Genomic DNA, 43825 nt, shown 5'->3' on the forward strand with positions numbered 1-43825 from the left:
GAGAGGCAGGAGATAGATAACGAGTCGGTAGCCGACGCCGGGGCTGGCGACACGGTTTGATGAGGGCGCTCAGGTGTAGCCCGATCGCTAGAATGGCAAACCCAACAATACTAAGAGAACAGAATTCAGTCATAACCTAAAAATCATCTAGAACTTGATTCAAATCCACGTCGCTCAGACTTTCCCGCATCTGGGTGATTGTCGTTTCAACAGCAGATCCATCTTCAGTTGGAGTTGGGTTGCTAGCTAGGAAAGCAGATCGCTCTAACTTTGCCATCATGCCACCTCCGCGATTTGAGCAAATTTCATCGCTAACCACTTAGCTCCCCCAAAACAATCAGCAAACCGAGCCTGATTGGCTTCGGTTGGAATTCTCAATACTGTTGCCAGTTCTCGCGACAGATCTGGCATCCAGTTAATTGTGGCTCCTGGCAGGTTACTGAGAAATGATTCTAACTGAGGTCTTAGCTCAGTCAAGGCAGTTCCACCGCCCACCAGCACTTCATATCGCGGGACATCGAGCGCGGCAAACTTATCGCTCAGATGATGCCGAACTTGTTCCCAGTAGTAAACTTCTGCCTTCTGACGGCGATCGACTAGCTCAAAAACTTTTCCCGGTTGATCCGGAAAAGCAACGGTAAGCAGCAACCCCTAAGTGAGAAGGCGTTGCAGGCAATGGCAAAAGACCAAGCGAAGTGGGTCGCCCAGATCGAAGCGGTCGTTGACCAGGCTGAAACCATTCTGGCCCTGAAGGGGCAACCAATGGCAGGGGGCATGTTTTATGGCAGTCAGCAATGCCTCCTGTTTGAACGCGACGGCTTGCTGGCAGCGACGGCTTCAGGGCGGGGAGTACAACCGACCGAGGGCGATCGCCAGCAACTCCCCACCGAGATGTGGTCCTGGGGACGGGGGTTAATCCTCAAAGTGGAACAGGGCACGGTTGATTGCAAAGCGACCCGAGTTACCAATAGCGATGCCGCTCGATTTGAACGGTTTGCTCACCAGCTTCAGTTAGAGGCACACAACCCAGCAGTCATGGCGAGTTATGAGCGCTAAAAATAATACCTGAACCAAGCGGAGCAGCGCCGCCGTATGAGAGTGTCATGCTACGGCTGGATCACTAGGAGTTTGCCTCGCCTTCAAAACCTGAGAGGCAATGGATTGCGAAGCAGCATGGGCGACCATTTGCCAGTCTTCTGGGCTCAACAGCTCAGTGAGCACTGCCACCACTTGGGGCTGAGTCAGTTTGTGAGCGCGATCGCCTGGAGCCAGGGCTGCCGAAATGCGTCCGATCGCTATCTGTTGGCTGGGAGTTGGCGCGACAAGATGCTCCCGAATGAGGCGGCGCGCCACAGTATAGGCCTCTTCAAACCCTGCGCCTAAATTCCAGGATGCCATCCACTGCTGCAAGCCTGTAAACAAAATCGATTGCACCTGCATCTGCTGCCGCATTGGTTGGGATTGCCCCGGCTCCATTGCATTGACGGCGCGATGATATCCTTGCATCGCCAGCCCCGCTTCCACCTGACCCCTGACAGCTTCTTCCATTTGAGCTGATTCGTGCAACCAGGCAACCCCGCCGCACAGATCCATCAGATCGCCCGTTTGGGCATATTGGATAGCAAGTGTCTGGTCGTCCATGCAGGATTGTTTCCCAAGGAATGATGCTTTGAGTCTAGCCTCGAATCAGGCTGTACTCAAAGTATATCAAGCCTGCTTTGTCAGAGTCTGGCCCATATTCCGCCATCTGATTGCGGCGGTAAAAGCCTTCTGAACCGGGAAGTGCATGCAGCCCCACTCGACCGCCATAGCCCAGTTCTAGGCTACGTTGTCGCGCAAACAGCAGAAGAGTTCGGCCTACCCCTTGCAAATAAGGGGGATTTTCGAGAAATCGACGATTCCAAGGGGCCACCGCCAAAGCTTCCACATAAACCAGGCGATCGCGCTGCGGTAATTGAGAGCGATGCCATTGAGTCTCCAACCACATCAGCCCCTGCGTTAAGCTGTCTACTTCGATTGCATAGGCTTCATATCGAACTGCTTGATCGGCTTGTTGCAGTTTGTAATTCCATCGCCAATCGCGATCGGCTTGGTCTGTAAGACGCAGGGTTCCTTGCCAAATTGTTTCAAAATCTTCCAGGTGGCGTTCCTGCATGTCACAGAGCCATCCAGAAATGATTTCTCCTGTGCCGCTCAGTAGTTGAATCGCTCGTCGCATCCTAAAAAGACCGGGTTGACCCTCTAACTCTTAAAACTTAGTTGCAACCATTCTCTTGCCCTGATGTGGAAGCAGAACAATTTCTCACATCGTACGATTCGACAACTGAGAAAAAGCAGAAATGACACACCAATTCCATCTGGCAATCCGCTCAAGTCCATTTCTCTGACATCTCAGGTTTCTACAGTGGCAGCGTGACTCATTTCCTCTAGTGTCATGCGGCTCCTGTTCAACCGAATCAAATCGATCCTGCTCGGCCTGTGTCTCGTTCTGGCACTGGTACTACTTGGCGCATCGCCAGTTAGGGCACAAGTTGGCTCAGAGCTACCGGTGACTGCTGATTCGACAGGACACCCCACACCTGCATGGGATCAAGTATCTTTTTCCGCTTTGCCCGCTTTTGAGAGTGCCGGAGGGCTGGATATCCCAGAAGATGCCACCAGGGATCTTGGCTACAACTTGTCACGCTCCTGGCAAGCGGGAGATTCTGTTCTAAACGTGCTGAAACTAGGGGATGTTCAGGATGCCTTTGCTTTAGGCAACTTCAGGCTCGGAGATTCCGTGCACTGGGGTGGACTTGATCCAACGACCTTGAGCTTGAGCAACTTTAGTTTTCTCACGGATGAAACCGTTGCTGAGCTGGTGAGCCAGATACCGGCGATCGCGGGATTCAAAATCAGCGAGGTCAGACCGCTCTATGACCTGATAACCCAAAGCATCCCCAATGTTGCCCAAACTCTTTCACGAATGAGTAATTTTAGGGTCTGGACAGAGCAGCCGATCGCTGCTTTAGCCCAACTGCCAGAAGTCGGCAATCTATCCCTCAATCACCTGGACTTGAGTCAGTACAGCTTCAGGCAACTGCCAGGGCTGGAAGCGGCAACCTTGAGCAGCATTCGGGATTGGAAAAACCTCCATCTGGCCGAAATCCTAGGGCTGAGCAATGTCCCTTTTTCTGCCTTCTTCAATCCTGGTCAGTTCCTGGGCCTGATCGCCATCCATGACGTGACCTATGGGGGTGATAACGCACACCAGGAGTCCCGCTGGACACCCACCCAACACAGCATCACGGGCAGCTATAAGGTGGGCTTCAATCATGAGTGCGCTCAAGCCCAAGGGTGCGATTACCTGGAACTGAGTTCACCGATTTCGCTGGGAAGCGCAGGTGACCCGACCAGACTGCATGGAGCCAGATGGATTCGAGGAGGCTACGGCGCGGGGAGACAGATGGTGCCAGGAGGACATGGGGTGTTAGGAACGATCAATGGAGGTCAAGAGCCCACAGGAAGACACCCATTTGGCAAAGCCTTTAAGGTCGTGCTGACGGATACAGACGAATCGACGGGAACGGGAAAGTTCGGACTGTACTTTCGGGTCTGCCATCGCAGCGCCTTTGTCGATCTCGGCTGTACCCCCTACTTCATTGGTCCAGTTCCCTGGTTTCCCACTCACGAGAAGGGTGGGGTACTAGTCGGATTGACTGAGATCCCACCCCCATCCGGGATTCAGGAGCCTGAGATTCCTCCTGAAGTGCAGGAAATGATCGACCAATATGATCCAGGCACAAATTCAGGCAATGATGCACAAACCTGCAAAATTGATCCCAGCAAACTTGATCCCCTCAGTCGCTCCCTAGTTTCCTCTCTTTCTGATATTAGAGAGCAACTACGAGGATCACAATTTATCCCCCACATCCTCAGAGCCTGTGCTAAAGCAGGCGTGACTGATTCTGCTCAATTGGCGTACATCCTAGCAACTGCTGAACACGAGACCAACCACTTTCGGACGATGGAGGAATACCAAAAAACACCTTACGACAGTGGTGGTGTGGGAGAGGGGATGATTCAGGTAACCTGGTGCGACAAGAAACAGTTTGTTTTCCAGAAACTAGGACTGTCTGCCTATCGAGGAGTCACTGACAAACGGCTACAACAACCTACGATTGCGGCAGATGCACTCTGTCGAGGCATAAAAGAGGGGTGGTATGGGCAAATGCGCCCAATTGGGCAGTGTATATCAGGAAGACAGGCGGACTACGGTTGTGCCAGGCAACAAGTCAATGATCACGACCGAGTCGAAGAGATTGCCAACTATGCCAGAAACTTTCGACGGGCACTGCAAAAGTCAGGAACGAGCGCTGCTGGTGGAGCGCTCACTTGCAGTTCACCAGCAGCCAATACAAGTGGAACAGCCAAAACGCGATCCATTTATCAAACCGCAGAAAACATGCAGGGCTTTAGTACCGCTGATAGCCCCACTGGAGGCAACGTCGCCTGTGCTTGGGCAGTCAACGAAGTGCTTTACAAAACGATTGGCAAACGAATTGGAGATAACCCAAACTATGTCCCCTCTGTGCAGTCCGCACTCGCAAGGGAGCAGGGAGTAGAAATTCCAGCCTCTCAAGCGCGTCCCGGCGATCTCGCAATCGCGAAAGACATGCAACATATTGGCATCTGCACCGCGAATGGATGCAATCAAATCCTGTCAAACAGTAGTAGTCGCTCGAGTTTTAGCTGGCGTTCCAACGGCAACTTTGATGGCTCTTACGACCAGTATGGAGGCACGACTCACTACTACCGTGTCAAGTAATCCTCATCAAAGGAAGACAACCTGATGGCTCACTTCAAGTACTATTTGATTCTGCTGATCGCCACCTTCAGTCTCAGCATCATGCTACCCACGATCGCGGGGTGGTCGGCTCACACCCTACCGCCTACGCCTGCCGCTTCACAGCAGCTTTCGGTCATTCAAGCATTCGCAGCTGATTTTTATCACCGAAATGGCACCCAAAGGACTGTTTCAGTCCGCAGGTATGCGGTTGAGGGCAATTATGCGCTTCTAGAGTGGACTTCTGGAGAAATGGGAGGCATGGCGTTGCTATTGAAAGCAAGCACCCAGTGGACACTCATTGACCAAGGGGGTGGAGCGATGGATACCAACACCTTGATTCAAGCAGGCGTACCCCCAGCCCAAGCCCGCCAACTTTACCAGGCTTTCCAGCAGCAAAAACTCAATCCTTTATAAACTCCTAACAACAATAAAACGATGCGACCCAGATTTCGATTCAGCTTTGGCGCTTTTCTACTGTTCCTTGCCTTCGCTGCCAGTAGTCTAATGTTCCGGGCCAACCCCCAAATCCTACAACCCTCACTTCCTGACACAGCGGCCCTGTTTACATCACTTCGTCCTGCGTTAGAGCGAACGGCGGTACCTTTACGCTTACCCAGCTATATTCCCATTGATGGGCAAAGGCAACCCAACCCCCAGCTTCCTCAACTCCAGGTTTACGCTGTTTTGGATAAAATTCAGTTCGACCAGGGATACCAAATCACGTTGGGCTACACACCGGATTGTTCGGGGGGCAATGCCTGTCGTTTAGGCACCCTCTCTGGTGAGATCAAACCCCACCAATCGATTAAAGACACTTATGATTTTATGCGCGATCCCAACTTTAAAGGGCGGAGGTCTCAAGAGGCAATGGCTCCTGTCAGCCTATCGAGAGGAATTCAAGGTTGGTTTATCCCCTGGATTTGTGGAGCCAACTGTAATGATGCGAAAGTAGTCTGGGAGGAAAATATCTACCGCTATTCGGTGGGTATCAAGCTGGGCGATCGCGCTTCCTTGGTTAAAATGGCAAATTCTGCAATTGAGGCAGGTAATCTGTGAAAATTTGGCAATGCTTCGTCGTTCTCTGCTGCTGTGTTCTCTGGCTATGCGGAACGCTTCCTGTTGAAGCTGTGAGCAAAAACCTGGAACAAGCGGTTCTAGAAATTATTGAGCGACATCCGGAGGTCATCCTCAAATCCCTTGCAGATTACCAACAACAACAGCAGGCGCAGCAAAAACAGGCGCAGGCAGCAGCGATCGCTGGGATGAGACCTCAGCTCGAGGAGATCATCCGCGCTGCCCCCGCGCTCGGAAATGTTCAGACGACCAAAGTCACCTTGATCGAATTTGCCGACTTTGAGTGTCCTTTTTGTATTCAAGCTCATCCAGCGCTGAAGCAATTTCTCGCGGGGCATCCTCAGGTGGCTTTGATCTACAAGCACTTTCCCCTTTCAGACATTCATCCAGAGTCTCTACCCGCCGCAAAAGCAGTTTGGGCCGCTGGGGAGCAGGGGAAATTCTGGCAGTTTCATGATGCCCTGTTTGAGCGAACAGACAACTTGAACGACACCCTCTACCAAACGATCGCCACTCAGCTAAAACTGAACCTCAAGCAGTTTAACCACGATCGCAATAGCGATGCTGCAACTCAAGCGATCGCTCAGGATATGCCACTGGCCAATAATTTGAAAATTGAAGGAACACCTTCTTTCCTGGTACTCACTTCCCAAACCGTGGAATTAATATCCGGTGCAGATTTTCAAGCACTGATTAAAGTTGTGAATCGGGTTACTCCATAGATCATCAACAGCCAGTTATCAGATTTTGAACAGGAACAGTCCATCAAAGCTGGCGATCGCGATTGAGCAACTGAAAATTTCTAATCTACAGTTAGTTGCATCAGGCTTATCCTCAAAAGTAGGACATCAAGAATGGCAAAATGCATACAGCTTGCTTGCAGAATGGGATCGCCTGTGATCGAACCAAAAACTATCACTGGCAGCAAGATGCAACCCACGAGAAAACTCTGCCCTAGAACTCAAGTCATACTAAGCAAGGTTGAATACCTACTGCACAGGCGATGCACAAATATCCTGGGCTCCCATACCTTAAATTGTTTATGGGTGGCTGAATAAACTTCATCTCCTTGAACACCCATCCGATAGAATCAATAGGATGGAAGTAAAATATCAATGGGTAGCGATCTGTCAAAGTTGGGCTACGAAGAGTTTCTCAGGGAACTAAAAGAGCGCATCCGGAACGCTCAGGTCAGAGCGGCTCTCGCAGTCAACCGTGAGTTGGTTCTTCTTTATTGGCAAATTGGCAAAGAGATTCTCTACCAACAACAGCAACAAGGTTGGGGAGCTAAGGTCATCAATCGGCTAGCAACGGATCTCCGTAAAGCCTTTCCAGATGTCAAAGGATTTTCAGCCCGTAACCTGCTCTACATGCGCGCTTTTGCAGAGGCTTATCCAGACGAGCAAATTGTGCAACAAGTTGTTGCACTAATTCCTTGGGGACACAATATGCGAGTTTTGGATGCGGTGAAGACTGCTGAGGAACGGATGTGGTACATCCAACAAACGATCCAATATGGCTGGAGTCGCAATGTTTTAATCCATCAGATCGATAGCCAGCTCTACCGTCGCCAAGGCAATGCGATCACCAACTTTAACCGGGTACTTCCTGCTCCCCAGTCTGAGTTAGCTCAGCAAATTGTCAAAAGTCCTTACTCGTTCGATTTTTTGAGCCTGGGCAAAGAGGCACTGGAGCGAGAGCTGGAAACTGCTCTGATTCAACACATTCGAGAGTTTTTGCTGGAGTTGGGGGTTGGGTTTTCCTTTGTAGGTAGCCAGCATCCCCTGATTGTGGATGAGAAGGAATATAAAATCGACTTGTTGTTCTACCACTTTCGCCTGCACTGTTTTGTGGTGATTGACTTGAAGGTGGTGGAATTCGAGCCAGAATTCTCCGGGAAGATGAATTTTTACGTGTCCGCTGTCGATGATCTGCTGCGGAGCCCTGAAGATAAGCCTACAATCGGCATCATCCTCTGCCGCACCAAGAGCAAAACAGTGGCAGAGTATGCCTTGCGCGATGTTCATAAACCCATTGGAATTTCCACCTACCATATGGGCACACCCTTACCCGAAGAGTTCCAGAGCAGCTTGCCGACCATTGAAGATTTAGAAGAAGAACTCGAAGCGATCGCTGCCGAAGTCGAGCAGACTCTAGCATCTCAGGAAGTAGAACAGCTTTCCCTATTTGCAGACCCCGCCACGATTCAAAAGATTGAATTGCCTTGATCTACTCCCACGAATTCAAGTCGTAGGAATAGATCAATGAGGACAACACAACTTTTCAGGATTAATTTGAAACTGAACATTAGCCGTCTTCTTCTTACGAGGTAATTCCTGTGCTCCCAAGATGTAACCTTCTTGCTTCAACTCATCAACTGTGCGCCAAAAGATCTGGTTGTTGCGCGAAAGGTTGCTTCCCAGGAGATCAAGATTTTTGAATAGATATTGCTTTGAGATGACCAAGTATTGGCCATCCTGCGGGGTGTCCCATTTCATCCGGCTAGCTAGGTAAACTAGCAACTTAGTCTTGTAGTCATTCTTTGCGTTGCTGCCTAACTTCTGAGTAATGTCAATATCGTTTGCAAACAACACATAGTCCCCAGTCCGTCCTGGTCCATCAAAGAACTCCAGAGATACCGTGTAAGCATCCGCTAACTCATAGGTATAGTCAGCCGCTTTCACCAGATCAAAATCCCGAGGGACATGATCAATCTCAAAATCTTTAATCCGCAAGATACTCTTGATCGTTACCTTGGCACCAATATTCTCTCCTTTACGGAGTGACTGGGCAAAGACTAGCTCAGTACGATGTAGAGCAACTAAATCCCGGTTGAGTTGCGATCGCACCTTAGAAGCAAATCCACCATCCTTGGTGCGAGTGTAACCGAGGCTCTCCAGCAAGTCATTTGAGCGGAACGAAACGGTTGCTCCAGTCTGCTGACAGGCAGCCTCTTTATAAAGATAGAGAATAATCGCAACCTGACGTGGGTTGAGGAACGTCAGCAACGCCATAAATAAACGTTGAATTTTCCGGTCTTGAATTTTCTCTAGTCCTTTGCTGAGCCCTTGGTCAACACAGTCCCTCAAATCTAACTTGGCATACTGCGCTTTCAATTCCTCCCATTCCTCGGTTGAGAGATCGGCAAGGGGCATCCGGCGGATTACTTCCACTTCACTTAGATCAGAAGCATCCGGCTCCACTCGCATCTCAAGGTAGTAGCCCTCTGGATCAGAGCGAAGAATTGGCAGCTGCACATCTGGGTTGTGAATCGAAGCCCCTGCCCTCGGCAACACCATCAAAAGTTGCCCATCAATTGGAAAGGTTAGATCTTCACTGTCACTCACTGTCTATACCCTGAGCCTGAGCAAATTCTAGCAGCGATCGCGCTGGAATGCTGTGTTCTATGAGTTTAAAGCCTTTGACCTTATTGAAGAAACTGACTTTGAAACAACTATGTAAACTTAAGTAACACAGCACCTGTAACTCCGGCGTACGTTTTTAGAGGATTTACCTGTAACTCCGGCGTATAGTTTCACCTGTAACTCCGGCGTATAGCTATTCGTTTACCTGTAACTCCGGCGTATAGTTTTGCCTGTAACTCCGGCGTATAGTTTTAGAGCGCGCTAATTTTTTTTGCTTGCTGAGTCTGAGTTTGAACAATCAACCTGTAACTCCGGCGTATAGTTTCACCTGTAACTCCGGCGTATAGCTATTCGTTTACCTGTAACTCCGGCGTATAGTTTCACCTGTAACTCCGGCGTATAAGCCACCTGTAACTCCGGCGTATTCACATGTCAGAGTCAATTTCAGCATCTTGTGTTTTATAGTTTTCGATGTTTAATATGTTGCAGTCGAAGCGGTAAAGCTTGCGACTTTGAGTCAGTCAAGATGAAAGCTTAAGCGACCAACCCTTAACGTTTGAGCAGTTGTTTCGATTCACTCTAACAAAAGGTTTTTCTCTAAACCTTTTGGGCTACCTTCAGATCTACTGGTTGCACTACCCTTCGGATCTGCTGATTGCATGTTGACGTATGTAACAGGGAGGAGAGGCAAGCAAAAAGAAACCCTCCAGAACAGTTTTGGAGGGTAGTGGTTTTATTGAATTGAAACTTGTTATGGACTCTAACTTGTCCGCCAGCCAAGCACCAAGTTAAAGAGTCCAAGAGATAACTACAGGAGAAGCCATGTAGTTGAGATTATGTTTTCAATAAGCATAATCTATTTTATCTTGCTTAATTTTAGGGTTGTTTTGGCAGATATGGCAAGACTTCTGCAAACATCTCTAGCTGCTGCATGGAAACTTCTCCCTCAAGCCATCAAAGGTAGGGAGATCAATAATGTTTACTCTGGGTACAAAAGTTGCTTTCAAGGGCTCTGCTGCAAAAAGAAGCAATGTGAAGCCCCTTATAAGACAAGAACATAGTTCTCCGGTAGAGTTTGCTCAGCAAATTCAGCAAGAATTTGTAGAAGGTAGCGCGATCGCGCCCTGCCTGTACCACGTTGCAACCCGATTGGTTGGCGATACTGAATCGCTCCCGGGTGGTGAGGTTACCTATCCCATCCACGAAGCGTTGAATTGGCATGTGACTCGCTTTGGGTATCAGGCCCGTACCAATTTGTATGCCGTGCTACTCATCAATGAAGATGGTTCCTGCTGGCAGGCAAAACTGAGTCATCCCCGGCACAATAGCAAAGGCAAAACTCAGAAATACGAAACTCCTGTCGGCAATGGTTCCCGTGCCTACCTGCCCCCGGTTCCTCCTGAAATTCGACAGTTAATCGGTCGGCGTTATGGCGTAGAAGTTCCTCTGTTTGGCTCCTTCTGGGATTGGGTTGAGGCACACCCTGAAATTCCCATGGTCCACACTGAAGGTGGTAAAAAGGCGCTCTCGCTACTGAGTCAGGGTTTCGTGCCCTTGGCGTTCTACGGGGTCAACGGCGGTTATCAAAGGTTACTCGATGGCACTCGACGGTTGATTCCCGATGCTGCAAGATTTGCTATCCCGGATCGCCGCTTCGTTTTGGCGTTTGACCAGGACGAAAAGGAAGCGACCCAACAACGAGTGTCCGTGGCCCTGTATCGCTTGGGAGGATTGCTAGGTCAAGCAGGCAACTTAGTCAGTGTCGCAACGTGGAAAGCGGCTCAAGGCAAAGGGGTCGATGATTTGATGGTGCGCTGTGGCGCTGCCGCTTGGCAGAGTGCTTACGACCAGGCACTGCCTTTGCAGCACTGGTTGATCTGGCAACGCTTAGAGCATCGGTTGACCTATCCCGCCGCAGTTAAAGTCACCACCGCTGACCTGTCCACTCTCGTCCTCAACCATCTTCCTGACAGCGGCATTGTGGCGATCGCGAGTGCCAAAGGCACTGGGAAAACCAAACAAATTCAGGCACTACTCCAAGATTCTGAAAAAGCGATCGCGGGAGGGCACCGCATCGCACTGATGCGCAACCTGTCCGCTCGCTTGGGACTGGACTACAAAGGGGATCTCGATAAGGTCAAGGGAGAGTTTATCAATGGAGCCGGTTACACCCTGCGAGTCGGACTGTGTGTGGACTCCTTACTCAGCATTGATCCCAACAAGTTCAGCGAATGTGATCTCATCCTCGATGAAGTGGTGCAGGTCATCCGCCACCTGCTGACGAGTTCGACCTGTGCCAAGGATGGCAAACGTCCGGTGCTGCTATCCCGCCTGCGCGAACTGATTCGAGTGGCTCGTCGCGTCATTGTGGCTGACGCTGATCTCGACAACGCGACTCTGCATTACCTGAAAGAGTTGCGAGGGGATGACACCCCCATTTTCTTAATCCGCAACGCCTACCAGTCCGCAGGCTACCCCGTGCGCTTTATTCGCTCGCCCGATCGCAGCGCCATTACTGGAGAACTGCTGGCAGAGATGCAATCATTGGCACCCGGCAAAGTTCTCTTCATCGCCACTGATAGTAAGGGAACCAGTAAGGCGATCGCCCGCCTGATTGCCCAAGCGGCTCCCCACCAGCGCGTGTTGCTCGTCAACTCCGAAACCAGCGGAGGGGATTGCGAACGCGAATTTATTCAAACTCCAGACGTGGTGCTGCAACGAGGTGAATATGACCTGATTATTTGTTCTCCCTCAGTGGCCACGGGAGTCAGCATTGAAGCTCAAGGCATCATCTCCAAGGTTTACGGCATTTTTACCGGAACCTCCAGCACCGATGCGGATATGGCCCAGGCCCTGGGGCGAGTTCGAGAACCCGTTGAGCGTGTGGTTTGGTGTGCCCAGCGAGGTAGTAACTTCTCGAAGGTGAGTCGTTCCCCCAATATCCTGGAGCTCAAAGACCATCTCCAGCAACGCACTACGGCCACCATTCAACTGATTCGCTCCAGCTTGAAAGAAGATGTCACCGGGGAAGTCACTCACTACGACTGGCAGAGTGATCCGCATCTCAACCTGTTTTGCCGGATTGCTGCTGAACAGAACTTCGCCATGTATCACTTGAGGGATGCCCTGCTAGTGCGACTGCGATTTGAAGGTAATCAAGTGAGCATCGAAGATCGGGAAAACAACTCAGCGATGAAAGCGCTGCTGGCGATCGCTCGCCAAGAACAGCAAGAGGTGGATGCACGAGCCCTGTTGAATGCAGCGGATTTAACCTTTAGCGAAATCTTCAAGCTCGAACAAAAGGAAGGACTGGGGCGAGAAGAATCGTTAGCAGTCGCTAAGTTCTACTTCCAAGAGTTCTACTGCCTCGATTGCCTGCACCTGGAGGATGTGTTGTGGGACAAAGAAGGCAGACGGCGGGGAGAGCTCCTGAACCTGGAGATGCAACTGTTTCCAGGCGTGGCGAGCGATCGCAGTGCGAAAGCATTGGAGAAGCAGGCGACCTGGAACCAGGGGTATTGCCCTTGGGACATTTCCGGCTCCGAACTGCGACGTTGGCTGCGCTCAAACATTGGCATGGATGAATTGATCGCCAAGCTTCGTTCTGGTTGGCAGTGGTGCAAGTACGACTTGAAACCCTACGCTGATCGCGCCCGAGCCCTGACAGCACCAATCAAAGTCGCACTCCACTACACCATTACCAGCGCGATGAGTGACACTCAGATCATTCACCAGCTCCTCTCCCAAATGGGTATTAAGTTAACCATGCACTGGTCTCGCTCCCATCCCGGCTACGAGGGGGAGAAACTCAGGGTGTACAGTCTGGATCTGGCTCATTGGCAGCAGGTGTGGGGGATTCTGCAACGGCGACAGGAGAAACGGCAGCAACTTCAGCAGCGTTTAGAGATAGAGCCAGAGGTTGGATCACCTGCCCGGTTTAAGATTGAATCTCCTGCGGGTGATCCAGGCGGAGAGCCTACAACTGAGTCAGATTCCTGGCTCAATGAAGCGGTCTCAAGTGATATGAGGGAGAGCTTAGAAGCCTATGGGACTGACTCTAGAGGATCGGAAGTTAAAGACTGACCCTCCCGCGAAGTGGACATTACTCATTAGCTCTCTCCTTTGGTAATGCTGGCACTACAATCAATTTCCCCGTTGCCAAAATAGGCGAACCAGCGTGCGTCCCAAGCTTCCCCATCCATACAGTCGTACTGCTTAGCGAGTACGTTCTCATCCCTCCTGGACTGGCAGTTGAGCAATTGGAGCTCATGGGTGATTGGCGATCAAAGCAATCTCGCCTCCGACTGATTGGAGCTGAGCTATCCGGTAACAGAAGGCAAGTGCGCGGCATCACGCGACAAGGGTGTGGCAAGAAGGCGTTAGGTATGGCGCAAAATCAAGTTGTTGCGGTCGTGTCTTGGGGTAGCGATCCCAACCAAGGTGGGACATCAGCTTGACTAAATGAAGACGGGTGGAAGGCGATCGCTCTGCGGATAAAACTGGAAATTGTGTTTGCCAATGGAGGAGTGTTTGTAGACCTCTATAACCTCAGTTTTAGGATTCAAGCGGTCAACACTCAACAGGGAGACGGGTCAGCAGGCAGCAGTCATGGGGTGCTCTTGCAGGGGGAAAAGATGTTAATGGAGCGAGCGTTCACGAATTCTGGTCGCTTGTGGGTCAGCGGCAAGCACCCCAGAGGCGGCGAGTGGATTGGGACCCCAAAGATTTGATTGATGTAGAAGAGGCGCGATCGCGACAGGGCTGAACTAAGCTGCCAGTAGTCCTAGAATAAACTTGTGAAGGATGCCATTTGTACTTTTGTACTACCCATAACACTCCTAACCGCACAGCTAGGGGTTTTTTAATTCACACAAACTGCGTCAAGAGTGCGTCAGAAGTGCGTCAAAAATCAATCGTAGAAGTCGATGAAGCCGAATTAATGGCTCCTAAGGACTAGAAGTGCGTCAAGAGTGCGTCAGAAGTGCGTCAAAGTTGAGCTGCGACGAAAATTGCTGCAATGGATATGGGGTAGATCGACTCAGTGTCGCGCTTACGCGACAGGGATGCCGCAGTCACGCGACCGTCACGCGACGAGAGGCGTTAGGTATGGCACAAGACTAAACCGCCGTCGGGCTTATGGGGAAGCGATCACCCTAAGGTGAGGCAACGACAATCTTGCGCCTACAGACTGAGTTATGGACTTTGGGAAATCCAGACCATTGGCTAAGTAAAGACGGTTGGGAGGCGATCGGCATGCGGATAAAACTGAAGGAAATTGCGTTTGCTAATGGGGCATTGTTCGCAGACCTCTATAACCTCAGTTTCAAGGTTCAAGCGCTCGTCAGTTGGGTCATCAGGGGAACCCTTTCTCAAACACTTGTTCCGAGGCTTAGTAGAAGCGCCGATAGCCTGCGACATCAGCAGGGTTGAACTGGCGAATTTGCTCCACTAAGTAATCGCGATCGCCGTTGTACTGGAAGACAGAGCCATCTTCAAAGCGGACATTGTAGAAGGGGTCAAGCGGCACCAAGGTGACATAGTCCTCGATGGAGCGATCGCTCAACTGAAACAATTCCTGAATCAAGTAAGGAGCTGTGATGATGGTGGAACCCGCTCAAAGGTGAATCCCTCCTGCTTAAACACAGAGGCCCGTCCTCCGGGTTGATCCCGCTTTTCCACAATCGTCACCTGGTGTCCCTGCGCCTGGAGTCGGATGGCTGCCGACAACCCACCAAACCCGCTGCCAATCACCACAATCTTCATGCCACTTGTCCCAAGCCCGCCAAACTCATTAGACCAGAAGGAGCTTGAGGTCACGCCTGAGGCAGCACCGAATTTGAGCGAAACTGTGAGTTCAGTTCCCGTTCTACACCCATCCTGAAGGCGATCGCCTCTCCATCAGTGTCGTCTCATCTAATACAGCCCTGCTGTTGAACTATTGCGGCAATGGCAAAGTTATTCCTTGGCGGGAATTGGGTACTTTGTTTCCTAAGGTGTTTTCCTCCCTTAGAAGTGAATTTCATCGTTTCCTCACATTCGCAAAGTTTACGCCCCAGATAGTAGCCAAGTACCAAGGACAAAATGACTGATTTACAGACATTCTCCCTGCCCGAATCTGTGACTGGGACACAAGCTGATATTGAGATTGCCCGCCAGATGATTCAGGTGTGGCAAAGCGATGGCATCTTTCAAATTGCTTTGAATCTAACTCAGGATCAAACTACTAAAAATGCCTTTGAGACCAGCCAGCGATTCTTTCGTTTGCCACTCAAAAGCAAATCCCAATGCATTAGCGACCTGAGTTATAGCGGCTATATCGCTGTCGGAGAAGAGGTGACGGCTGGCGAAGCTGACCACTCTGAGATCTTTACAATTTGCAAAGATATCCCGTTCCACGATGTCAGCGTCCAGACTCAATGGCCCTGTCATGGCCCCGTACCTTGGCCTGATCAGAACTATCAACAAGGCATGAAAACTTATATGGATGAGTTGGGGGCGATCGGTGAAAAAATGTTGAGATTGGTAGCTTTAGGTTTAGAACTCAATGACATCAATGCCCTCACCAACTTGACCAAAGATGGCTGGCATCACATGCGCGTTTTACGATTCCCTGCGTTATCTGAAAGTGCCACAAAAGGGATCGGAGCCCATACTGATTATGGCTTGTTAGTCATTGCCTCTCAAGACGATCGCGGTGGTCTTTATATCCGTCCCCCTGTGCCAGGAGAACAGCGTCAGCGAAATTGGTTATCTACTGAAAGCTCTGCGGGGATGTACGAAAACGATGACCCCTGGACATTTGTCAAACCTGTACCCAGCGTACTTACTGTCTTTCCAGGTGATATTTTGCAATTCATCACTAACGGCCATCTCCTCTCCACCCCTCACAAAGTCAAGCTGAACCCTAGGGAGCGATTTGCCCTAGCGTACTTCCATGAACCCAACTTTAATGCTGAAATCCGCCCCCTATTGGATGCTGATAGTGATGCCTCCATTCATTACGGCACCCACTTTACCAATATGTTCATGAGGTCCTATCCGGAGCGAATCACCACCCGCCGCATTGTTGATGAAGATCGACTCTCACGTTTAGCCCTCTAAATTAGAGGCTTAGAGCTGGGAAGTGGACTGGGACATAAAGTTTGCGCTTCTCTAGCTGCTTATTTCAAAGCTGACGTTGTACTTCGTTGCAGCAGGGTATTCAGGGGCAAGCCCTACCAAGGTAAACCTTGATCCTAATCTCTGATCGGTATCCTTTCCTAGCCTCTGCCAAAGAAGCGCTTCAGGGGGTTGGAGGCAATTTGCCCTAACCCTCGAGAGGGGTGGTGCTGAGCAGCTTGAACTGGGTCTGAATCTGTGAGAATTTGGATAGCATGTTCCCGAAGCTGGGTACTATGCTCTTGATTTGTGGAGACCAGGGTTGCACCTTGGTTGCCTTTGTCTGTTTGGGGATCAGCTAGAGCTGCCTGGTAGGCGTGATCTAAATTTGGGAGGCTGGCTGCAATTACGGGTAGCTCCACAACCCGAGCCTCCAGATTCTGACCAATAGCCTGGAGTTGTTTTTGTAGTCCCAGAGGCAAAGATTCCTCTTGCTGAGCTAGGGCCGCCACAAAAGCCATAAGGATTTTTTCTTGTTCAGCGGTTAAAGAAGACATAGTTGAAAAGGTCTCTTGATAGGAATAAAACGGTTATAAGAATTCAAAGCTGATTCTTCGATAGTAAAAAATTTCCTGACCTTTGATCTTGGAAGTTGGGATGAATCTAACTTTTGGCGTAAAAGAGTTTAGTTTTTACTCCAGGCAAGCAACTTTTACACGTTTATACACCTGGTTGCTGCTGAGATCGACTGCCAAGATGATTTGCAAGCCGTCAGCCCAATTTTGGATGTCCGCCATAAAGGGGTCTCGTCCAGCTATCTGACGAGCACCCCAGAGCACCACAAGCCAAGAGCGTATCTGAGCCTAGGACAATCGGTAGCCTTTTCGGCTCGGAAATACTTGCGACTCGCAAAAAATTCCACTTGGGCCATCTGCACAAATGAATGCTCGCCCTCTAGAAGCGGACGAAGCAGAATGGCAGAGACAAATCATGCCATGACTTCATGACTGGTGAAAGCGCGATCAATTGCTTAGGATGAAAAGCATCCCCAGCGACTGAAGCGGAGGTCGTGTGAGTAGTTCGGATGTGGTCAGCAAACTAAAGGCAGCATGCAGTGGCTTGCAATTCATGAGTGAGTCTGATTACCCCTTTGAAGTGTTCATCTGGGAAGGAAAAGCTCAAGAGACCTGGACTCCAGAAAAGGTCGCTCAGCACACTGGGCATCCAGCAGATACCTCAGTGAAGGTAGTGACTTTAGTTGACTTCTTTCGGCCTGCCACCGAAGAGCAGGACTGGTTCGGCCTGCAAGAGCAGGAGAGTGCTGCCAAGTTCAAAAACCTAGAGAGCGCGATCGCCAGCACGCTGCACAATGTCAAAGTGTATCGCGTTGGGCAAATCGAGATTGATGTTTATATTCTTGGCACTTGCGGCAATGATTGCGTCGGCCTCTCCACCAAACTAGTCGAAACCTAGCTATTGACTATCCACATTCGCTTCCATTACCGCTTGAACCGATCGCGGCACGCTGCTCAAGAAGTCATACTGAGTTTTTGCTTCAAGTTGGTCTACTGACGTTTTGAACGACTGCCAGCTATTCCTCTTAATGCCCTGTTGATTCGGCATGTCCACCGCAATGACTCGTGTTTTGGTAGTAATGCCTTTCAGTCCAGCTCCTGGTTGATCAAGCACTACAATCACTTTCCAAGTGCTAGCTGGAATCACAACCTTGCCTGCTGCGAGCGTGGTCATTGGTCCTTGTTCACCCACCCCGCCTTGACCCCTGCCTCCTGCAATAATGTAAAGCTCTTTTCCTTGCCTGACTAAACCTCGGCAGTATTCCTCCAACGCCACCCACGGCCCTCGATTGTTATCTGGTGCTTGGGGAATGATGTTGGTCATCAAGAAGGTGGCAGAGTTCGCCTCAACCGTTCCGCCTCGATCTTCAGAGGAGGTGAGATGGCCGCGATCGAAGCCACTGTTGGTGTAGTCTCTAGGACTCACTCGATACCAGCCAACAGGCAGCTGGGGGTCTGGACGGAAGTTATTCTGCCGCTCCGTCTCTCCCAACCAGGTTGAATTCAGTTGCCAGCTCACCCAGTTTGGGGTGCCTTTACTGCGGTTGTAGGAGAGGGCGTACTGCGGCTTCACCATCAAGTAGTTATCTGGCTTGGCTACATTGGCCACCGCATTACTAGGATTGCCCAACCGTAGGTGAACACTTCTAGAGGTTGGAGGGGGAGGGGAAGGACTAGGGGTTGGTGTAGGAACTGAGGGTGGACTCTCAATGGGAGGAGCGAGCACGCATCCGGACAAGATCAACAACAGCCCCATCAAGCACGCCAAAAAATTGATGCGCACGTTACGCCTCCACAAAGCTGCACCTTCTCACTATCTTAGGCACCTAGTAGGCCATCCACCACTGCTTCAGATAGCGTAATGACCCCCTGAGGCAACGAGGACTTAAGGGTTGAGCCTCTTAAAATCAGCACATTCTTCACAGGGCCCCTCTGGATTAATGCCACATCGGATGTAAGGCGATCGCGCTGAATGAACGCAGTTTGGATCGCCTAAGGGCTTTGGGAACGCTGCCATATGTGCCCTTAACCGAGCTTCCCTGGAAGCGACCCATGCCTTGTAATGCTGCCATTGCTGCCAGATTCTGAATAAACCTAATGGAAAGGAGGTGACAAGGCAGACAAGAGCGATGGGAAGCATCAGTTCTTGGGGTCCGATACCGAATCGAACGCAGAGACTAGTCACCAGAATGGTAATGAAAAGGTAAGTATCAATCCTGGTTCGATGTCGCCGTACTAAGGATTGAATGGCTTGTTGGATACGCATAATTAAAGCCTACTTCTTTCACTAAGCTACAAGCTCCTTCACTAGCAGGCCAACTCTGCACCTTCCCTGCGATCGCGCTACCCACCTCGAGCGGGTACCCTAAGCCTGTCCTCTGTAGGGATTTCCATGAATCAACTTTTGATGTTGGCAGTCGCGATCGCTTTTCATCTTGATGGAATTCTTGTATGAATTCGGATTCTCAAAATCACTCCTCTTTTGCAGGAGGCTGCTTGCTGCGACTACTGGCAACTATCATTGCAGCGCCCGTAGTGGGGTATTTCCTGCTTTTCGGTACTCCGGGCCACTGCAACGGTTTCATTAACAAAGTTTGTAAGGCGAAGCAGTGGGAGGGGAAAGCTTATGCAGGGGCAATCAATCGGGCACAGCAAAGCTACTATCTAGATCATCAAAAATTTACCAGCGGAACTGAAAACCTTGGCTTGGGCATCCAGAGTAAAACGAATTCATATGAATACTCAATTCACATCACATCAGAATCAGCACTGGTTTATGCCGTACCGATTGGAGAACTCACAAAAGTAGGCTATGTAGGAGGTGTTTTTCTAGGGAAGACCGAGCAAGGGAAAAGCACTACATTAGCTATTCTTTGCGAGGCTAAAGGGCAGGGAGCAACCCTCAAAGTGAAGCCCTTACTTAAAAACGGATCTCCTGCTTGCCCTAGAGCAAGCTCCCAAGTAAAGCGATGAGCTTCTTACACTGAATCATCCTGCCAGCCACAGCACCCACAATCCCAATGGATGTTTGAAGTTTCTAAAGCAATGCCAGCCTCACAGTGAGGACATCGGCCCGTAAACAGTGGGTGGGATTCGAGTAGTGCCAACTTTTCTAAGCGAGACCAACGCTGTTCTGGAGTCACGATCAACTCGCCGTTGTAGTAGCTAGCTCCCTCCGGTTCCCACAATTCTTCTAGTTCTGCTGTGGGGTCGCACTCAAAATTTGAGCAAGCATCACCACTCACCCCACTCGGATGATTGGTACAGACCAGATGAGGATCGCGAGCATAAAAAATGCAGCGATCGCATTCGGGTAGCTTCCGTCTAATACTCAGACTCATCAATCCTCATCTTTGACTTCTAGCTGATAGATGCGGTTGGAAGGGTGTTCTGCCATTAAGCGCCAATAGTAGCCATTGGGTAGCAGTTGCACTCTAGCGCCACAACGATAAAGCAGAGTGGGCTCATCCTTCCTAATCCCATCCTTGACTGCTTTCTCTAGATAGGGATTGGGGGGTACCGCATCGTTATACCAGATGAGGTGAGCGGTACCAGAGTAGCCAGCATTCAGAAGGCTTGCAAACAGCCATTCCATGATGGGTTGCATCTCCTCCCTCGGCACACCAGAATCACCTTGACCATAGCTGCTGATTGTGGGGGTGCGTTCCCTGCTGTTTGACCTTGTTACCAAGGGTGTGAGGAAGGAACGAGTAAGGGTAAGAAATCTGCTCATACTTGGAAGTTGTGAGGGCTAGATTACAAGGTTCCCTATCTCTATGGTTTGAGAACAGTAGCCGCTGTGGAAGAGTTTTGATGCTGACCCGGATCAGCTTTCAGCATCAATTGAGGCCAAGTCCTTGAATGCTTTGCATGAGCTGTTTACCTAAAATTGCCAACCCACATCTTAAACATTCAAGCTTACTGAGCCAAGCGTTATTCAATGAGACATACGATTAATTCTCAACTTAAAAAACGATTTGGCAGCGATCGTTCCTTTGCGGGCATCCAGATAAAAGTCCACAGGTTACAGAACACTCGATCAAGCGTAGCGATCGCTTGCGAAGTTAGCTCAGACAAATAGCGATCGCACCCCTAAGACTAGAGAGCGATCGCTATTTGTCTGTTTTAGGAGTTAGAGCCCGACGAAGTCAGCACGTTCTAAACCTACAATTTGTTGAGCGATTGCCGCGATCGCCTCAATCTTAGCCACCGAGAACTCGTTGCGAGCACGCTCCAACTCGGCCATTGCTGTGGATTTCTGATGCATGAGATTTTCCAAGTCATCCAATAGTTCTTGATACTTGCTGCTAATGTCAAGCAAATAGAATCGTTCAGCTTGACGAGCTACATCACTCTGGAGGTTCGGGTTCGTCGCGACTTTGGCATCCGCTCTACATTCAATTCGAGCAATTTGCCGTCTGACTTTGGTAATGTCAAGCTCTAAATCGTTAAGGGCTTGGGCAGCTGAAGCGATTGCGGTGGGGTACTGATTTAATTCCATAACCGTGTTGATTAAATAAGTGAAGTTCCATCTGAAGCGATCGCCCCTTTGGGTAGATGGAGGAGCGATCGTTTTCCCTGGGGTTAGCTAGAAGGGACAAGCATCTTGAGGTGCCCAGGTCTCAGAGATTTTCCAGTGGGAATCAAAATGGTTGCGGATGATGCGAGTAATAAAGGCAAAGCGATCGTTATTCGTGACGAGGTCAACTAAGCGCTCATTACCTTGGTCGGGTATGGCAACGATTCGTGTAAAAATGTATCACGATAGCCCTTAAAGCTATATATACCAGTACTTTTGAAGATCCATTTTTTGAGACGCGTAAACCGTTTTGTCGTCCGCCTCAATGGGTGTCTTATTTTCCATCAGCAGAGTAGTAGCCATACTCTGTTGCAGATAAAGCTTGAAGCTCAAAAGTAAACAGAAGTACCCATTTAATCACGGCTCATGGTTACTTGTCTGCAATAGCTTAAATGCATTCTGGGCTGCCACTTCTGCTCGCTCAGAAGTAACCTTCTGATAGCGTAATGTGGTTTGAATATTTTCGTGCCCCATCAGCGCCCGTAATTCTTCGATACTGATTAACCCGACTCTCTCCGTTGCAAAGGTATGGCGCAGATCGTGAATGCGAACCTCTTTCAGTAGCGGATCTAATTGTGTGAACTGCCGCCAGTAGGTGTACACGGTGCGATAGCTCAAGCGCGATACTGCCTGCGTTAGAGGATGCTGAGCCGTAAATAAAGCCATGCACTCCTGATGGCGGTAGTACCGGAGGTATTGGTTCAGCACCAGTTCTGCATCCTCGTTATAAAAGCACCAGCGCTGTTTGTTTCCCTTACCAATCACTTGAAATCGGCGATGAGCCAGATTCATGTCTGCTAAGTTCAGCGCTAACAGTTCTGCAATTCTTGCCCCTGTGCGATGGAGTAAATGCACTAATGCACTCAGGCGAATATCTGGGGCAACAACCTGGTACAGTTGCCGCAACTGCTCAGGGGTCAGATAACGAATGACCTGGTCACTTGATACTTCTCCTTTGGCTGGGTCAGGTCTGCGATGCCGCAAGCGAGCAATGGGATTGGTAGACAGATGACCCTGATCAACGGCGAAATTAAACAATGCCTGGATCACAGCTTGATGCCGCTGGTGGGTGGTGTAAGCCAAATGGGTCAATCCATTCAAATAAGCTTCAATAGTCGGGCGAGTGAGCGACTCAATCGGGTCGCTTCCGTACGCCTGTAAGAAAGGCATCAAGGTTAACTCGTAAGACTGCTGAGTCTTTTGAGCTAGTCCTAGACGATCCAAAAACTGAGTGGCGACAGTGGCAAGCGCAATCAAGAAACCAAGGTTTGTGTTAAGGGAAGACGTATTTTGCTTTAGCAGCAGTATATCTTTAGCTGCACATTAACCAGCATCGTTTTGTGAATACTTTAGAAACAGAACAGGTACCTCATCCTCAAGAATCCTTAGCGCAGTACATTCGCCGGGTTCGCCAGGAGCGAGGTTTGAGTCAACAGGCACTGGCAGAGCGAGCCGGTGTGCATCTGCACAGTATTGGCAAGTTGGAACGAGGGAAAACAGCCAGGCTCAACCGCAAAACCCAAAGCGGATTAGCGGTTGCATTGCAAGTTCCACCGGAGCATCTCGAAGCGGTTGAACGGGGTCTAGCCATTGAGCCGTCCCCCCGCTTGAAGTTCTGCCCCCACTGTTGGAAACCAGGCAACCCCACAGATCCCCTTTGGGCGGAGGTTCGAGCAAAATACTGCTGCTTATGTGGCAGTGCGCTTCGTCATCAGTGCTGGCAGTGCAAGGCACCGATTGGGTCGCTCAAACATCGCTTCTGTCCGCATTGTGGCATGGCATATCAGTCCCAACAGCCCTCATCGATTTAGTATCAGGAGGGTGTCATGCCCAGTGTTCAAGAAACTGCCTATCCTCGTCAAAAGAGCCATCTCACCGTTAAGGAACTGACAACCATCTACACCCCAACCGTTGAGGAGTTAGCCTTTGCGAAAGGAGCCACGGCAAGCGGGAGTGGGACACGGCTGGGCTTGCTGATCTTGCTCAAAACATTTCAGCGACTGGGTTATGCGGTTTCTACCCAAGTCGTACCCAACAGCATTATTCGCCATATTGCGGCGGTTGCCCATCTCGATGTTTCCAGTCGGCAATTAGCAGACTATGATGCTTCGGTCACCCGACGGCGACACTTACAGATCGTTCGAGACTACTTGCAGTTGCATCCCTACAATCGGGCAGCAGCGGTCGTGATGGAGGAAGCCCTGCGTAAAGCCGCACTGACCAAACAGGATTTAGCAGATCTGATCAATGTTGCAATTGAAGAATTGGTGCGCCAACGGTTTGAACTACCGGCTTTTAGCACCCTCAAACGGGTTGCACAGCAAATCCGAGCGCAGGTGGCGACCGCCTTTTATCAACAGGTCAATGCTCATTTAACGGTTGCCAGTCGCCAACAAATTGATGCCCTGTTTGAAATCACCACCGATGCCACCAGCACTCCCTGGAATGAACTCAAACAGGATGCAGGCAACCTGACGCTCACGCATCTGCGAAGCTGGATTGAGCGATTGCAGAAATTGCAGCAGTTGCAGTTTGGACAAGCTGCTTTAATCGGCATTCCAGAGGTCAAAGTCAAACACTTCGCCCAGGAAGCGATGACGCTGGATGCGGCTCGGATGAAGCAGATGGAGCCGTCTAAGCGATATACCCTGGCGGTTGCCCTGCTGAGCGTTCAGTCTGCTCGCACCCTGGATGATTTGGCAGAGATGTTTATCAAGCAGATGCAGCAAATGCATCACAAAGGCAGAACTGCGTTGGCAGAGTATCGAGTCGAAATGCAACCCCGCACCGACGAATTGATTGCGACCCTGCGGGAAGTGGTGCTGGCATATCAGAAACCCGGCGAAATCCCAAATCGCTTTGCTGCCATTGAGTCCATCATTGGGGATCAAGGCGATGCCTTGGTAGAACAGTGCGATGCTCATCTGAGCCATGTAGAAAACAACTACTTCTCGTTGATGCAGAACTTCTACAAAAACTACCGAGCTACTTTATTTCGGCTCATCGAGGTGCTGCCCTTACGCTCCAGTACACAGGACACGACCCTAGAAGAAGTGATTGATTTTTTGCTGAAACATCGGCATCATCGGCAAGCAGACTTGCCGGTCGTTCGAGTAGAAAACGCTGGCACTGAGGCAGAGCAAAGAGTCCAGCCCATTGACTTAAGTTGGATTTCCTCCAAATGGTGGCAATTAGTTACGGGGCAACGTGCCCGCGCCCCAGTGCCTCAGAGCGTTCATCGTCGCCACTTTGAAGTTTGCGTTTTCTCACAGATCTTCCTGGAACTGAAGTCCGGCGACCTCTACGTTGAAGGAAGTTCTGACTACGGCGATTACTACAGCCAACTCATTTCGTGGGAGGAATATGAGGCTGCCCTGGCAGAGTATGGGCAGCAAGTGGAATTACCAACCGACCCTCAAGCCTTTGTCGTTCATGTGCAACGGTGGCTGATAGATTGCGCGACCACGTTTGATGATGCCTTTCCCGCCAACGCGGAGGTCGATTATCAACAAGACCGCCTGGTGATTCGCAAAGCGAAAGCAAAGACGGTGCCTGGAGCAGCTCAACTAAAAGCTCGTATCGCTGAACGCATTCGCCCCGTGAATTTGCTCGATACCTTGATTGACACAGAACTGTGGCTTAACTGGACACGCTTCTTCAAACCTAAATCAGGACACGATAGCAAACTAGATCGTCCGGTCGCTCGGTATTTAGCAACCACCTTTTGCTATGGCTGCAACTTGGGTCCTTCCCAAGCCGCGCGGTCGCTCAAAGGATTTGACCGACGGCAGGTGTCCCATGTGCATCAACGGCATATTGATTTAGATAAGCTGCAAGCAGCCATTACTGCCATCATTGATGCGTATAACCGTTTCAACTTGCCAAAGTATTGGGGAACTGGGAACCAAGCCTCAGTCGATGGCACCAAGTGGGATATCTACGAAAACAATTTACTGGCGGAGTACCACATTCGTTACGGCGGCTATGGCGGCATTGGCGACTATCATGTCTCAGACACTTACATTGCACTGTTCAGTCACTTTATTCCTTGTGGAGTTTGGGAAGCGGTCTACATTCTCGATGGCTTGCTGAACAATCAATCTGAGATCCAGCCGGACACCATTCATGGCGACACCCAGGCTCAAAGTGCAACCGTCTTTGCCCTGGCATATCTGCTGGGCATTACTTTGATGCCTCGCATCCGCAACTGGAAATCCTTGACGTTTTACCGCCCAATGCGATCTGTGCGCTATCAGCACGTTGATTCGCTGTTTACCGATACCGTCAACTGGAATCAGATTGAGACCTATCTGCCAGATATGCTGCGGGTTGCATTGTCCGTTAAGGCAGGCAAGATCAATGCTTCAACCGGGTTGCGGAAACTCAGCACCAACAGTACCAAAAACAAGCTCTACCAAGCATTTCACGTCTTAGGCTGTGCAGTCAGAACGGGTTTCTTGTTGCAATATCTCAATGATGCACAACTGCGAGCGACCATCCATGCGGCGACCAACAAGAGTGAGGCTTTTAACCACTTCGTACAATAAACCTTATTGGAAATAGAGAGGGACAGTGATCAAGTCACTCCTTGCCCTCTGGATCTGCAACTAAACCGCTTGGGGCGTCTGCTTCGCTTTTTGAGAACGGTGGGTGAGTCGAAAGTTATGCAAGCCGCAAGCCGTTTCTAGGACATCATCAAGATAGTAGTCAACCCAATTGCGGAACTTGTGCAACAGAATTTGACAGCGCTTGATCCCTCCAATCTGGTGCTCGATCTCGACTCGAGTCCTCGATATCTGACGGTTGTGAGCTTTCTCCTCTAGCGTGAGTGACCCATTTCGGGGTTTCTTCTGCGGTTGTCGAATCGTCAGACCTTCGGGAGCGAAGCCCTGAAACCCACTATCCTGCCAGAGGGTGCTGCCTGGGGGAAAGCTCAAGCCTTCCTCATCCGCAATTTTCTTGTCGTGTTTTTTGCCTTCGTAGGTGTCACTCAGGAACATAACCTTGCCTCCGCGTTCGCTGATCACCAGGTTGTTGACGGTATGAGTTCTCTTCTTGCCGCTGTAATAGGTTTTGCGATCGTCTTGATCTTGGGGTCGATTAATCGGTCGCTCGGTCCCGTCAATCATGAATTCTAGGCTTGGACAAGCCCGCAGCACTGTCTCTAGCTTGGCTGGGTCTCGCTCGGGCAACTGCTGTTCATACCCCAAGGCGCGATTAAGGATGGCGCTCAATCGATGAATCCATTCATTCGCTTGGGCTTGGCTCATCCCAAAGAGAAATCCCTGCACCATCTGTGTGGGGTAGAGTCGGAAGTAGACCAGGATGAACAGCAGTTTATCCTCGAGCTGTTTGAGGTGAGCTTTTCGACCTGCCCCGAAGGCTCGTTGGCGCGCTTGATGCTGGAAGGTCTCTTTGACAAACGCCTCCCAAGCAGCCTGAAAGCTCTCTAACAAAGCCTCAAACTCTTTGGGGGTGAGCCCTGTTAAACTACACAAGACCTGCGGTTTGGTTCGTAGTTCCGCATACGTCATTTTCATCTACCGACCTCATCCCAGGTGCACCGTATTAATTCTAAAGTCTAATTTCCGATAAGGTTTAATGGTTGTCGTTTGGGGGAGAAGGTGTCATTTCCTCGAACAACCGAGAAGAACAGCGAAAGATGATTCGCTATAACCACCTGGTGGCAAATTGCCTGATCTTCTACAACGTTTTTGAGATCAGTCGAATTCTCCATGAATTGCGGCAAAAAGGCTATCCCTTAGAACCAGAGGTCGTTGCTGCCCTTAGTCCCTACTGGACGCAGCATGTGAATCGCTTTGGACGGTACGATCTCAACCTTAATCGTTGCCCACCTCCCATTGATTATGACCTTCCGGTAGTACAAACGATTGATCCTTGAAACGTCTCTCTAATAAAGCTTTGATGCCCCTCGTGATACATTTTTACACGAATCGTTGCCATACCCGAATGTCAACCCCGACAATCTCACGAGTGTCTGCATCAAGGGCTAGCCAGACCCACTGTTTGTCCCCCTTGCGCTCTACAAAGGACCACAGTTCATCACACTGAATCGTTAGCTTCCCCTTTTTTTGGGTGTCACCTGCACGCTTTGGGGCACCTTGGCATATTTTTCATTGACGTAGGTTTGAAGCCATTGCTCAGACACTTGTACCGCACGGGCAATGCCAGCTAGGGAAATGCGCTCCAGCAGCAATCGGTCAATCAGTTCGTGTGTCGCTAGGTCGATCACTTTTTGGGTCGGTTGTTCAATGAACTGTCGTCCACAATCGCGGCATTTGAAGCGTTGTTTACCGTTATGGATGCGACCATTCTTAACCGTTTGAGCAGACGTATACAGAGGACAGGCAGGCATGGGAGGAGAACAGCAAGGCACTCTACTTCTCCATCATCATATCTTGAGCACTATTCAAAGTTTTTAAGTAGTTGTACTACCGTTCCATTGATAGAGGCTATGGCTTGGTATATCTTTCATTTCTCAGAGGGGACACCAAGCTGTTAGATCTTGAGCCAGAGGCTAATCCCACTTCGGCGCCCAGGTCTGAGCTTCAAACGATCGCACCACAGCAGATTGTAGAAGCTCTGCAAGAGCAAATGGCTTTTGAAGCAGAGGAGATGGGCGAATCGGAAGTGGAGGAGGGGATCATCGAACTGCTGTGGGACTATGACGTGATGACCGCTCATGTTGCTAGCAGTACCCAGATTGATTCATCAGCTTTAATTGAAGCAATGAATTTTCGCACTGATGTATTGGTTTTGACTGCATTGGTTGATGAGGAGTGGCGATCGCCAACACAAGGATCAAGAGAAGAATGGCTGCCCCTCACTTTTCAAGTGGAACTTCTATTAGTATTTCTGACAACCACGTTACTAGATGCGCGAATACTCCCAAATAAGCCAAGTATTGATGATATGAATGCCAAACCAATTAAAGCAGTTAGCAGTCGGACTTCAATATTACTCGATGCTGGTTTGGACAAATCAGCAAGCTTTCCGAAGAAGCTCCCATATAACATACCTGCGCTCGCAGCAAATGAGGATGAAAAGGCACACAAGCGAGGAACAGATGGTCGAGCCATAAGGATTGCTGTTACAACAAGCGGTAATCCTACGAAGAAGTCATCTAGAACAAAGAGTAGGTTTCGCCCCTGCCCCCAGCTCCGGATAGTTTCGCCAATCATCAAAGATAGACCGAGGAGAATTGCCCAGACTCTCCAAAACTTCATCACTGATACTCCTTCAAACAAGCCATAACCCCACCTCAATTTTCGCGATTTGCCTCAACGTAACCAAGAAATGACTATTTGTGGGCAAGTTCTTACCTCAAAACTGCTTGAAAAGCTGATTCTACCCTAGCTTTCGTAAGCAACCCAGCTATCATTTACGGGCAAGTTTCAGTTTTCAGGATTCTTTGTTGAATTCCCTACTGTTCAAACTTTTAAGCGATCGTATGGCACTTCGTTGCAGCCTTACCTTACTAACTTTACCCCAAGTAGATGGAGTAGCAGTCAAACTTTGTCAAAGCCTCGTTTGCCATCTTTCTAGGGCAGCATCAACTATTGGTATCAAGGAAGAAGTACTTTCTTTACATCCAAGCCTAGTTGAAAGCTCTGAATGAAAAGAATCGGCAATAAGGCTTCTTCCCATTTCTAGGTGCTTTCGTGGCCATTTATTTTGGGGAATCTGCTTCCATTCCTCACGAGTCTTCGCCTGCCCCAGCCCTGTAGGAACATGAGCCCAGAATAAAATCCGCTCCCAATCGGTCCAAATTCGGTGGCGACCAGTGGCATTTTTCTCATAGCGCCAGAGTTGTAGCCATAGGAATAAAATTGGGCTTTGCTGCTTTTTGTCAAAGTACAACTCTGCACAGTTTTGTTTTCCCCGACCGTAATAAATGGATTGACCACTAACTGTTTCTTGCATTCGTGGGTCAGAAAGAAGAATGCGTTCACGCAACTTAAAAATGTTTTGCTGAGCCTCAATAGGCCATCCTCCTAAGCGATCCAGTAGCATCTGAGGTGGTTTTGGTAAGCCTGAAGATTGGGAGACCTGCACTTGGGTGTAGGCTAGTTTAATAATTTTGCTCTCTTGGGCTTCTATGGATTGCAGTTGCAAGGAAAAAATCTCATCAGACTGAATAATCTTACAAGTAAAAAACTCCAGATCTAGACGAAGATATTTTTGATCAATGAAGTTGTGCCGGTGAAAGCTAGGCGCGATCGCGATGAGTCGGACAGGTCGTGAATAATCAATTTGTTTAGGTAGAGGCCTTTCCTGAATCAGATTGTCATAATAACGAGTAAGTTGCTGAACAATATAGCGATCCTCAGAATTTTTCAGCTCTAAAATAACTAAACCGTTATTAGCATCACTGGCAACAATGTCACAAATCTCTCCTTGGCACTGATATTGCCGTTTAAGGGGAGCTAGTGAGAATAAAGATCCGAGATTTTCCCACACCACGGTTTCTAAAGCGAGTTCGCTTTCAAAACACCATTGCGCTTTTGTTTTGACTAGCATACTGACTTGATTTAGATTATTTCCTGTTTTGAAATAAATCCGTAATTTGACTTATTGCAGTATATGATTTATAGGCATAAGATAACTTAGTTAACAGATGCATTTAATCAAAATCAAAGTGCATCTAAATATTTAGCCTCGATCGCCACAACTGGAGGCAATTCAATTCATGGAATACTTAATCGCTGGAGCACTCTTAGCTCTGGTAGGAACGATCGCGCTGGTCGTTGTTGCTTACCGCAAAGGATGGCTCGAACGAATTTCGGATAAGCTTCTGGGCTCGGGTGAAACGACAGGCCGGGAGCGGGTTGAAGAATTTATTCGGCAAGGCCGAGAAGTCCGAGCGGCCATCAAAGCTTTTGCCGATCGCTACCAGGACCCTGACCAAATGGTGCTTGCTCTGAAAAACCTACGGTTTAACGAGGTAGAGCGTCACGTCGGTGAAATCAACACCTTAGTGTTTGATATTGACGAGGCTAGTGCAGAGTTCAAACGGAGCTGCAACTACGCGATCGCCCTCATCAATAAAAAGAGTAAGCTGACTCCTGAAAAAGAAGAGCCAGCTAAGAGCACAACAACTAAGGTAGAGGTACAACCTCAGGCATCCCAGTCATCAAAAAAGTATGATGATGCCACCTATTACGCTTATCGGCAGGCAGGAGCCACTAATGTTAGCTTTGCTTCTGGTGCTCAACTCAATGACCTAATTCGCAAGGGTTCTGTTGATGGGCGAGATTTTTTTGTAGTAGGGCTGGCGTCAGAGTTCAACGGCACCTCCCAGTAGGCACTGCCAGCCCAAAGGCCAGAGGTTCTAATGCAACCATTCCTCAAACTGCAACGATTGTTCAAGGGGATCATTACAATCGGTCTGGGGCTCCTCAATTTGACTGGAATTCTCTACATCACCCAGTCAGCTCAGAATGCAGTATTCTGCTCAGGCCTGATGGAGATGTTGGCAAGCCTAACCACTCCATTTCAGATACTGCCTTGGGTCAGAGTTGCTCCAATCAGACTCATTCCCCTGCTCAGCAATCCCACTCAAGTACTAGCTCTGTGCTCCTACACCAATGTGGGAACAGCAATATTTCTGTCTGCGTTAGTAACGACTCTATGTGTCGGACTGACAACGTGGATGATCACGATCGACATCCCCCACTACTGCTCCCGGCTGGTCATGAGACTCCGAGCTAAGCGGGCGAAACGGAGAATCCAATCGCTTCGAGCCGATCTTCAGAAAATTGATCTGCGCGAACTATCAGCCGAAGATGCGGCGATATTGGAACCGTTTGTGAAAGCTATTAAAATCAGCTTTTCTGGGGCAAAAGGTTAATTATCCATTCGTGCAGGGAGCGGCTCCTACTCTCCCTGCACGAATTAGTTCCGGAGCGATCGCCTCTCATATTGACCAACGAAGTTGCCTAAATCGTTCATGATTCAGCTTGGTGTATTTAACTGTGTGTTGGATGTTTTCGTGCCCTAGATAATCCTGGATAAGGCGCGTATCGTATCCTTGGTTTGCTAGCCAATACCCGCAGCTATGTCTCAGCATGTGGGCATGAACCTTGATACTGAGATCACTCACTTCCCCTACACGGGCAACAATCCTGGAAATACCAGGTGCTTCGTCTGCTCGTCCTGGTATCTTGGCGGGAACCAAAAAAGATCGCCCTCGTTCATTGACAAAAATCTGAGGGATATTGTTCTGACGAATTTTCAAAATAATATTTCTCTCATCTTCCAACAGTGGATGAACGCCAGAGCGACTGCCTTTGACTCGTTTGATATAAATGCTGTTCTGGCTTAGGTCAATATCCTTCCATTCCAACATGCCTGCCTCGGATGCTCGTAGACCGTGGCGAAACATCATAAGAATGAGAGCATAGTCCCGATCTGGATAACGGCTGTACGTTTTGGCAGTTTCCAGTAAGGTAATGACCTCGCCAAGTAGCAGATACTCCCGATTCCGCAGCTTGCTGTTGGGCAGCCGCCGCGATCGCCCACCGTCAAGAACCCGTTTTCCTTTCCGAATTGCCACACTAAATTACCAACTGTTCATAAAAGGGCCGTTCTATGAACAGTTTACGATGAGAAACTTACTTTCAAGCTGAGGTTGCACTGTGACTGAACCTCTCAACCAAATCCAACAACTCATTGCTCAACATATGCATGATAGAAGTGGCTGTTCTGCCTGGATTGACAGGAGATCTACCTCTACTATCCTCTCAAGGCCTGCAAGGATTACCTCCCTGCTCCATCACACCCGTGCCCAAGCTCAAATCTTCAAATCCCCAGAACCAAAATTCTTCTCTTCCGCAGAGTGACGACGAGTTGGCATAAGTTAGCTTTCTAGCGATCGCTTTAGTGGGGGGCGACTGCCGGAGCGCTGAGCTACTGTATTGGCCTAGTTGCAAAGTAGAAAGGAAAAACCTTAGGTGTTAGTGAGCATCTGTGAATAAATGGGCCATTGGAAAAAGTGAATTATTCCTTTAAGGAACTTGGAACACGCCTAACCAATGTTACGCGGCCAAAACTGCTCCATGCTAAACCTTATTTAATTTGACTTGGCTGTATCAAATCACACATCGCACTGATTATAAGTGCCAAAGTGTTCGATGGTAAGCATCTATCTCGGACACCCGTAATGACTAAGACCTTCGATTTTCGTTCAGTTGCAGTACTAAAATATATTGCCTTAGCTACCGTTGGCATCTTTAGTAGTGTGGGGTTAGTTCTAGCACTATCAATTCCTTCACTAGCCACGACTACAAGCGATTTAGATGGCGACGGCAAATCAGATGTCTTGTGGCGTCATGCCGTAAGCGGTTCTGTGGGTGCTTGGCTGATGAACGGCCTTAGCCGCAGAGAGGCACGTGAAATTGCTGTTGAGCAGGATCAGAACTGGAAAGTTGTTGGGGTTGGTGACTTAGATGGTGACGGCAAATCAGATGTTCTATGGCGTCATGCTGTAAGCGGTTCTGTTGATGGTTGGTTGATGAATGGTTTCAGTCGCAAAGCCGCAGGTACAATTCTTGTTGAGCAGGACCAGAACTGGAAAGTTGTTGGGGTTGGTGACTTAGATGGTGACGGCAAATCAGATGTTCTATGGCGTCATGCCGTAAGCGGTTCTGTGGGTGCTTGGCTAATGAACGGCCTCAGTCGCAGAGAGGCGCGTGAAATTGCTGTTGAGCAGGATCAGAACTGGAAAGTTGTTGGGGTTGGTGACTTAGATGGTGACGGCAAATCAGATGTTCTATGGCGTCATGCTGTAAGTGGTTCTGTTGACGGTTGGTTGATGAATGGTTTCAGCCGCAAGAGCGCAGGTACGATTCTTGTTGAGCCAGACCAGAACTGGAAAGTTGTTGGGGTTGGTGACTTAGATGGTGACGGCAAATCAGATGTTCTATGGCGTCATGCTGTAAGTGGTTCTGTGGGTGCCTGGCTAATGAACGGCCTCAGTCGCAGAGAGGCACGTGAAATTGCTGTTGAGCAGGATCAGAACTGGAAAGTTGTTGGGGTTGGTGACTTAGATGGTGACGGCAAATCAGATGTTCTATGGCGTCATGCTGTAAGTGGTTCTGTTGACGGTTGGTTGATGAATGGTTTCAGCCGCAAGAGCGCAGGTACGATTCTTGTTGAGCCAGACCAGAACTGGAAGGTCTTACCCTCGCGCAGCGATACTGGACAGATTGGTCTTCCTTTCGCAAACAACCAAACTTGGTATGTTTGTCAAGGTTATCAAGGATACATATCACATCAAAGCACGTTTGGATTAGACCTTTCAGTAGCTCAAGATTTCGGAACGAACTCTTGTTATGCTGCGGATGGAAATGTTAACAAGTCTGCTGGTCAACCGATTTTAGCACCTGCTGCTGGCACAATTTCTTACATCAATTCAGATTTAGTATGCTTGCAAATTGGTCCAGATCGGAGTCTTTTAATTGGTCATATGGATCGTCGTGTTGCTAACGGAGCTGTAGTAACTCAAAATAGCTTGTTAGGAACTGTATCTCAGGCAGCAGATGCAAATGGAGGGTTTGCTCATATTCACGTTGAAGCTCGTAAACATCCCACTTGTGCTATAAGTACTTCGGTTCCATTTACCTCTGCTAATGGGTTCCAGTTTGATGGAGTTGAAAATTTGCCAGATCTTACAGAGCGCAATGACTACTTTAAGAAGTCATTAACGAAACCTTACTAATTCTACTTAGCTGATAAGGTTTCAAAAAGACGAAAAATAGCAGACTATTACCCAAAGCCTCAGTGTAATAGTCTGCCAACTAAAGCTATTTTTCGCCATTCTTTAGTGAAGGATGTTCCTTGAATAAACATCAAAACTAAAATCATTTGCTTCCGCAGAGTAATGATGAATATGGATAAGTTAGATTCCTGGCGATCGCTGTCATTGACTCAATCAATTCAGAGATTTTATAAAGTCTTTATCTACCTAAAGTAGGAAAATGGTGGGCGATCGCTTGTACTATGAATTATCATAAGCGTTATGTTTATAACGTTGTAAGCGGTTGCTCCCAATGATGGCATCATTTTGGGCTTATACAGATATTGCTCTTCCAAGCGACAAAGTAACCCTCAAAAGCTCTCCTGAGAAAACTTTAGTAACGGTTGAGTCGGAGCGCTTTGGCCTTAAAACACTTGAGATAGAAGGGAAACTTCTTTTATGTGAGGCAACCGCTAAAAGTGCTTATTTAACGGCCTTAGGCTTTCAGGATGATGCTTCCGTCTCTGTCGTAGTTACTCCAATAATTCAATACAACGACGATGAGGACGGCGAAGATGAAGATGATAGATTTTGGTGGCAGAAGGACTAAAAGCAACTGCCCCTATTACATACGGTGGACAGTTAATTTGTGAGTGAAAGTCGTCACAGGTCACAAAAATCTTAATCATGGGAGCAATCTAGAAACTATTTGTACTCATATCAACCCTTAAATATGCAAGCTTTGAATTTAACTGAAACCCAGAAAACCCTTCTGCAATGGTTAGTAGAACAAGTACGTGCTGGAATGCTTAATGAGGAAGAAATCTGGTTTGTTTGGTCATTTGATGGGGCAAGTTTAGTAGGCTACCAAGGGAATGTTCCTGAAGTAAAGACGACAACTCTCAATGCTTTGCACAGCAGTGGTTGTCTCTCATGTGACCGAAGTCGTCCAAATCAGTATAAGTGCGCTTTGACTAATCGAGCCTATGAAGCAGTAGATTCTAATTTTGGTGCCCCCAACTTGTCTGCTACTCTCCATTTAATTCCTCTAACTGAAGTTCAGCACTTAGATCCTGAATTGTGGGATAGATGTCGCTTTTCATTGAGTTCTGGTGGAGATGATCCGAAAGCTTGGGACAAGGCTGTTCGCACGGCAACAGTAGTTTTAGAAGAACGCTTGAGAAAACTTGGAAAAACTGAGGCTATCAATCCAGATGCTACTGGCGAAGGTCTCGTGAATATCATTTTTGCTGGTAAGAATCCAGTGTTGAGCAGCAAGCTAGATGATAAGCAACTTAAGGCATACCGTGATTTGTATGCAGGTATGATGGCAGTTTTTCGCAATCTTTATGCCCATCGAGTTATAGATCCGAGTCCAGAAGTGGGTGGAGCGATCATTGTATTCATTGATCTGCTCTTGAAAACGCTAGATGACATAGATTGGGATTCAAATGGAGGTGAGACATAACATTTTAAGAAAAATGTAATCAACTTACGGAAGTAGTTTCTGATGCTGCAAAAGATCTATTGGTTGGGCCATAGTCAAAGCGAGCATGTCAGGGCCACTCAAGAGTCTCGAACTCTTTTTTGCAAACATGAGTGTCCACATCTGACCTTCTCCAGTCCAGCTTTTGCTATAGTTCGTGGAGGTTTAGTATCTAACACTTATGCCTGGACATTGGTCATTAATAACTGTTCGATTATTGTTGGTGCTGGTTCTGTTCACACACCAGTAGATGATGTAAGCGAGCAGATTCGCCGCCTCTTGATCCTGCGAATGAATTTGCTTTTCGCTCAGTCACCAGAAGAAATTGAAAGGCACTGCAATACATCACGTTCTATAGGAAGTAGCCTCGTCCCGAAAAAAATTTTACCCGATGTTTTCAGTGATACAACAAGGTCGCTCTATAAAGAAGTAGAGGTTCTTGGCTCTTGGTTTCAGAAAGTCTTATCATTACCTCGACAAAAATATCGTGCTCTTTGTCAAGCTCTCGCTGCTTATGAGCGCGCACTTCATGTCCTTTCCAGTGATCCCGCCCTTTCTTACTCGCTGCTTGTGTTTGTCATTGAGGCAATGGCAAATAGCCAGGCAGAATATCATGCAACTTGGAATGATGTGCGAGGCGAACCTAGGAGGCGTTTTGATACCCTCTTTGAAGATGAGCGCATTTCTTCCGTTGATAGTAGTTGGACTGAAGATTTACGTAATGTTTTAGTTGATGTGCTGCATCCAGGAGCCACAAGAAGGTTTGTTAGGTTTGCACTTGATCATATCTCTACAGATTTATATGATGCATCACACAGTACTTCAAGCTATCCATTAAGGCGTTCTAGGATTGAAGAAGGCATCCAAAATGCTTACGTTCTAAGATCATCTTTCTCTCATGCGCTGATACCACTCACACAGCTTCTTATTAGTGAATCGCATCGTGCTGAAGAGATTGAGCAGAATAGCCAGTCCTATTTAACATTGCGGGGACTATTTCGCCTGGTGCGTTCCATCATGTTGGAGTTTATTGAGCGCCAAGAAACTGAGGATTTGCTTTTCCATCCCTGGATCGAAGAATCAGGTAATGGTGTAGTGAGCGGATTTCGTATACCAGCGTATGTCCGCATGAAAGATTCTGATGGGCAGCTCTACGAAATTGAAGCTCAATATGCTAGAAACTGGTTTGAAGACATTCTTCAAGTTTACCAAGATAACTACATTGAATGTCTTCACAGCCAAAAAACAGAAAGCCAAGCGAATGCAGATTGCTTCTTGGGTGTAGCGACTTCTGGTTCTTGGGCAGGTAGGTTTCTCTTCCGTTTTGATCCCAACCCATCCTACAACTGGAAATTCCTCAGGGAGCAGTCGCTCCATTTGATAGCACAAGCAAAGAAAGCTGAAAAAGCATACCTCCAAGCTATTGCGTTACTTTGTGCTCATCTCACAATGATGGATGGTGAAGAGGCAATATGGGATGATACAGTAACAGCACGTACTTTTGGTGATCCTTTGCTGGGGCTTGAACGTTTTGTTGTGGATGTGATTCATGATAGAACGCAACACTGGTCCAGCAAACAAGCTGAAAAGATTTTCGAAAAACACTTAAAGAACAGAAGAGTCTTGCTTCCAGCTCGTGTGGAAGTAGCATGTATGCTTGAACTGGCCCGACTTTTCAAAAGCGAAGGTTCGGATGAAGGACGGCAAAAGTGGTTGAATGTTGCCTATGGAGATGTAGCACTTTATCCAAGTCTTCAGAGCTTGATACAACATGCACTAGATTCCGATGATGTTGTGATTGAACCCCGAGACGTTTTGAATATTCCTGATTTTCATCTTTAGAGCAAAGCTGTTAAGACGTACTAGAGGCGATTGCACTAGTGACGCAAACTTTAGATCAGAAAATTGTGGATTTTGAACTGAGTTCTTGGTAGGGCAGAGCGATCGCTCTGTTGGAGTGGAGAGAGGCAGAGGGGCGATCGCTGAGCTAGATTAGTAGCACCATAGATAAATCAAAGAGGAAGCATGGGAGAGGCTAAACGCCGCAAGGCTCAAGATCCTAATTTTGGCAAGGAAACGAGTCTGATCAAGGGGATTGCCAAGGTGCTATCAACCCATTTCCTCATCAACACATTGGAGATAGCATGCACTAGTTTTGTGCAACTGAAGCTCAAAGACATTGTTTATGTAAACCTACGAGCTGATGCGGATGCCCGTAACGAGCTGAGGCAGCAAGGTGTTAATCCTGACACCATGAATCACCCAATTTTAATTAGGGCTTACCAGAGAACTGATACGGACCTTCCAGAGATTCCAGATCTTCGTCACTTAGCTCAGGAAGCTGATTTCGAAAAAGAACGAATTTTGGCAATGTGGTTCCCTGACGATGTTGCACTCCCCAATCCACTACAGCCAGACAAGCCGCTAAACACTTGGTTAATGACTATTCCATTGTCAGTTGTTGAGGAAGAACTAAAGAAAATAAAAGGTTGATTGAAACAGATGCTGGGATTAAGCAAGCTGAATTTATCCTCTCGATCGCATTACTATCCCAGCATCTGTTTCAATCGCGCCACAGGGAAAGCCGCAGCCAGTGAACCCCAAGGCTCCCACTCATCCTCATTGGTCAGAACGTATTGCTCTCCTCCCATCATTTGACTGGCAGTAACTAACCGGAGTTTGTAGGCTAGGTCAAACCACCCTTTGAACCCTGGCTCTGCTGCCTTGGCTGATTTGGGGTGCTTACTGGCTCCTGTTTTCCAGCACTGGCTGATCGCATCTCGAAGTAAGCCGATCGGATTCCTCACCTTATGAGTCGAGCAATACTCAACAGCCGCAGTTAACGCATCTGCAACCACATCAAGAGGGGTCGCTAACACCTCAGCTTTCAGATGGCGAGTTAGCGGGAATCCTGCTCGTTCAATTTTTTCAAAAACTTCTGCTTGAGCAGCGGAATAGCCGTCCTCTGCAACCTGTGTCACTTTTGACCCAGATGCGTTTAGAACGGGTTGAGACTCAAACGGGTAGAGCCTTGCCAGTCTGAGCTGATATTTTCCAGCATCACAGTCTTTTGCCGTGTTCCACCTTTGTTCATCAGTTCGCCAATATCGTCAAAGAACTTGCTGACGTGTTTATTTAATAACAGTAATATGAAAATGCGATCGCACCAGTGGCAAGTCGCGCCCTAAGTGAAGGAGATTTGATGCTTTTTCGCTTAGCTCTGGGGACAGCATAAGGCCATCAACAAAGCGTTGGAGTATGGCGTCTGAGCCGTTCGACTCGGCAAGACTGGCACCGATTATCTACTGCATGCAGCTCAGGAATTCTCCCCAGCAGGGCTAGATACCGTGGATGGCAGAGGACGTGAGTTCGATCCTCACCATGCAGTAAGCGGCAACGGTGAGAGCGATCGCACCAACAAAAAATAGTTGGTCATGGGATTCTAGAGTATTTGTCAACAAAGTCCACTTAAATCTGTCACGGTCAATCCTATGAACGTTTATGAATTTCAATCAGATGAAATAACTGCCTTGGTTACAAATATCCGTCAAGGTCGTTATGGTTTTTCGCTGGCGTCGGTACATCGCAATTTGAAAGCATCTAACATTCCTCACGATGTAGCTAGGGCGGCGATCGCTCAATCGGGCATTTTCAGCTTCATGCTGCACCAGCTACAAAATAACTGAGCAGCTCCCTCAAGGGTTTAACTCGCGATCGCTCCTTCAGTCAGAACTTTAATGAGCAAGCGCATTAGAATCACTGATCCTGAGAATCCTGCTCTCTATATGGATCTTTCCGTGCAGGGGGAGTTGACGCCTGAAGAGACGGCAGCGTTCGTTGCTCTCATGCGAGCAGCTTCTGAGACATTTGGCGATCAGCAACCAATCTCAAGTTCAATTCTCAGTTCTATTCAAGAGCGAGTGAGGCAACAAAATGGCAACCAAAAAAGAACCGCAAGCTCCAACTAAAATCACCGCTGGTGAAGTGAAGCAGGGCGATCGCGTGAAGGTTGAGGGAGATGAGCAATGGATGCAGGTAGTTTCTGAACCCGTTAGCCAAGAAGAGGCAAGGTCCTGGCAGTTTATGTACGGCGAGTCAGGCCCTCATATTTGGAGCGGTCTGAATAGTGTAGATCTAGTCAAACAATGATTTAGTGCTGCTATAAGGCGGTCTCTTAGAAAGAAGCTGTCAAGATTACGGGGCCACACACAAAGAGCCATCAGCGTGCATTTCAAAGGAATAGACGTTTTTCAAGTGCTCTGCTCGTTTTGGGTTCCACTGAATAGACCAAGTCTCCTCTTCGTTTTCTGCATAGCCTGTTGATAAACACTGTTTATAAGCAAGGGTTTTTTCCGTGTCTTCGATTTCTATCAGTCCGAGACATTGTTCAAGGGTATTGACTGCTATGTACTCATTGCCAAAATCACAAACCCAATTCTTGGAGTAAGCGTCGAAAGGCGCTTGCATCTGTGCTTCAGCAACTGCTTCGATCACCCCTTTCTGCTCAAGTAGTTTCATTTTGCTAGCAACGTTTTTCTCCTGATATTGTTGCTGCTTCCCAAAGCCGAGAGCTGGAGCTAGATTTCTTCTACGTTTTGCTTTGCCCACAAATCTTTCCTACAACATCGATCGCTAGTGTAAACGAAAGTTTTTAGAACGTTAGATTTAGCTTGAAGCAAACTCTGTAATCATCAGTGGGTCGAGCCGCAAACTATGACTTCCTCTATTCTTTATAGAAGAAAGCTTTTGACCAAGCAGCAATCGCTCGAAATATAAACAGTTCGATGCTATTGGGGAAGGCTAATCTAGAACCTTTTTGAAGCACGTCTAGATATGGCAACCTTAATCCCGTCCCTCAATAGCTGCCTACCTCGCATGACCAATGGCGAGAAGCGACTGGCTGAGAGACTGGAGCGGAAACTGGAGGAAGACTACATACTCTGGTACGACGTGGCAGTAGGCACAAAGCAACTGCACCCAGACTTTATCGTTCTGCATCCTGGCCGAGGGTTGTTCATTTTAGAGGTTAAGGACTGGAAGCTAGAGAATATTCAACGGATCACTCAGGCCACGGTTGAGCTACTCACCCCGAACGGCATCAAAGAGGTCAAGAACCCCCTAGCCCAGGCGAGAAATTATGCCTTAGCTGTGAATGAGACCCTAGAGCGCGATCGCCTCCTAGTGCAGACAGAAGGACGCTATCAAGGCAAGTTGGTGCTGCCTTATGGCTATGGTGTTGTCTTCACCGAGATTACCCGCAAAGCTTTTGAACAAACTGATTTAGGCGAAGTCTTCGATTCGAATCTAGTCATTTGCAAAGACGAAATGACGGAAAAGGTTGATCCAGAGGAATTCCAGAAACGGTTTTGGGACTTATCTCCCTATCAATTTGGCAAAGCACTCACCTCGGAGCAAATCGATCGAGTGCGCTGGCACCTTTTCCCTGACCTACGAATTTCAGCCAAGCAATTGTCACTCTTTGGTAAGGATGTTGTAGAGGCAGAGGTAGAGCCACAGCAACAGGAACTGATCCCAGATCTAATCAGAATTATGGATTTGCAGCAGGAGCAGCTTGCCCGCAGTCTAGGAGAAGGGCACCGAGTCATTCACGGTGTTGCTGGTTCTGGGAAAACTTTAATTTTGGCTTACCGTTGCCAGCACTTAGCTCAGCAAACAACCAAACCCATCCTTGTGCTCTGCTTCAATGTCTCATTGGCTGCTCGGCTACGGCAAATGATGGAGGAGAAAGGACTGAGCGATCGCGTTAGAGTGCGTCACTTTCACGGTTGGTGCGTCGATCAGCTCAAGCAATATGGGCTAATTCTCCCCAACAAACAGCGATATCAAGGAGACGACTATGTTGAGCAGCTCGTGCAGCGAGTTATTCAAGGTGTAGATCAAAACCGCATCCCAGCGGGGCACTATGGTGCTGTCATGATTGATGAAGGGCACGACTTTCAGTCTGAGTGGCTCAAGTTAGTTGTGCAAATGGTTGATCCAGAAACCAATTCACTATTGGTGCTCTACGATGATGCTCAAAACCTCTACGGTGAGGACAAAAAACAGAAGTTTAGCTTTAAGAGTATTGGCATCCAAGCTCAGGGGCGGACTACTATCCTCAAGCTCAACTATCGCAATACGGCAGAAGTACTGACTCTAGCTTACGAGTTCGCTAAAGAAGTTATGGCTCCCACGGATGACCAAGAAGATGGGCCAGTTCTAGTTTCTCCTCAAAGCGTTGGTCGCCACGGCCCTACTCCGGAACTGATTCGATTACCTAGCTTTAAGCACGAAGCTGACTACTTAGTGGAGCGAGTGCAACAATTTAATGAGCGTGGCACTGCTTGGAATGAAATGGCGATTGTTTACCGCTCTAAGTTTATGGGCGATCGCATCCATCAACAGCTGCAACAGGCTCAAGTTCCAGTTGAGTGGGTTAACGCAACGACTCAAAGTAGAAATTTCCACCCGGATGAGCAGAGCATCAAACTCATGACCATGCACTCAAGTAAAGGTCTGGAGTTTCCGGTGGTTTTCATCCCTGGCGTAGGTTATCTACCAAATCAGTACGGTACAGTGCAGGAGGAAACTCGGCTGTTCTATGTTGCGATGACTCGTGCCGTCGATCAATTAGTACTAACGTGCGATCGAGATTCAGAGTTTGTAGACAGAATCCAGATAGCATTGAGCAGAACATCTCGCTTGGCTTTATGAATCAACTTCTTGCCCTAGCAGCCGCGATCGCGTTAATTCTCCCTACTCCGCTCCTGGCCCAAACCAATCTGCCAGCTACTGTGATTAGTACTGGTGATGGAGATACACTGCGGGTTCAAGTCAATGGAAAACCTATAACTGTGAGACTCGTCTGCGCGGATGCGCCGGAGGCAGCACAAGCAGGTGGCAAGGAATCAGCCGCACGCCTCAGTCAACTCCTACCCAAGAATCAAAGCGTGGAGCTACGGGTAGTAGAGAAAGATCGCTACGGGCGTAGCGTGGGTGAGGTATTTAAGGGGGGTCAATCAGTTAACCTACAAATGGTACAGGAAGGTCGAGCCGTAGTTTATCGGCAGTACTTGAGCGGTTGTGCTAGCACTCAAAATCGATACCTGCAAGCAGAAGCTAAAGCCAAGCAACGCAGGCTAGCCTTTTGGAGTCAAGCAAATCCAATAATGCCCTGGGATTTTAGAGCAGGTAAACGTGGAACTTCTGCTCCAGCTCCCACAATCACTCGTCCTACTACTCCATCACCAGCTACTCAGACCTCTAACTGTTCCTCTGCTTACCCTAACGTGTGCATCCCGCCAGGCCCGCCTGACTTGGATTGTGGGCAGATTCCACAGAAGCAATTCACTGTTTTGAAACCTGACCCACATGGTTTTGATAGAGACGGTGACGGCATCGGGTGTGAAGGCTGATTACAGAGCGATCGCTGATTTATATTAGTGCTTGAGCAAAGCTTGGATGAGTTGATCTATGAAGTCTAATTTGCAAAAGTTGGTAATAGCGATCGCTGCTATCACCCTATCTATCTTCGTTAGATTCTTTGGAGTGAACCCAAGCATGGCAGCCACTAGTAATTCCATCATGATCTCTCAAAGCGAGTTCGGTGAGGCATGGCCCTTCACGGTGACCAGTGGCGAGTTGTACTGCATTGGCGAAGGAAATGGGCAGCAAGTTGGTGCTGTGGTGTTCGCTACAGAAGATGAGTCCTACGCAGTCAATGGAACGGCTAAAGCTTTAGGCTACAAACCAATTGATGAAATCTGGCGCAGTAATCCTGCAATTCCAGGAACCAAAATTAATATCGGACCCGTTATTCAGCGTGGTCTTCAGATCTGCAAATAATCCCTTCAGCATGGCTGAAGTAAAATCGAAAAGTCAATTAAGTCGGGCGATGCCAACGGTCTTTCTTATAGCCAGCAAAGATCTGTAGCTGTTGATCCACTCCCCGCTCTGAAGAGACGGGGATTCGGGACTCAAGCAGAGATTGCAGGCTGAGCCTGACTTATATCTCCTAATCCCCAGGTTGAAATCCCAACCTGTTTGATATTCACTGCGGCGTT

46 protein-coding genes are annotated in these 43825 nt (G+C 48.5%); 27 read left to right on the forward strand and 19 right to left on the reverse strand.

The features are described from left to right. Window positions 1–136: 136 nt before the first annotated feature. Together KME12_22975 and KME12_22980 are read right to left on the reverse strand one after the other, a co-directional pair. Window positions 137–280: a hypothetical protein gene (locus KME12_22975; protein MBW4490647.1), complete on the reverse strand. Its 144-nt coding sequence runs from the start codon at window positions 278–280 to the stop codon at window positions 137–139. After that, window positions 277–648 (reverse strand): hypothetical protein, encoded by a 372-nt coding sequence (locus KME12_22980; protein MBW4490648.1) that lies wholly within the window; start codon window positions 646–648, stop codon window positions 277–279. The genes KME12_22975 and KME12_22980 overlap by 4 nt, the downstream gene beginning before the upstream one ends. A gap of 27 nt (window positions 649–675) precedes the next feature. On the opposite strand from KME12_22980, the gene KME12_22985 reads away from it, so the two are divergent. Beyond that, window positions 676–1056, forward strand: coding sequence for a hypothetical protein (locus tag KME12_22985; protein MBW4490649.1), 381 nt, complete (start codon window positions 676–678; stop codon window positions 1054–1056). A gap of 45 nt (window positions 1057–1101) precedes the next feature. Here the strand turns inward: KME12_22985 and KME12_22990 are convergent, their stop codons facing one another. Next, a complete protein-coding gene (locus tag KME12_22990; protein ID MBW4490650.1) occupies window positions 1102–1641 on the reverse strand; it encodes a hypothetical protein in 540 nt (179 codons plus the stop codon). Window positions 1642–1675: 34 nt separating this feature from the next. After that, complete coding sequence (locus KME12_22995; GenBank protein MBW4490651.1) at window positions 1676–2155, reverse strand: hypothetical protein; 480 nt, start codon at window positions 2153–2155, stop codon at window positions 1676–1678. A gap of 393 nt (window positions 2156–2548) precedes the next feature. Between KME12_22995 and KME12_23000 the strand changes: the two genes are divergently transcribed. The 5 genes from KME12_23000 to KME12_23020 all read left to right on the forward strand — a co-directional run bounded on the left by KME12_23000 (window position 2549) and on the right by KME12_23020 (window position 8130). Then, window positions 2549–4807 (forward strand): hypothetical protein, encoded by a 2259-nt coding sequence (locus tag KME12_23000; GenBank protein MBW4490652.1) that lies wholly within the window; start codon window positions 2549–2551, stop codon window positions 4805–4807. A gap of 24 nt (window positions 4808–4831) precedes the next feature. Then, on the forward strand, window positions 4832–5242 hold the full coding sequence (locus KME12_23005) for a hypothetical protein (protein ID MBW4490653.1): 411 nt from the start codon (window positions 4832–4834) through the stop codon (window positions 5240–5242). A 21-nt stretch (window positions 5243–5263) separates the two neighbouring features. Then, window positions 5264–5884, forward strand: coding sequence for a hypothetical protein (locus KME12_23010; protein MBW4490654.1), 621 nt, complete (start codon window positions 5264–5266; stop codon window positions 5882–5884). A gap of 71 nt (window positions 5885–5955) precedes the next feature. Next, entirely contained in the window at window positions 5956–6624 is a 669-nt protein-coding gene (locus KME12_23015; GenBank protein ID MBW4490655.1) for a thioredoxin domain-containing protein, read from the forward strand. A 393-nt stretch (window positions 6625–7017) separates the two neighbouring features. Next, window positions 7018–8130: a DUF1016 family protein gene (locus KME12_23020; protein MBW4490656.1), complete on the forward strand. Its 1113-nt coding sequence runs from the start codon at window positions 7018–7020 to the stop codon at window positions 8128–8130. Between the two features lie 33 nt (window positions 8131–8163). Here KME12_23020 and KME12_23025 read toward each other — a convergent pair whose 3' ends face one another. Next, window positions 8164–9201 (reverse strand): hypothetical protein, encoded by a 1038-nt coding sequence (locus KME12_23025; protein MBW4490657.1) that lies wholly within the window; start codon window positions 9199–9201, stop codon window positions 8164–8166. Between the two features lie 1098 nt (window positions 9202–10299). Here KME12_23025 and KME12_23030 point away from each other — a divergent pair. Continuing rightward, on the forward strand, window positions 10300–13350 hold the full coding sequence (locus KME12_23030) for a DUF3854 domain-containing protein (protein ID MBW4490658.1): 3051 nt from the start codon (window positions 10300–10302) through the stop codon (window positions 13348–13350). A gap of 185 nt (window positions 13351–13535) precedes the next feature. Then, on the forward strand, window positions 13536–13724 hold the full coding sequence (locus KME12_23035) for a hypothetical protein (GenBank protein MBW4490659.1): 189 nt from the start codon (window positions 13536–13538) through the stop codon (window positions 13722–13724). Between the two features lie 932 nt (window positions 13725–14656). On the opposite strand, the gene KME12_23040 is transcribed toward KME12_23035, so the two are convergent. Continuing rightward, a complete protein-coding gene (locus KME12_23040; protein ID MBW4490660.1) occupies window positions 14657–14851 on the reverse strand; it encodes a hypothetical protein in 195 nt (64 codons plus the stop codon). Next, the gene (locus tag KME12_23045) at window positions 14848–15084 is read right to left on the reverse strand and encodes an FAD-dependent oxidoreductase (protein MBW4490661.1); all 237 of its coding nucleotides are present in this window, start codon (window positions 15082–15084) and stop codon (window positions 14848–14850) included. The genes KME12_23040 and KME12_23045 overlap by 4 nt, the downstream gene beginning before the upstream one ends. A 264-nt stretch (window positions 15085–15348) precedes the next feature. On the opposite strand from KME12_23045, the gene KME12_23050 reads away from it, so the two are divergent. Continuing rightward, entirely contained in the window at window positions 15349–16368 is a 1020-nt protein-coding gene (locus tag KME12_23050; protein MBW4490662.1) for a hypothetical protein, read from the forward strand. A gap of 158 nt (window positions 16369–16526) precedes the next feature. Here the strand turns inward: KME12_23050 and KME12_23055 are convergent, their stop codons facing one another. Next, window positions 16527–16922 (reverse strand): hypothetical protein, encoded by a 396-nt coding sequence (locus tag KME12_23055; GenBank protein ID MBW4490663.1) that lies wholly within the window; start codon window positions 16920–16922, stop codon window positions 16527–16529. 514 nt (window positions 16923–17436) lie between these two features. Between KME12_23055 and KME12_23060 the strand changes: the two genes are divergently transcribed. Continuing rightward, entirely contained in the window at window positions 17437–17838 is a 402-nt protein-coding gene (locus tag KME12_23060; GenBank protein MBW4490664.1) for a nuclease A inhibitor family protein, read from the forward strand. Here KME12_23060 and KME12_23065 read toward each other — a convergent pair whose 3' ends face one another. Then, window positions 17839–18696, reverse strand: a complete 858-nt coding sequence (locus KME12_23065) for a DNA/RNA non-specific endonuclease (GenBank protein ID MBW4490665.1) — start codon at window positions 18694–18696, stop codon at window positions 17839–17841. 695 nt (window positions 18697–19391) lie between these two features. On the opposite strand from KME12_23065, the gene KME12_23070 reads away from it, so the two are divergent. Continuing rightward, entirely contained in the window at window positions 19392–19913 is a 522-nt protein-coding gene (locus KME12_23070; GenBank protein MBW4490666.1) for a type IV pilin-like G/H family protein, read from the forward strand. 5 nt (window positions 19914–19918) lie between these two features. Here the strand turns inward: KME12_23070 and KME12_23075 are convergent, their stop codons facing one another. The 4 genes from KME12_23075 to KME12_23090 form a co-directional block, all read right to left on the reverse strand. Beyond that, window positions 19919–20281, reverse strand: a complete 363-nt coding sequence (locus KME12_23075; protein ID MBW4490667.1) for a hypothetical protein — start codon at window positions 20279–20281, stop codon at window positions 19919–19921. After that, on the reverse strand, window positions 20281–20673 hold the full coding sequence (locus KME12_23080) for a hypothetical protein (protein ID MBW4490668.1): 393 nt from the start codon (window positions 20671–20673) through the stop codon (window positions 20281–20283). The genes KME12_23075 and KME12_23080 overlap by 1 nt, the downstream gene beginning before the upstream one ends. Window positions 20674–21072: 399 nt before the next feature. Then, window positions 21073–21441, reverse strand: a complete 369-nt coding sequence (locus tag KME12_23085) for a hypothetical protein (protein MBW4490669.1) — start codon at window positions 21439–21441, stop codon at window positions 21073–21075. Between the two features lie 435 nt (window positions 21442–21876). Continuing rightward, the gene (locus tag KME12_23090; protein ID MBW4490670.1) at window positions 21877–22776 is read right to left on the reverse strand and encodes a tyrosine-type recombinase/integrase; all 900 of its coding nucleotides are present in this window, start codon (window positions 22774–22776) and stop codon (window positions 21877–21879) included. Window positions 22777–22859: 83 nt separating this feature from the next. Here KME12_23090 and KME12_23095 point away from each other — a divergent pair, with 83 nt between their 5' ends. Together KME12_23095 and KME12_23100 are read left to right on the forward strand one after the other, a co-directional pair. Continuing rightward, window positions 22860–23330: a helix-turn-helix domain-containing protein gene (locus KME12_23095; GenBank protein MBW4490671.1), complete on the forward strand. Its 471-nt coding sequence runs from the start codon at window positions 22860–22862 to the stop codon at window positions 23328–23330. 15 nt (window positions 23331–23345) lie between these two features. Next, window positions 23346–26066 (forward strand): Tn3 family transposase, encoded by a 2721-nt coding sequence (locus tag KME12_23100; protein ID MBW4490672.1) that lies wholly within the window; start codon window positions 23346–23348, stop codon window positions 26064–26066. A 60-nt stretch (window positions 26067–26126) separates the two neighbouring features. Here the strand turns inward: KME12_23100 and KME12_23105 are convergent, their stop codons facing one another. After that, window positions 26127–27059: a transposase gene (locus tag KME12_23105; protein MBW4490673.1), complete on the reverse strand. Its 933-nt coding sequence runs from the start codon at window positions 27057–27059 to the stop codon at window positions 26127–26129. Window positions 27060–27124: 65 nt separating this feature from the next. Here KME12_23105 and KME12_23110 point away from each other — a divergent pair, with 65 nt between their 5' ends. Then, window positions 27125–27421: a transposase gene (locus tag KME12_23110; protein MBW4490674.1), complete on the forward strand. Its 297-nt coding sequence runs from the start codon at window positions 27125–27127 to the stop codon at window positions 27419–27421. A gap of 174 nt (window positions 27422–27595) precedes the next feature. Here the strand turns inward: KME12_23110 and KME12_23115 are convergent, their stop codons facing one another. Continuing rightward, window positions 27596–27895 carry a hypothetical protein gene (locus KME12_23115; GenBank protein ID MBW4490675.1) on the reverse strand — a complete coding sequence of 100 codons (300 nt, stop codon included), beginning with the start codon at window positions 27893–27895 and terminating at the stop codon, window positions 27596–27598. Window positions 27896–27966: 71 nt separating this feature from the next. Between KME12_23115 and KME12_23120 the strand changes: the two genes are divergently transcribed. After that, the gene (locus tag KME12_23120) at window positions 27967–28794 is read left to right on the forward strand and encodes a hypothetical protein (protein ID MBW4490676.1); all 828 of its coding nucleotides are present in this window, start codon (window positions 27967–27969) and stop codon (window positions 28792–28794) included. Window positions 28795–29058: 264 nt separating this feature from the next. Here KME12_23120 and KME12_23125 read toward each other — a convergent pair whose 3' ends face one another. Beyond that, on the reverse strand, window positions 29059–30060 hold the full coding sequence (locus tag KME12_23125; GenBank protein ID MBW4490677.1) for a DUF91 domain-containing protein: 1002 nt from the start codon (window positions 30058–30060) through the stop codon (window positions 29059–29061). A 169-nt stretch (window positions 30061–30229) separates the two neighbouring features. Here KME12_23125 and KME12_23130 point away from each other — a divergent pair, with 169 nt between their 5' ends. Next, window positions 30230–30844: a hypothetical protein gene (locus KME12_23130; protein MBW4490678.1), complete on the forward strand. Its 615-nt coding sequence runs from the start codon at window positions 30230–30232 to the stop codon at window positions 30842–30844. Between the two features lie 30 nt (window positions 30845–30874). Next, a complete protein-coding gene (locus KME12_23135; protein ID MBW4490679.1) occupies window positions 30875–31390 on the forward strand; it encodes a hypothetical protein in 516 nt (171 codons plus the stop codon). A gap of 66 nt (window positions 31391–31456) precedes the next feature. Here the strand turns inward: KME12_23135 and KME12_23140 are convergent, their stop codons facing one another. Then, entirely contained in the window at window positions 31457–32044 is a 588-nt protein-coding gene (locus KME12_23140) for a tyrosine-type recombinase/integrase (protein ID MBW4490680.1), read from the reverse strand. A gap of 657 nt (window positions 32045–32701) precedes the next feature. Between KME12_23140 and KME12_23145 the strand changes: the two genes are divergently transcribed. The 5 genes from KME12_23145 (at window position 32702) to KME12_23165 (ending at window position 38255) form a co-directional block, all read left to right on the forward strand. Beyond that, window positions 32702–34258: a VCBS repeat-containing protein gene (locus KME12_23145; GenBank protein MBW4490681.1), complete on the forward strand. Its 1557-nt coding sequence runs from the start codon at window positions 32702–32704 to the stop codon at window positions 34256–34258. A gap of 331 nt (window positions 34259–34589) precedes the next feature. Then, window positions 34590–34886 (forward strand): hypothetical protein, encoded by a 297-nt coding sequence (locus KME12_23150; protein ID MBW4490682.1) that lies wholly within the window; start codon window positions 34590–34592, stop codon window positions 34884–34886. 123 nt (window positions 34887–35009) lie between these two features. Next, window positions 35010–35744 (forward strand): TIGR02391 family protein, encoded by a 735-nt coding sequence (locus KME12_23155; protein MBW4490683.1) that lies wholly within the window; start codon window positions 35010–35012, stop codon window positions 35742–35744. 42 nt (window positions 35745–35786) lie between these two features. Beyond that, window positions 35787–37604: a hypothetical protein gene (locus tag KME12_23160; GenBank protein ID MBW4490684.1), complete on the forward strand. Its 1818-nt coding sequence runs from the start codon at window positions 35787–35789 to the stop codon at window positions 37602–37604. A gap of 183 nt (window positions 37605–37787) precedes the next feature. Further along, on the forward strand, window positions 37788–38255 hold the full coding sequence (locus KME12_23165; protein ID MBW4490685.1) for a hypothetical protein: 468 nt from the start codon (window positions 37788–37790) through the stop codon (window positions 38253–38255). 53 nt (window positions 38256–38308) lie between these two features. On the opposite strand, the gene KME12_23170 is transcribed toward KME12_23165, so the two are convergent. Continuing rightward, complete coding sequence (locus KME12_23170; protein MBW4490686.1) at window positions 38309–38743, reverse strand: hypothetical protein; 435 nt, start codon at window positions 38741–38743, stop codon at window positions 38309–38311. Between the two features lie 510 nt (window positions 38744–39253). Between KME12_23170 and KME12_23175 the strand changes: the two genes are divergently transcribed. Both KME12_23175 and KME12_23180 read left to right on the forward strand, forming a co-directional pair. Further along, complete coding sequence (locus tag KME12_23175; protein MBW4490687.1) at window positions 39254–39448, forward strand: hypothetical protein; 195 nt, start codon at window positions 39254–39256, stop codon at window positions 39446–39448. A 247-nt stretch (window positions 39449–39695) separates the two neighbouring features. Then, window positions 39696–39911 (forward strand): hypothetical protein, encoded by a 216-nt coding sequence (locus tag KME12_23180; GenBank protein MBW4490688.1) that lies wholly within the window; start codon window positions 39696–39698, stop codon window positions 39909–39911. A gap of 45 nt (window positions 39912–39956) precedes the next feature. Here the strand turns inward: KME12_23180 and KME12_23185 are convergent, their stop codons facing one another. Beyond that, on the reverse strand, window positions 39957–40370 hold the full coding sequence (locus tag KME12_23185; protein MBW4490689.1) for a hypothetical protein: 414 nt from the start codon (window positions 40368–40370) through the stop codon (window positions 39957–39959). A gap of 225 nt (window positions 40371–40595) precedes the next feature. On the opposite strand from KME12_23185, the gene KME12_23190 reads away from it, so the two are divergent. From KME12_23190 to KME12_23200, 3 genes are read left to right on the forward strand one after another with little or no spacing between them, the layout of a single operon-like run. Continuing rightward, window positions 40596–42476: an NERD domain-containing protein gene (locus KME12_23190; protein ID MBW4490690.1), complete on the forward strand. Its 1881-nt coding sequence runs from the start codon at window positions 40596–40598 to the stop codon at window positions 42474–42476. Next, window positions 42473–43177 (forward strand): thermonuclease family protein, encoded by a 705-nt coding sequence (locus tag KME12_23195; GenBank protein MBW4490691.1) that lies wholly within the window; start codon window positions 42473–42475, stop codon window positions 43175–43177. Before KME12_23190 ends, KME12_23195 begins: the two co-directional genes overlap by 4 nt. Before the next feature lie 58 nt (window positions 43178–43235). Next, window positions 43236–43607, forward strand: a complete 372-nt coding sequence (locus KME12_23200) for a YebY family protein (protein MBW4490692.1) — start codon at window positions 43236–43238, stop codon at window positions 43605–43607. The last annotated feature ends 218 nt before the right edge of the window (window positions 43608–43825 follow it).

The organism is Trichocoleus desertorum ATA4-8-CV12 (assembly GCA_019358975.1).
GTDB classification, from domain to species: domain Bacteria; phylum Cyanobacteriota; class Cyanobacteriia; order FACHB-46; family FACHB-46; genus Trichocoleus; species Trichocoleus desertorum_A.

What these genes read in the sequence shown, in the direction of transcription:
- KME12_23005 (MBW4490653.1), top strand. Translation starts at nt 4,832, where the DNA reads ATGGCTCACTTCAAGTACTATTTGATTCTGCTGATCGCCACCTTCAGT.
- KME12_22995 (MBW4490651.1), bottom strand. Translation starts at nt 2,155, where the DNA reads ATGCAGGAACGCCACCTGGAAGATTTTGAAACAATTTGGCAAGGAACC.
- KME12_23145 (MBW4490681.1), top strand. Translation starts at nt 32,702, where the DNA reads ATGACTAAGACCTTCGATTTTCGTTCAGTTGCAGTACTAAAATATATT.
- KME12_22985 (MBW4490649.1), top strand. Translation starts at nt 676, where the DNA reads ATGGCAAAAGACCAAGCGAAGTGGGTCGCCCAGATCGAAGCGGTCGTT.
- KME12_23190 (MBW4490690.1), top strand. Translation starts at nt 40,596, where the DNA reads ATGGCAACCTTAATCCCGTCCCTCAATAGCTGCCTACCTCGCATGACC.
- KME12_23165 (MBW4490685.1), top strand. Translation starts at nt 37,788, where the DNA reads ATGGGAGAGGCTAAACGCCGCAAGGCTCAAGATCCTAATTTTGGCAAG.
- KME12_23075 (MBW4490667.1), bottom strand. Translation starts at nt 20,281, where the DNA reads ATGAGTCTGAGTATTAGACGGAAGCTACCCGAATGCGATCGCTGCATT.
- KME12_23200 (MBW4490692.1), top strand. Translation starts at nt 43,236, where the DNA reads ATGAAGTCTAATTTGCAAAAGTTGGTAATAGCGATCGCTGCTATCACC.
- KME12_23150 (MBW4490682.1), top strand. Translation starts at nt 34,590, where the DNA reads ATGATGGCATCATTTTGGGCTTATACAGATATTGCTCTTCCAAGCGAC.
- KME12_23135 (MBW4490679.1), top strand. Translation starts at nt 30,875, where the DNA reads ATGCAACCATTCCTCAAACTGCAACGATTGTTCAAGGGGATCATTACA.
- KME12_23180 (MBW4490688.1), top strand. Translation starts at nt 39,696, where the DNA reads ATGGCAACCAAAAAAGAACCGCAAGCTCCAACTAAAATCACCGCTGGT.
- KME12_23105 (MBW4490673.1), bottom strand. Translation starts at nt 27,059, where the DNA reads ATGAAAATGACGTATGCGGAACTACGAACCAAACCGCAGGTCTTGTGT.
- KME12_23195 (MBW4490691.1), top strand. Translation starts at nt 42,473, where the DNA reads ATGAATCAACTTCTTGCCCTAGCAGCCGCGATCGCGTTAATTCTCCCT.
- KME12_23080 (MBW4490668.1), bottom strand. Translation starts at nt 20,673, where the DNA reads ATGAGCAGATTTCTTACCCTTACTCGTTCCTTCCTCACACCCTTGGTA.
- KME12_23115 (MBW4490675.1), bottom strand. Translation starts at nt 27,895, where the DNA reads ATGCCTGCCTGTCCTCTGTATACGTCTGCTCAAACGGTTAAGAATGGT.
- KME12_23160 (MBW4490684.1), top strand. Translation starts at nt 35,787, where the DNA reads ATGCTGCAAAAGATCTATTGGTTGGGCCATAGTCAAAGCGAGCATGTC.
- KME12_23175 (MBW4490687.1), top strand. Translation starts at nt 39,254, where the DNA reads ATGAACGTTTATGAATTTCAATCAGATGAAATAACTGCCTTGGTTACA.
- KME12_23065 (MBW4490665.1), bottom strand. Translation starts at nt 18,696, where the DNA reads ATGGGGCTGTTGTTGATCTTGTCCGGATGCGTGCTCGCTCCTCCCATT.
- KME12_23035 (MBW4490659.1), top strand. Translation starts at nt 13,536, where the DNA reads ATGGGTGATTGGCGATCAAAGCAATCTCGCCTCCGACTGATTGGAGCT.
- KME12_23050 (MBW4490662.1), top strand. Translation starts at nt 15,349, where the DNA reads ATGACTGATTTACAGACATTCTCCCTGCCCGAATCTGTGACTGGGACA.
- KME12_23055 (MBW4490663.1), bottom strand. Translation starts at nt 16,922, where the DNA reads ATGTCTTCTTTAACCGCTGAACAAGAAAAAATCCTTATGGCTTTTGTG.
- KME12_23085 (MBW4490669.1), bottom strand. Translation starts at nt 21,441, where the DNA reads ATGGAATTAAATCAGTACCCCACCGCAATCGCTTCAGCTGCCCAAGCC.
- KME12_22990 (MBW4490650.1), bottom strand. Translation starts at nt 1,641, where the DNA reads ATGGACGACCAGACACTTGCTATCCAATATGCCCAAACGGGCGATCTG.
- KME12_23020 (MBW4490656.1), top strand. Translation starts at nt 7,018, where the DNA reads ATGGGTAGCGATCTGTCAAAGTTGGGCTACGAAGAGTTTCTCAGGGAA.
- KME12_23130 (MBW4490678.1), top strand. Translation starts at nt 30,230, where the DNA reads ATGGAATACTTAATCGCTGGAGCACTCTTAGCTCTGGTAGGAACGATC.
- KME12_23070 (MBW4490666.1), top strand. Translation starts at nt 19,392, where the DNA reads ATGAATTCGGATTCTCAAAATCACTCCTCTTTTGCAGGAGGCTGCTTG.
- KME12_23100 (MBW4490672.1), top strand. Translation starts at nt 23,346, where the DNA reads ATGCCCAGTGTTCAAGAAACTGCCTATCCTCGTCAAAAGAGCCATCTC.
- KME12_23125 (MBW4490677.1), bottom strand. Translation starts at nt 30,060, where the DNA reads ATGCTAGTCAAAACAAAAGCGCAATGGTGTTTTGAAAGCGAACTCGCT.
- KME12_23155 (MBW4490683.1), top strand. Translation starts at nt 35,010, where the DNA reads ATGCAAGCTTTGAATTTAACTGAAACCCAGAAAACCCTTCTGCAATGG.
- KME12_23010 (MBW4490654.1), top strand. Translation starts at nt 5,264, where the DNA reads ATGCGACCCAGATTTCGATTCAGCTTTGGCGCTTTTCTACTGTTCCTT.
- KME12_23025 (MBW4490657.1), bottom strand. Translation starts at nt 9,201, where the DNA reads ATGGTGTTGCCGAGGGCAGGGGCTTCGATTCACAACCCAGATGTGCAG.
- KME12_22975 (MBW4490647.1), bottom strand. Translation starts at nt 280, where the DNA reads ATGATGGCAAAGTTAGAGCGATCTGCTTTCCTAGCTAGCAACCCAACT.